Origin of the sequence: Roseobacter insulae, assembly GCF_019375555.1 — a bacterium.
Taxonomy (GTDB): domain Bacteria; phylum Pseudomonadota; class Alphaproteobacteria; order Rhodobacterales; family Rhodobacteraceae; genus Roseobacter; species Roseobacter insulae.
On record NZ_JAHXDN010000001.1, the window covers coordinates 1,203,911 to 1,260,654 of the forward strand.

Sequence of the window (56,744 nt, forward strand, 5' to 3'; positions counted from 1 at the left end):
ATGGCCCGCGTCACCGTTGAAGATTGCGTCGACAAAGTACCCAACCGTTTCGAGCTGGTGATGCTTGCGGCCCATCGTGCCCGTGAAATCTCTGCCGGGGCAGCGATCACCGTGAACCGCGACAACGACAAGAACCCCGTTGTGTCGCTGCGCGAGATCGCGGATGAGACGCAAAGCGCCGATGATCTGCGCGAGCGCCTGATCGAAAGCAATCAGAACCAGATCGAGGTGGACGAGCCGGAAGAGGACGCCATGGCGCTTCTGATGGGTGCCGAACAGGACAAGCCCGAAGAAGACAGCATGTCCGAAGAAATGCTTTTGCGGCAATTGATGGCGGCACAAGGGCAAAGCTGACCCCGGCTTGACCCCGGCCCGAGGGGCTGATGAATGACCACGACTGACCAGATGGACATTACCGCCGACGATCTGGTCAGCCTCGTTACCAAATACAACCCTAAGACGAACGAGACGCTGATCCGTGCGGCCTATGACTACGGCCGCGCGATGCATGAGGGTCAGAAACGTCACTCCGGCGAGCCCTATTTTTCCCATCCCGTTGCCGTTGCCGCCATTCTGACGGAGCAGCAACTGGATGATGCGACGATCATCACCGCGCTGCTGCATGACACGATCGAAGACACCAAGGCCTCCTACATGGAAGTTGCGGAGCTTTTCGGTGACGAGGTGGCGATGCTGGTGGATGGCGTCACGAAGCTGACGAACCTTCAGCTGAACTCGACCGAGACCAAGCAGGCCGAGAATTTCCGCAAGCTCTTCATGGCGATGTCGAAGGATCTGCGGGTCATCCTGGTAAAGCTCAGCGACCGCCTGCACAACATGCGCACGATCAAGGCGATGCGCCCGGAAAAGCAGGCGCAGAAAGCGCGCGAGACGATGGATATCTTTGCGCCGCTCGCGGGCCGCATGGGGATGCAGTGGATGCGCGAGGAGCTGGAGGATCTGGCCTTTCGTGTCCTGAACCCCGAGGGCCGCGCCTCGATCATCCGGCGCTTCATCAACCTGCAACGCGAAACCGGCGATGTGATCCAGCGGATCACCGGGGACATGCGGCTGGAACTGGACAAGGCCGGTGTCGAGGCCGATGTCTTTGGCCGTGCCAAGAAACCCTATTCGATCTGGCGCAAGATGCAGGAGAAGGAACAGACCTTCTCGCGGCTCTCCGACATCTACGGTTTCCGCATCCTCACCCGGTCGGAGGAGGACTGCTACCGCGCGCTGGGGGCGATTCACCAGCGCTGGCGCGCCGTGCCGGGGCGGTTCAAGGATTACATCAGCCAACCCAAATCGAACGGGTATCGCAGCATCCACACCACGGTGTCGGGCCGCGACGGCAAGCGCGTCGAGGTGCAGATCAGGACCTCGCAGATGCACGATGTCGCCGAAACCGGGGTCGCCGCGCATTGGTCCTACCGCGACGGGGTGCGGTCGCAGAACCCCTTCGCCGTCGATCCCGCCAAATGGATCACCCAGCTTTCCGAACAGTTCGATGCGGAGGAAGACCACGAGGATTTCCTCGAAGCGGTCAAGCTGGAGATGTATTCCGACCAGGTCTTCTGCTTCACGCCGAAGGGCGAGGTGGTCAAGCTGCCGCGCGGCGCCACGCCGATCGATTTCGCCTTTGCCATCCATACCCGCATCGGCATCGCCTGCGTCGGCGCCAAGGTCGATCACATGCGCGTGCCGCTCTGGACCCGGCTGAAGAACGGCCAGAACGTCGAGATCATCACCGCCGAAGGCCAGAGCCCGCAGGCCACCTGGCTCGACATCGCCACCACCGGCAAGGCACGCTCGGCGATCCGCCGCGCCCTGCGCGACCAGGACCGCGCGCGCTTCGTCAAGCTGGGGCGCGAACTGGCGCGTTCGGCCTTCGAACATGTGGGCCGCAAGGCCACCGACAAGGCGCTGGCCACCGCCGCACGTCACCTGCGCTTCGAGAACCGCGAGGATTTGCTCGCCCGCCTTGGCAGTGCCGAGATCACCGGGCGCGAGGTGCTGCAGGCGGTCTATCCCGATCTCACGCCGAAACCCGGCGAAAAAGTGGACGCCCATCGCGCGGTGATCGGTCTGGACGCGGGCCAGTCGTTCGAGCGGGCCTTCTGCTGTCAGCCACTGCCCGGCGAACGCATCGTCGGCATCACCTTCCGCGGGCGCGGCGTTGTGGTGCATGCGATCGATTGCGACCGGCTCAGCGCGTACGAGGACCAGCTGGACCGCTGGCTCGACCTGCGCTGGCACGAAGGCAGCCACCCGGCGGTCTACGGCGCGACGCTCGACGTCACGCTCAACAACGATTCCGGCACGCTGGGGCGCATCTGCACCTTGATCGGGGAAACAAGCGCCAATATTTCTGACTTACAATTTATCGACCGGAAACCTGACTTTTACCGTCTTCTGATCTATGTCGAACTGAGAGATGTTGCGCATCTGCATTCCCTGATGCTGACGCTCGAAGCTGAAAGCGACGTGGCGGAAATTTCACGCTACCGCAATATGTCACACGGGGGCGTCGAAACTCCCGCCTGATGCCGCTACCCGGCCATTTAGAGGTCACAATTTCGGGGTGTTCTGCCGGCGCAGACATCTCACAAGAGTTAAAAGGAACTCCGCCCTTTGGTTTTCAAACGCCGCGATCCGAAAAGCTGGCCCCGTGCACTGGCAGAATTTCTCTGGCCGCGCGGCGGCTGGGCGCGTGCGTTTCATTACGTCAAGCACCGGATGCGCCGTCTGCCCGACAGCCCTGAACGGATCGCACGCGGGATCTGGGCGGGGGTGTTTGCCTCCTTCACGCCTTTCTACGGTCTGCATTTCTTTATCGCGGCCGGTCTTGCCACGGTCATGCGCGGCAATGTCATCGCCTCGCTGATGGGCACGTTTTTTGGTAATCCGCTGACCTATGTCCCCATCGGGGTCGCGGCCCTGTCCACCGGCCACTGGCTGCTGGGCGACGATATGGATGAGCGTATCTCGCGCTCCTTCGGGGGCAAGTTCGTCGACGCCGGGGCGGACCTCAAAGACAACTTCATCGCCATCTTCACCAATGCCACCGCGGACTGGTCGCGCCTGTCGGTGTTTTACGACGAAATCTTCTTTCCCTACATGGTCGGGGGCATTCTGCCGGGCATTGTGTCCGCGACGATATGCTACTATCTGGCCGTGCCGGTCATCCGGGTTTATCAAAAACGCCGCAAAGGTATGATCAAGGCCAAATTCGACGCGCTCAAAGCCAAAGCTGCAGCAAAAGCAGATGCCAAGCGCAATGCGGAACATTCTACCGGGGACTAAAATGGGAGGCTGTAAATGGCCAATCACGGAAAGCTGCGCCTCGGCGTAAACATCGACCATGTGGCGACGGTGCGCAACGCGCGCGGCGGTGCGTACCCGGATCCGCTGCGCGCGGCACGGATCGCCGAGGAAGCGGGCGCAGACGGCATTACCGCGCATTTGCGCGAAGACCGGCGCCATATTTCAGACGCCGACATTGAGGGGCTGATGGAGGTGTTGACTGTCCCGCTGAACTTCGAGATGGCGGCAACCGACGAGATGCAGAAAATTGCCCTGCGTCACAAACCCCATGCGGTCTGCATCGTGCCGGAAAAACGCGAGGAGCGCACGACCGAGGGAGGGCTGGAAGTTGCCCGCGAGGAAAACAAGCTGGCGCATTTCATCGCCCCGCTGCGGGATGCCGGGTGCCGGGTCTCCATTTTCATCGCCGCCGACAGGCGGCAGATCGAGGCGGCCCACAGAATAGGCGCGCAGGTCATCGAACTCCATACCGGTGCGTATTGTGATGCCCATGCCGAAGACCGTCTGGAGGCGCGCGACGCAGAGCTCCGCGCCCTGCGGGATATGGCCACCTATGCGCATGAACTGGGGCTGGAGGTGCATGCCGGCCACGGGCTGACCTATGACACGGTGAAACCCGTCGCCGCCTTTCCCGAAGTGATGGAACTGAACATCGGGCATTTCCTGATCGGCGAAAGCATTTTTCTTGGATTGGGTCCCGCAATCGTGGAAATGCGGCAACTTATGGACGAAGCACGCCGGTCATAATCCGCCTATAAGTTGCAAATTTTAAACATTGGATCGCCCGGAGGTTGCGAATTGCGCGAATTTACATATAATTGTCATCATTGTTACCAGTTCATTTTAGGGAGGGAGCAGATGATATTCCGTCCGCTTCGGTTTTGTTTCAACTATGTTTTGATCACCATCGGCACCATTATTCTGACGATGATTATCCAGCAGTTCGTGGCCTTTGACCTCAGTTCGGTCGGCACATCCGTCATACCGCTTCTGGCGGCGGCGATCATTGAAGGGCAGTTCTTCGGACGCCATTGCGAGGGCCCCCCGGCCAAGCCTGTGATCTGGCGGGCGTCGCTGGAAATGACCGGCATGGTGATGATCCTCTCTGCGATCATCTTTGGCGCGCTGGTTGTGGTGACCCCCGAAATCCTCGGCATTTTCTCGGTGATCGACACCATGAAGGCAGCCGCGGTTCTGCTTCTGGCCGTTGGATTTTCCTGGGTGGTATTGCGCCTTGGCTACGGCATGGGTCTGCGCTCCGGCCTGCGGCACATGGCCTGACGGCACCGCCGTTCCGCAGGGTTCCTTGCGGGCAGGTCGGGTACAGGCCCGGCCTGTTTTTCGGTGGTCTGCGCGGTTTCGGGCGAAAATGAGCCTACCGCACCTGGGAAAACCGCGCTAATCACGCCTCATGATCATCGGTATTGGCACAGACCTTGCAAACATCGACCGGATACAAGGGACCCTGGACCGTTTCGGCGACCGGTTCCGCAACCGCGTCTTTACCGAGACCGAACAGCGCAAGGCTGAGCGGCGCAGGGATGTGGCGGGCACCTATGCCAAGAGATGGGCGGCCAAGGAGGCTTGCTCCAAGGCCCTTGGCACCGGGCTGGCCATGGGCATCGCGTGGAAGGACATGTCGGTCACCAACCTGCGTTCGGGCCAGCCGATCATGCATGTCACCGGCTGGGCCAAGGACCGGCTCGACGCGCTCACACCGGCGGGCCACGAGGCGGTAATCCACGTGACACTGACCGATGACCACCCCTGGGCGCAGGCCTTCGTGGTGATCGAAGCGCTGCCGACAGCCTCTTAACCTTTCGGTCACGATCCGCCGCGCGCGTTGCGTTAACGGTGCCTTTGGCGCATTGGCGGTGCACAGGCTGTGCACGCGCTGTGCACGGGTTGTGCCCGGTCCAAAACCCGCAAACGCAGGCCGTTAAGCGTGATTCGCCCGCCGCGCGCTCATCGGTACACCGAACGTTGCGCCCGCGCGCCTTGACAGCCCTGTTCCCCGCCCGCATTTAGGCGCAAACCAAATCACGGGAGCGCCCCATGGCCGCCACAGAGAAAAAGCAGCAGAACGCCTTTGTCGAGACGATCAAAACGATCGTCTACGCGCTGCTCATTGCCGGGGTTTTCCGCACCCTCTTCTTCCAGCCGTTCTGGATTCCCTCCGGCTCCATGAAGGAGACCCTGCTGGTTGGCGACTTCCTCTTCGTGAACAAGATGGCTTACGGCTATTCCTATGCCTCCTGCCCCAGCCTGATCCTGCCGAGGTTCGGCATTGATGTGGATGCCAAGGACATTTGCGGCGTCTTTGACGGTGACAACACCCGTCTGTTCGGTAACACGCCGGACCGCGGTGATGTGGTCGTCTTCCGGCACCCGGTGTCGGGCCGCGACTATATAAAACGGCTGATCGGGATGCCGGGTGACAGCATCCAGATGCGCGACAGCGTGGTCTACATCAACGGCGAGCCGGCCCCTCAGGAACCCGCCGGTGTCTTCGCCGAGATCATGCAGCCGCAGGGCCCCGAAGGCCGGCGCCCGCGCTGTTCCAACGGCCCGATCGGCGATGGTGGTACCTGCCACAAGGAACGCGCGATCGAGACACTGCCCGGCGGCACCAAACATGTCGTTCTGGATATCGGCTTGCAGGCATCCGATCGCACCGGCGTCTATCAAGTACCTGAAGGGCATTACTTTTTCATGGGCGACAATCGCGATAACTCGGCCGATAGCCGGTTGGCGCAACAGGTTCAGGGTGTCGGTTTCGTGCCTTTCGAAAACCTGATCGGCCGCGCGGACAGGATCATGTTTTCATCGGGCGGACGTTCCATGCTATTCTTCTGGACATGGCGCGGCGACCGTTTTTTCAAGGCCGTTGAGTGAAACTCTCTGCGGAGCTGAGATCCTTTCAGGATCGACTGGGGCACAGTTTTTCCAAGCCCGACCTGTTGGCACAGGCGGTGACACATGCGTCGATGTCCAGTGCCAACCGGGATGACAATCAGCGCCTCGAATTTCTGGGGGATCGTGTCCTTGGCCTTGTGATGGCCGAAGCTCTTCTGGCCCTCGACACGGGCGCGACCGAGGGCCAGTTGGCGCCCCGTTTCAATGCTCTGGTGCGCAAGGAGACCTGTGCGGACGTGGCGCGCCAGATCGATCTGGGCGCTGTGCTGCGCCTGGGACGGTCTGAAATGCTGTCTGGCGGGCGCCGCAAGCAGGCGCTGCTGGGCGATGGTATCGAAGCCGTCATCGCCGCCGTGTTTCTCGACGCCGGGTTTGATGCGGCGCGGAATCTGATCCTGCGGCTGTGGGGGCCCCGGGTTCACGAGGTCGAGGAAGACGCGCGGGATGCCAAGACAGCGCTGCAGGAGTGGGCGCAGGCCCGCGGCCTGAAACCACCATCCTACGTTGAAATCTCCCGCTCGGGGCCAGACCACGCACCTGTTTTCACCATTGCGGCACAGCTCGAAAACGGCGAAAGCCAGGAAGCTACGGCCGGCTCGAAACGTCAGGCAGAGCAGGCAGCCGCCAGCACCCTTCTGGCCGAACTGGAGAAGTCCACATGAGTACCCGCGCAGGTTTTGTTGCCTTGATCGGAGAGCCCAACGCGGGCAAATCCACACTTCTCAACCGCATGGTCGGGGCCAAGGTATCCATCGTGACCCATAAGGTGCAGACCACCCGCGCCCGCATCCGGGGCGTGGCGATGGAAGGTGATGCACAGATCGTGTTCGTCGATACGCCGGGGCTCTTCCAGCCGCGCCGCAGGCTTGACCGGGCAATGGTGGCGGCAGCATGGGGTGGGGCCGCGGATGCGGATATCATTGTGCTGCTGATCGAGGCGCAGCGCGGCCTGACCGAGGGTGTCGACCGTATTCTCGAAGGCCTTCAGGACATTGGTGAGGGCCGCAAGGTTGCCCTTGCGATCAACAAGATCGACCGGGTGCAGTCGGAAGTTCTGCTGGGGCTGAGCAAGGCCATGAACGACCGATATCCGTTTGTCGAGACCTTCATGATTTCCGCAGAACGCGGGCATGGTGTTGAAGCGCTGCGCAGGTGGCTGGCGGCGGAATTGCCGGAGGGCCCGTGGCTTTACCCCGAGGACCAGATTGCCGATCTGCCGATGCGGATGATAGCCGCCGAGATGACGCGGGAAAAACTGACACTGCGGCTGCATCAGGAACTGCCCTATCAGCTGACCGTTGAAACCGAAGGCTGGGAAGAGCGCAAGGACGGTTCGGCCCGGATCGACCAGCTGATTTACGTTGTGCGCGACGGGCACAAGGGGATCGTGCTGGGCCACAAGGGCGAAACGATCAAGGCCGTGTCCAAGGCCGCCCGCGAAGAGCTCGAAGAGTTCCTCGGTCGCAGGGTGCATCTGTTCCTGCAGGTGAAAGTGCGGCCAAACTGGCTTGATGAGGCGGAGCGCTATTCGGAGATGGGACTTGAGTTCAAAGACGGCAACGCCTGATACCGTGGGTCGCGATCGGCGGGACGCAGTGACAAAGTGGAGGCCACAATGGCCCGCCTGACGGCACGTTTCTGGATCGATGCCTACCTCGCGCGGTTGCGGGTTCAGGACATCCCGGCCTTCATCGTGGTCCATGGCGACGACACGGCCGGCAGCATATTGGTCAAGGTCAACAAGCTTGACGGGCAGGCGACGGTCTATCACCGAAGCTATAACCTGATGGAAGACACGCGCGAATGGTCGATCCTTGAACAGGGCCATGACCGGGAGGTCGACGCAAGTATCGACCGGCAGCGTGGGTATGATCCCGATATCTGGGTGATCGAGGTGGAGGATCGGCAGGGGCGGCATCTGCTCGACCAGCCGGGGCTTTCCTGATGGAATGGCGTGACGAGGGCATTCTGTTGAGTTCCCGGCGTCACGGTGAGACCTCTGCGATCATCGAGGTGTTCACGCCTGAGCACGGTCGCCATGCCGGGGTCGTGCGCGGTGGCACAAGCCGAAAGATCGCGCCCATACTGCAGCCCGGAGCGCAACTGGACGTGACGTGGCGTGCGCGGCTCGAAGATCACATTGGCAGCTTTCAGGTCGAGCCTGTTCGCAGTCGGGCGGCGGTGGCGCTGAACGACCGTCTGGCGCTCGCGGGTCTGAACGCCGTGACCGCACTGCTGGGGTTTTCATTGCCCGAGCGGGAGCCGCATGCCCGCCTCTATCACCAGTCAGAGCAATTGCTCGACCTTCTTGAGCAGGCGGACTTATGGCCACTTGCCTATTTGCGATGGGAAGCGCGCCTGCTTGAAGAGCTCGGCTACGCGCTCCAGCTCGACAGCTGTGCCGTGACCGGTCGATCAGAGGATCTGGTGTATATATCGCCCAAATCCGGCCGGGCTGTCTCTCGTGATGCGGCGGGTGACTGGGCGGATCGCTTGTTGCCTTTGCCCGACGTCTTGCGCGGTTTCGGGGATGCGGCGGACGCGGATATCGCGCAGGGCCTTGTCACAACAGGTTATTTCCTGAAGGAGCATCTGGCAAAGGATCTGGGAAACCGACCTCTGCCCGACGCAAGGGACCGATTTGTCGCGGCGTTCAATCGTCGGATTTGAAAACCATCTTACGGTCTTCCGGCGTTGACAGGATCAGCGTGTCGCCCAGCACTTCGGACAGCGTCATATCCGATAACGTGGACAGAAACTCCGTCTCATCGGCCAACCCGGGGCAGGCCAGACGGGTTGTCGAGATCGCTCCGGCCTCGAACCACGGGTAGGGTACGGCCATCGTTGCGGTGTAGGTGTTGCAGGGGGCTTCTCCGGTGATTTGGCCTGGTTCAGGAAATGTGAGCGTTGCCCTGTAGCGCACCGCCTGATCGTCCATTTCCATCAGCCGCCAGACCTTGTCCGAGGCACCATAGGCGCTGACCGTTTCATCCTGCCTGCATCCCGCCAGCACCATACTGACGCCGAGAAAGATCAGGCTCGCCCATCGCCAGCGCGTCATTTGAGCGCCAACACAAGGTCCACCATGGTGTCAAACGCCGCCGCGGGTGCCGCGTCGCCCCGGACTTGCGGCAGGCCGATCAACGCCCCCAGGCAGCTCTGCGCGAAGGCCGGGTTCTTGATGCCCAGATGGCGCAGCAGGTTGACCGTGTAGCGCAAGCGCTCGGAATCCACTTGCGCAACGGCCCGGGCGACGGTCGGCGCGGTTAGCGCCCACGCGCGCATGGCCGGGTCCTGTTCATCGGACAGGATTCGTGCGCCGAACTGGCGCAGTCGTTGCTCCGCATTGCCATCCTCCGCCAGCGCCGAGACAACATCGGCAAAGGCTCGCGACTGCCAGTCCTTGACAACCGCTTTCTGAAAATCCGGTACATCCTTGAAATGCCAGTAGAAAGATCCCTTGGTCGCGCCCAGTTGCCGCGCCAGAGGCTCCGCCGCGAGGGCAGTGGACCCTTGCGCAATCAGCGCATCCAGGCCTGCGTCTATCCAGGATTGGCGGGTGAGTCGCTGGCGTTTCATAGGCTAGCCATACGTAGCGGTATGCCATGCTGCAAGTGCGAAACGGCAAACCCGTCCAATCAGGCGGAGAGCGACGCATGCCCGGCCTGCATGAGCGAAAAACGCCCAACACGCAGGCAGTTTGCAACGGTCGGAAAGCGGGCGGTTCAGCCCAGCAAACGCCGCGCGATCACCTGCGCCTGGATTTCGGCGGCGCCTTCGAAAATATTGAGGATGCGCGCGTCACAGAGCACGCGGCTGATCTTGTATTCCAGCGCGAACCCATTACCACCATGTATCTGCAACCCGTTGTCCGCGGCGGCCCATGCCACGCGCGCACCGAGTAGCTTGGCCATGCCCGCCTCAACATCGCACCGCCGCCCCTGATCCTTCTGAAAGGCGGAGAAATAGGTCAGCTGACGGGCGATCATCACTTCAACGGCCATCATCGCCAGCTTGCCCGAGACGCGCGGGAAGTTGATGAGCGATTTGCCGAACTGTTTCCGGTCTTGCGCATACTGCATGGAGATATCGAGCGCGGATTGCGCGACGCCGATGGCACGTGCCGCAGTCTGAATGCGGGCGCTTTCAAATGTCTCCATGAGCTGTTTGAACCCTTTGCCTTCTTCTCCGCCAAGAAGGTTTTCGCCCTTGACGTGGAAGTTGTCGAAGGCGAGTTCGTATTCCTTCATGCCGCGATATCCGAGAACCTCGATTTCACCCCCGGTCATCCCCTCGGTCGGGAAGGGGCTGGCGTCATCGCCGGGCGTCTTCTCGGCCAGGAACATCGACAAACCTTTGTAATCGGAAGTGCCGGGGTCGGTTCGGGCCAGCAACGTCATAACCTGGGTGCGGGCCGCGTGGGTGATCCATGTCTTGTTTCCGGTGATGCGGTAGTCATCCCCCTCCTTGACCGCACGTGTGCGTAGACTGCCAAGGTCCGACCCGGTGTTAGGCTCGGTGAAAACCGCTGTGGGCAGGGTCTCCGCCGATGCCAGGCGCGGCAGCCACTTTTCTTTTTGCGCATCGGTGCCACCGGCAATGATCAATTCGGCCGCGATTTCGGAGCGTGTGCCGAGGCTCCCCACCCCGATGTAGCCGCGCGACAATTCCTCGGAGACCACGCACATGGAGGCTTTGGAGAGGCCAAAACCGCCGTATTCTTCCGGGATCGTGAGGCCGAAGACACCCATTTCGGCCAATTCTTCGATCACCTCCATCGGGATCAACTCGTCCTTGAGATGCCAGTCATGAGCAAATGGTTCCACTTTCTCAGCGGCATAGCGGCGGAACTGAGCGCGGATCATTTCCAGCTCTTCATCCAGCCCCGATGCGCCAACGGTAATATCTGCCGAATGCTCCTGCATGAGTGCCACAAGGCGGCTACGGGCCGCTTGGGTGTTTGCGCCCTGCGTCAGCGTCCTCACTGCCGGGTCCATCATGGCACGCATGTCCGATTGATCCAGACCGAGGTCCTGCAAACGCACGATCTCACCCTGGTTCATCTGGATGCCCCCGTAGATTTGCCAGAGGTATTCGCCGAAGGCGATCTGATGCAGCAATTGTTCGGTCTCGCCGAATTTTCCCTGACCCTGCAGCGCGGTCGCCCAGTTGTGCATCTGCCGCAAAGCTTGCGCATAGGTTGCCAGCCACGCCAGACCATGGGCCGCCGTCTGATGTTCTTCGATCAATCTGCCAGAAACGCGCCCGTCCTCCGACACCAGCGACCTGACGCGGGATGTCGCGGTTTCCAGTACCGCATCCACTGGCGGCAAAGCCGCGGATGTCAGCGCCAGCAGGTTGTCCAGAATGACGGGTGTCTGCATTGGGGATTGTCCATCATGGGGCATTTTCTACATCCTTTATCGGTCGCGCTTGATGTAGGTCTTTCGCACTTGCAGCGCAACAAAAATACGTGAAGAAGCGTCAATTTGGACGAAAGTTACGAAGTCGATTGCCTCTCTCGGGCGCCGCGCCATGCAGTTGCTGCCGAGCAACAGTGATATTGTTCCAGAAAGAGAGACAAAAATGGAAAAAACGCCGCTTTCGCGGCGCTTGATCAGTCACAGTACTAATACGATTCTAACTAAACTAAGGGACACGTCGGGCGGTGGACGAACCTGCCGCCCGACGTGCCAGTCACCAGGGGCTCAGCCTTGACGTGCGACGGTTACGCCTGAAACGTCCTCAATGAACGTGACAATGCGTGTCTTGATTGTATCGTCACGGATGGCGGCAAGCGCTGTGACGATTTCGAGGCCCGGATCGCGGCGTTCGGATTTTTCCGCTGAAGTATCAAGGCCTTCGAAGAAGTAAGACGTGGGCACGTCAAGGATTCGCGATAACTCGTAAAGACGGCTGGCAGCAATTCGATTAGATCCAATTTCGTATTTTTGAATCTGCTGAAACGACAGGTCCAGTTCCCGCGCAACGTCTGTCTGGGACAAACGACGCATGGTACGGATCTGCTTCAACTTGCGGCCAACGTGAACATCGACTGGATGGGACATAACTATTTAACACCTCTGGTTGTGACTGTCTTCACTCTTCGCGGGAATCGGCGAATCGTTCAACTGAGTACCTTTTTCTTTTTTTTGATTAAAAATGTTCAGGTGATGGGTGAAAAATGTTGCATTAGTGGGTGATTTATTTACCATCAGATGCCATGAACCGGATCGTGGACCCGTCAGTTGCATCTGAAGCGGTAAAGAAAACCGCTGACTCTCATGGCCTGTTGCATGAGATGATCCGGTCGTTCACGACGCTGGCGCGGACGCTCAACCTCAGCCACGCCGTAAAGGAACTGGGGAGCACCCGACAAACGGTGCGGCGGCACATCAGCCAGCTCGAAGATGCGAAGGGCGTTGCACTCTTCACCGTGGAGGATCGCCAGTACCGTCTGACCGAAGATGGCGAGCGTGCGCTGCCTGAGGCGCTGGATATTCTGGCCCGCGGCAACGCGTGGCTGAACAGCAACGTAAGTCACGTTCACGGACTTCAGCTTTTCAGCACAACTCTGCCGAATGGCTGGTGTTTTTGGCAGCAGCAGCACTCGCTCAGTCGCATATGGAATTCGGAGTCCTGTGTGATGCGTGAAACGCTCCGAAGCTGGGCCATGGCGGGAGGAGATATCGAATCACCTCACATGGAACATGTGCGCCCGTACCTCATCGTTTACCGCCATACGATCGCCGGATGGATATGTGTGGAGTTCGGAGAGCAATCTTTTTTCGTCAAGTGGTTTGGCTGGGCAAAAGCGCGCAGCAGCGTTGGGCGATCTCTCGGTCGGATGCCGGGTGGGGACGACTTCAAGCGCATGCTGGATCAACCGTTCCACGAGGTTCAAACCACGCAAAGTATGCGGTTAGATCATGTATTTACACTGGTTCCGAGCGAATCTGACGGGTCGTTGAAGCCCGTTAACTACCACCGTTTAATGCTAGGAGGGCGATTCCCTGACGGCAGTCTGGCACTGTATTCCCTGGTCGAGCCATCGGATGATATTGAGATATTCGGGCTGGATCATGGCAAAATTGTGCAACCTTCTGCCGATATTATGTTAAATTTCGACTCAGCTAACGCAAAATTCGAGCGTTAAGCACTTATTTAGGCTAGCCTTTGTCCGAGGGTGCTCGGCAAAGGAGTTTTGGCATGTCATTTCATAGTATGAACGAGGGGGCACAATTCGTTGCTACCAGTCGTGATATTCTGCTTCAAAATCAAATAACGGTCACAATTGGGACAAATTTCCTCGAGTACCGGCAGCTCCTTCGGGACGAGCGTCCGCAGCAGGTCATGGGCGCGCCATTCGACCCTGATGTGCACGATCTTAACCATAAAAATGCCTTCTGGCTCATTGCGCGCGATAGCGATGGACTGTTGATGCACACCCAGGCGTCACGTCTGATCGATCTCAAGCAGCAATCCCTCAGCGGCTATATGCTCAAGAAGTTCAGGGAGTTCCCGCCGGCAATCCCTGATCTGGATCTTGAGCGTTCGCGGTATCGTGCAAGCCCCGGTGCCAATCGCATCACCGGTCAGGTGGTCTACCACGGTGAAGTCTGGATGGGCGATACCGGGCAATATCGGGGCACGGGGCTCTCAACCGTGCTGGCCCGCTATGGTATTCATGAGGCGATGTGCCGCTGGAATCCGGATTACATCTTCGGCTTCATGGCACGCACTGTTGCCTACAAAGGCTTTGCCGAGCGAATGGGCTACATGCACAACGAGCCGGGCGCATTGCGCTGGTACCGCAAGGGGCATGAGGCGCCGCTGGAAGGTTTCGTGAGCTATCTCAGCAACGAGGACACGCGGTACCTGCTCGAAATGCCGGTGGTCGATGTGGTCGACGTGCCACAGCGCCAGCGCAAGGCGGCCTAGCGCGGTTCGCATGGATGGGCACTTCAGTCCACGTGGCGGCGTTCAACTGATCGCCGCCGCTTTCACGTCTTCGTCAATGAATGGCAGATACTGTTCGAAGTTGTCCGAGAACATCTTGACGAGCTTTGCCGCCTGGCGGTCATAACTTGCCGCGTCGTCCCATGTGCGGCGGGGATCGAGCAGAATGTTTGGCACACCTTTCACATCTACCGGCACGTCGAAACCAAAGTTCGGGTCCTTGCGGAACGGGGCATCGGCCAGCGAGCCATCAAGGGCAGCGGTCAACAGCCCTCGGGTGGCCATGATCGGCATGCGGCTGCCGGTGCCATAGGCGCCGCCGGTCCAGCCGGTGTTCACCAGCCAGCAGGTTGCGCCGTGGGTTGCGATCTTTTCGCGCAGCAGGTTGCCGTAGACCTCGGGGCGCCGTGGCATGAAGGGTGCGCCGAAACAGGTGGAAAAGGTCGGCTCGGGTTCCGTCACGCCCCGTTCCGTCCCCGCTACCTTGGAGGTGAAACCCGACAGGAAGTGGTACATCGCCTGCGCCGGCGTCAACCGGGAGATCGGAGGCAACACGCCGAAGGCGTCGCACGTCAGCATGATGATATTCTTGGGATGCCCGCCGATCGCGGAGGTAGACGCGTTGGAGATGTAGTTAAGCGGATAGGCGCAGCGCATGTTCGCCGTCAGGCTGTCATCGTCGAAATCGAGTTCCTTGGTCTGCTCATCATAGACCATGTTCTCGATCACGGTGCCGAACTTTTCTGTCGTGGCGTAGATCTCGGGTTCTGCGTCGGCGCTCAGGTTGATTGTCTTTGCGTAGCACCCGCCCTCGAAGTTGAAGGTTCCCGTGTCTGACCAGCCATGTTCATCATCACCGATCAGCGTGCGGGCAGGGTCCGCGGACAGAGTGGTTTTGCCGGTGCCCGACAACCCAAAGAAGACCGCGGTGTCGACCGGGTTCCCCGTCGCATGGTTGGCGGAACAGTGCATCGGCATCACGCCCTTGGCTGGCAAAAGATAGTTCAGCAGGGTGAAGACGGATTTCTTGTTTTCGCCCGCATATTCTGTGCCCCCGATCAGGATGAGCTTCTTGTCGAAGTTCATCGCGATGACAGTATCCGAGCGGCAATTGTGCCTTGCCGGGTCCGCCTTGAAGCTGGGGCAGTTGATCACGGTAAAATCGGCGATGAACTCGTCCAGGTCTTCGCGGTCCGGGCGCCGCAACATATGGCGGATGAAAAGCCCGTGCCATGCAAGCTCTGTGATCATGCGCACGTTGATCGCATGTTTCGGGTCGGCGCCACCGGTGAGATCCTGCACGAAGTAGTCGCGACCCTTCATATGGTCCAGCATATCGCTGTGCAGCGCGTCGAACCCCTTGGGGGTCATGGCAGCGTTGTTTTCCCACCAGATGGTGTCTTTGACGCTGTCGGTCTTCACCACATGTTTGTCTTTTGGCGAACGGCCGGTAAACTTTCCGGTCGTCACAAGAAATGCGCCGCCCCGGCCAAGGTGACCCTCGCCCCGCAAAAGAGCCGCTTGGATGAGATCGGGTTCGATCAGGTTATAGTGGACAGTACCTACCCCCTTGATCCCTTGATCCTCGAGGGTGAAGTCCGGGTTTACCCGTCCATGTGTCATCCGCACGTCTCCTTTGGTGCGCTCCTGAATAAGGCGCATGCGCCTCTTAACATGCCGATTTTGTTGTTGAACAGGCAGGTAAGGTGCAGTTAGCGCCATCATTGCAAACTTTATTTCCGCAGGTCTCCCGTGGTGTGGAATGCATGTGCGAGGTTGTTCGCGGCATGGCACCAATGTGCGGCAATTTAGCCATTGGTAATCAAATTATGACCCAAATGTGGCGGAGTGCCGTGCTGATTCGCACTTAAGGATTGATTCGGAGGGCCAAAAAGTGGTCAATTGCCCAAAAAATCAAATAAACGAGCAGTACAAGGAAACGGGTAATGTCTAAAATTGCATTGGTGGACGACGACAGGAATATCCTGACGTCCGTGTCCATGACGCTCGAAGCAGAGGGCTTTGAGGTCGAAACGTATAATGACGGGCAGGCCGCGCTTGACGCGTTCAACAAGAAACTGCCGGACATGGCAGTGCTTGATATTAAGATGCCGCGCATGGATGGGATGGACCTGCTACAGCGCTTGCGGCAGAAAACCGCGATGCCGGTGATCTTCCTGACCTCCAAGGATGACGAGATCGACGAGGTACTGGGCCTGCGCATGGGGGCCGATGACTACGTCAAAAAGCCCTTCTCGCAGAGGCTCTTGGTGGAACGTATTCGCGCGCTGTTGCGGCGTCAGGACGCGGTTGCCGGTGATGTTGTGGCCGATAGCGAAGAAACCAAAGTCATGGAACGTGGTGATCTGCGCATGGATCCCCTGCGCCACGCGGTAAGCTGGAAGGGCAAGGATGTGTCGCTGACGGTCACCGAATTCCTGCTGCTGCAGGCTTTGGCGCAACGCCCCGGCTTCGTCAAATCCCGTGACCAGTTGATGGATGTCGCATACGACGATCAGGTTTACGTCGATGACCGCACGATCGACAGTCACATCAAGCGCCTTCGGAAGAAGATGCGCACCGCGGATGATGAGTTCTCGGCGATTGAGACCCTCTACGGTATCGGTTACAGATATAACGAAGAATAACCGAAGAGATGGCTTTGGCCGAGAGGAACTTTGTGCGGGATATGACCCCTCCTCCCACCCAGGACGGCGACGTCGTTCTGGGAGAAGACTGGGTGGCGCCGGAAAGCACCGCCGGAAGTGAAATGCGCGCGTCGCGCGAGCGACGCGGTCTGATGTCCCTGCGCAGCTCGCCACTGACGCGGAAGATCATCACGTTCAATCTGATCGCGCTCAATGTTCTTGTTGCCGGTATCCTGTACCTCAACTCCTCGCGCGACAGCCTGGCACTGCAACGCGCGGCCTCACTGGTTTCCGAATCCGAGCTGATCGCTGATATTATCGAGGTTCAGCTGCCTTCTGGCGCACCAGTCAATCTGGCCACCAGCGATGGTGTGGACGTGGCGGCAACGCTTGACAGCCTTGACCTGCGCAATGGCGTCGAAGTGTTTGTTTACGACCAGTCCAAGACTCTCATTGCTAATACCGAAGGCCGATTGGCGGCGGACCAGATCGCGGGCGATGCGGGGGGAAAAACCTTTCTGACCGATGGCTTGAGCTGGCTGTGGTCAGCAATATCCGCTCCGTTCGGAGAACTGGAAGTCGCGGACCAGACCCCGTTGAGTGACAAAATCAAACCGATGATTGATGGCAGCCTTAAGGATGGCACTCAAATCCGCAACGAATTGGACATCGCGGGGGGCGCGCTTTTCACGGTCGTGACACCGATCCTGCAAAATGGACAGGCCATTGGTGCCGTGGCCGTGGCGACCGCAACCGGGGAGATTGACAATCTGGTCCGTGGCGAGCGCGAACGAGTGTTGCAGATGTTTGTCATCGCGACGCTTGTTTCGATCGGTCTCAGCCTTGTGCTGGCATCGACAATTGCCAACCCTCTTGCCGATTTGTCGGCTGCCGCGGAACTTGGGCGCGACAAAAACGCCCGGAAAATGAACCCGGGCCGTATTCGCATTCCGGACCTGACGGCCAGGCCTGACGAAATCGGCCGCTTGAGCGGTGCGCTGCGGGGCATGATTTCAGCACTCTATAACCGCATAGATGGCAACGAGCAGTTTGCCGCGGACGTCGCCCATGAAATCAAGAACCCCTTGGCATCCCTGCGCTCGGCGGTCGGAACGTTGCGAATGGTCAAGCGCGAGGACCAGCGCGAAAAGCTGCTTGATGTGATTGATCATGATGTACGCCGCCTGGATCGCCTGGTCAGTGACATCTCCAACGCTTCCCGGCTTGACAGCGAACTGGTCAAGGAAGAGGAAGAGCCGTTCGATGTGCTGACCACACTGTCGAATCTCGGGCAGTATCTGGGTGAAGATGCACGCTCAAAAGGCATTGAGTTCATCACGGATTTGCCCGACACGCCGATCATCGTTCATGGGTTGGAAGCGCGGCTTGCACAGGTCTTCGTCAACCTGATCACGAATGCCATTTCGTTCTGCGAGGATGGCGATGCGATCCGGATTTGGGCACGGACCAAGGCCAACCGGGTGCTGATCGTGGTCGAGGATACGGGACCCGGTATTCCCGATCAGGCGCTGGCCAAGATCTTCAAACGCTTCTATTCGCAGCGGCCGGATGAGCACTTCGGAAACAACTCGGGGCTTGGCCTGGCGATCTCAAAGCAAATCGTCGAGGCGCATGGTGGCGTGATATGGGCCGAAAACATTCGTCCGACCGAAGCTGACATCACATCAGATCCCCTGGGCGCGCGCTTCGTCGTGGGCCTGCCAATCTGACCCGTGAATCCGGGCGGCGCGCCTGCTTCTGATCGCGGCCCGGTTTTGTTCCACGCGAGCTGTGTTGCATTGCACGGGCGGGCGGTGCTCATTCTGGGCTCTGCCGGGCGCGGGAAATCGGGACTTGCCCTGCAATTGATGGCATATGGCGCTGACCTCGTCGCCGATGACCAGACCGCCCTTGCCAAGGACGGGCTGAACCTGACCGCCAGGGCTCCCGCAACACTTCAGGGTTTGATCGAAGCGCGTGGTGTCGGGTTGTTAAAGGTCCCAGACTATACTTCCGCCCACGTGGTTGTTGCAGTGGATCTGGATGACGCAGAAATGGAGCGCTTGCCCGAGTACCGGGAACGCATCTTTCTCGGTATCCGTATACCGCTTCTTCACAATGTGGATAGCGCCTATTTTCCGGCGGCAATCTTGCAATATCTGAAAGCTGGAAGAAGAGATCCGGAATGACCGAACAGGAACCGACAGCACGCCGCGTTGTTTTTGTTACCGGGCCGTCAGGGGCCGGGCGGTCCAGTGCGCTCAATGTGCTGGAGGATGCGGGGTTTGAAACCGTCGACAACCTGCCGCTTCGTCTGCTGCCCGACCTGCTGGAGGGCCAGTCGCACAACCGTCCATTGGCCTTGGGGATCGATCCCCGGAACCGCGACTTTTCCACGATGAACGTGATTGATCTTCTGGGGCAACTAACCGGTGTTGCCGGGCTGGTGCCGGAACTGTTGTATCTTGATTGCAGCACGGACGTGCTGTTGCGCCGATATTCCGAAACACGGCGCAGGCATCCGCTTGCACCGGAAGATCGCCTGGCCGATGGCATCACGCGCGAGTTGGAGATGCTTGGGCCGTTGCGAGCCCGCGCCGATGTGTTGATTGATACCAGTGATCTGAACGTTCACCAGCTTCGGTCAGAGGTGGAACAGTGGTTCGCTCCCGGGGGCCAAAGGCGCCTCACGGTCTCTGTTCAGTCTTTTTCCTACAAGCGGGGCCTGCCGCGCAGTGTCGATATGGTGTTCGACTGCCGGTTTCTGGCCAACCCCTTCTGGATACCGGAGCTGCGGGCGTTGAACGGCACGGATGCCGCTGTCGAATCCTACGTTCAAGACGATCCCCGGTTCAGTGAGTTCGCCGACAAAGTGCTGGACCTGAGCCTATTGTTGCTGCCTGCTTATCGCGATGAGGGAAAATCATACCTGTCAATCGCCTTTGGGTGTACGGGCGGACAGCATCGCTCGGTTGTTATGGCGCAGAGGCATGCTTTGCGCCTTGCAGATAACGGCTGGCAGGTGTCAATAAGACACCGCGAATTGGACCTACGCAAAAAAGAAGAGGCATAAGCCGTGATCGGTATCGTGATTGTCGCACATGGCGGGTTGGCCAAGGAATACCTGGCCGCCGTTGAGCATGTTGTGGGCAAGCAGACGGGTATCAGGGCAATCTCGATTGACGCGGACCATGATCGCACATTGAAAGAACAGGAAATCTGCACAGCGGCAAATGATGTGGACAAGGGAAACGGCGTGGTGGTCGTCACTGATCTTTATGGCGGATCGCCGTCCAATCTCAGCCTCTTGGCATGTCAGCCCGGCAATCGGCGCATCCTTTACGGTGCAAATCTGCCCATGCTGATCAAACTGGCGAAAAGCCGGCACAAGGCGGTCCCGGATGCGGTTCGGCTGGCGCTGGAAGCAGGTAAGAAGTACATCGACAGCCAGAATGTGAGCCAAGAGCAGGAAAGCCAAGCCAGACCATGACTGAGTGCACTCTTGAGATCGTAAACGAAAAGGGGCTGCATGCGCGTGCCTCGGCAAAACTCGTGGAAGTTGTCGAAGCTTTCGATGCCAGCGTGGAGGTCTCGAAGGATGGCCTGTCGGCCTCGGGAGACAGCATAATGGGACTTTTAATGTTGGCAGCGTCCAAGGGAAGTTATATTGACATACGGACCTCTGGACCCGACGCTGATGCTCTGGCTGACGCTCTGAAGACACTTGTGGCGGACATGTTCGGCGAAGGTCAGTAACTAACCGCGCGTTCACAAAGTGCGCTCAGCAGGATAGCAGGTCTTGGCAGATAGTACGCAAGACATCGACGTAGCGACACCAACTGTTGAAACGGTTGATCTTCAGAAATACGACCGACGCAGCTTGTCCTACGCATCGACTTTCGGCGACCCCAGAAAGGCAGCAATCATACGGGTGATCGAGGCGTTTACCGGGAAACTCACCATTCTGCGTCTGGTGCGCAAATTCGAAAAACGCGGTGCGCCGACCGGTCAGGCCTTCTGGCGCGCGGCGCTTGACGTCATGGGCATTGACCTGATGACGCCGCAAAGCCAGCTGGACCGTATCCCGAAGGATGGTCCGGTCATCGTGGTGTCGAACCATCCGCACGGCATGGTCGATGGCATGATTTTCGCGGACCTGATCGGGCGTGTGCGTCCCGATTACCGAATTCTGACCCGCTCATTGCTGACGGTGATTGATGAGGTCGCAGGGTCCTACATGATCCCCGTGCCATTCCCGCATGATCCTGACGCGCAACGCAAGGGGGTCGAGATGCGTGCCAAGGCGATGGAGCATCTCAAGGAAGGCGGCGTGGTTGCGCTGTTCCCATCGGGGGGTGTCGCGGCATCCGAGACATTCTTTGGCCCTGCCGTCGAAGGAGAGTGGAACGTTTTCACCGCCAAGCTGATCCGTCGCTCCGGTGCCACGGTTCTGCCAATCAGGTTCCCGGGCCAGAATTCCCGCGCATACCAGATTGCTAACAAACTGTCACCGATGTTGCGCCAGGGTCTGCTGCTGCACGAAATCGTGCACTCTCTGAACAAGCCACAAGCACCTGTTGTCGGTCATCCTCTGTCGGATGCAGATCTCCGAAAATGGGATGATGATCCGCGCGGTTTCATGGCGTGGTTGCGCGACCACACCCTGTCCCTGACGGACTGATGACACCATATGGTCAGCGCGTCGGGACGGGTGCTTCTCCCCGGTAATCGTAGAAGCCGCGTTGCGTTTTTCGTCCTAACCACCCTGCTTCGACGTATTTGGTCAACAGGGGGCAGGGGCGGTATTTGGTGTCAGCCAAACCGTCATGCAGCACATTCATGATCGCCAGACAGGTATCCAGTCCGATGAAATCCGCCAGTTCGAGGGGCCCCATCGGATGGTTAGCACCCAGCTTCATAGAGCTGTCGATGGATTGGACGCTGCCCACACCTTCGTAGAGCGTGTAAACAGCTTCATTGATCATCGGCATCAGGATACGGTTCACGATGAAGGCGGGGAAATCTTCAGCGGAAGCGGCGGTTTTGCCCAGTTTGTCCACCACATCCTTGCAGGCCGCGAATGTCTGTTCATCGGTGGCGATCCCGCGGATGAGTTCGACCAGTTGCATGACCGGCACCGGGTTCATGAAGTGGAAGCCCATGAATTTTTCGGGCCGGTCCGTGCGGCTCGCAAGGCGGGTGATCGAAATCGATGACGTGTTGGATGTCAGGATCGTGTGTGGTTGCAGGTGCGGCACCAGATCTTCGAAGATCGCTTGTTTCACGGTCTCCCGCTCCGTCGCGGCTTCGATGATCAGATCGGTCTGTCCCAGTTCCGTCAGGACCTGTGTTGTTCGGATGCGTTTGAGTGCAGCTGTCTGATCTTCCTCGGTGATCTTACCGCGGCTGACCTGGCGCGCCATGTTGTTGCTCATCAGTTCCATCGCGTCATCGAGCGCTTCCTGGCTGATATCATTCAACAAAACATCGTATCCCGCGAGCGACATCACATGCGCGATGCCATTGCCCATCTGACCCGCACCAACAATCCCGATGGTCTTGATTTCCATGCAACGCCCCTTGTGATTTCGCTGCACTCTACGGTGCCGGGCAGGGGAGCCGCAAGGCCATGCGCTCTTTAAAATACCTGTCAAATTCCGCGTTTAAGGGAATGTAAGGAGGCGCCGTGCATGGTCCCTGTCGGGTGATTCAGGAAAGGTGGGTTTTATGACCTATGACGTACTGGGAGCGGGGGCTCTCGACTATGCGCCATGCAGATATGGCAACTCAAGACTATTGTTTCGCGGACCTGAGCGGCGACTGGACGCGCCGTATGTTGCCTTTCTGGGCGGCACGTCGACCTACGGCAAGTTCATCAAGACGCCGTTTCCGGCGCTGGTGGAGAGCGACCTTGGGGTGAATTGCGTGAACTTCGGCATCTGCAATGCTGGCGTCGACGTTTTGACAAACGACGGGTTTATTGCAGACACCTGTAACGGCGCTTCGGCGACTGTCATTCAGGTCGTTGGGGCGCAAAATCTGTCCAACAGGTTCTACACGGTCCACCCGCGGCGGAATGACCGCTTTGTTTCAGCCTCCAGACTGTTGAAGTCGATCTATCCGGAAGTAGATTTTGCGGAGTTTCATTTCAACAAGCACATGCTCAGCTGCCTTTACGAGGTATCCAAGCAACGCTTTGCAGTGGTTCGGGATGAATTGCAAAACGCGTGGACGGCCCGGATGAAGCTGTTGACCAAACGGATCGAGAGCAAGGTCGTTTTGGTCTGGTTTGCAGATCATGCGCCTTTGCGAAGTGAGCCGGTGGGTCTGGACCCGGCACAGTCTCGCACACCCTTGTTCGTGACGCGTGAAATGCTCGACGAGTTGCGCCAGTCGGTGGCTGAACTTGTCGAAGTGGTCGCAACACCCGAAGCCACGGCCGCGGGCACGGAAGGCATGGTTTTCAGTCAAATGGAGGCGATGGCCGCGGCCGAAATGCTTGGCCCCAAGGCACATGGTGAAGTTGCCGTGAAACTGGGTGAGGCCCTGCACAAACTGGTGTGAACAAAAAAAGCCGCGCTCCGAGAAGCGCGGCTTTGACTGTCGGGCAATGCGATCTCAGTCGAGTTTTTCAATCAACTCGGGCACTGCCGAGAAGAGGTCCGCAACCAGCCCGTAATCAGCAACCTGGAAGATCGGAGCTTCCTCGTCTTTGTTGATGGCAACGATGATCTTGGAGTCCTTCATCCCGGCCAGATGCTGAATGGCGCCGGAGATGCCAACCGCCACGTAGAGGTCTGGAGCGACGACTTTACCCGTTTGACCGACCTGCCAGTCGTTCGGCGCATAGCCTGAATCGACCGCGGCGCGTGACGCGCCCACGGCTGCACCCAGTTTGTCAGCCAGTTTTTCGATCAGGGCAAAGTCATCTTCCGACCCAACGCCGCGACCGCCGGACACAACAACACCGGCAGATGTCAGCTCGGGACGGTCGCTGGCTGCAACCTTGTCCTCGACCCATTCGCTCAGCCCCGGATTATCCACGGCAGAGATCGTTTCAACGGAAGCCGACCCGCCTTCGCCCGCGGCATCGAACGTCGATGTCCGGAAGGTGACGACCTTTTTGGCATCGGCTGATTTGACTGTTTGAACGGCGTTACCCGCGTAAATCGGACGCTCAAACGTGCTGCCATCCACAACGCCTGAAGCGTCGGAGATCACCATGACATCCAACAGGGCCGCCACACGCGGCATGACGTTTTTCGCGTCGGTCGTCGCCGGTGCAACGATGTGTTCGTAGTCGCCGGACAGCGAGACGATCAGAGCGGCAGTCGCTTCCGCGAGCCGATGCCCGAGGGAGGCATCCTCTGCCACCAGCACTTTGCTGACGCCATCAATCTTGGCGGCAGCAGCACCCGCAGCCGCAGCGGAGCCACCGGCCGCCAGAACGGTTACGTCGCCCAGCATCTTGGCAGCGGTCACCGCCTTGGCAGTGGCGTCCATCGCCAGTTCACCGTCGGTTACTTCCGCAAGGAGTAGAACAGCCATTACACGGCCCCCGCTTCTTTGAGTTTCGATACCAGCTCATCCACAGAGCCAACCTTGATACCGGCGGCACGTGCGTCCGGTTCAACGGTTTTGACGATTTCGAGGCGTGGGGAGACGTCGACGCCATAATCCGCGGCGGTCTTTTCGTCGAGCGGTTTCTTCTTCGCCTTCATGATGTTGGGCAGCGACGCATAGCGCGGTTCGTTCAACCGCAGATCGACCGTCACGACGGTTGGCATGGTCACCTTGATGGTCTGCATCCCGCCGTCAACTTCGCGGCTCACCACGGCATGATCGCCTTCGATGGCAACTTCGGAGGCAAAGGTCGCCTGGCTCCACCCCATCAGGGCTGACAGCATCTGGCCGGTGGCGTTCATATCATTGTCGATTGCCTGCTTGCCACAGAGGACAAGGCCGGGCTGCTCCTCCTCCACGATCGCCTTGAGAATTTTGGCAACGCTCAAAGGTTCGATGTCGGTGTGAACGTCGTCGGCAGCAACCACCAGAATGGCGCGGTCCGCGCCCATGGCCAGGGCTGTGCGCAGTGTTTCCTGGCATTGTTTGACGCCGATGGACACGACAACCACTTCGTTGGCCTGACCTGCCTCTTTGAGGCGGATGGCCTGTTCGACGGAAATCTCGTCAAACGGGTTCATCGACATTTTCACATTGGCAAGATCAACACCCGATCCGTCCGCTTTGACGCGCACTTTCACGTTGTAGTCGATCACGCGTTTGACAGGTACCAGAACCTTCATTGGCGTCTCTCTCCTTAGGAATGCGACTCACGTTGCCGCAAGTCGGTTTTTTATCTGAGGTGTGGTTTAACCAAGCTTAGCTGCATGAAACAGTGTAAAATCGTCATGCCACGCGGCAGGAACGCCGCGTTTTAATCCAATTTCCCGGTTTGGAGCGAAAATTTCCGATAGAACCCGCTCGAATTCCTGGTTTCACCAAGCGAGGTCACTTGCGTTCAACAACTAGCGGTTGGCCCCTGGTACCCAAAGAACATCATCCTTGCCGCCGTTATTGGCCCTGCGTGCCGCGACAAAAAACCAGTCACTCAGCCGGTTCAGATAGGTGACTGCCGCCGTGTTGATCGCTTCCATGGTTGCGAGTTCGACGCAGAGCCTTTCGGCGCGGCGTGATACCGTGCGGCAGACGTGCAAATGGGCCGCCAGGGCACTGCCGCCGGGCAGGATGAAGCTGCGCAACGGGTCGAGGTCCGCGTTCATCGCATCAATCTCCGTTTCCAGCCGCGCCACCTGAGCATCGATCATCCGCAGCGGCGGGTACTCGGCATCAGCATCCTGCGCCATATCCGGGCGGCATAGATCGGCCCCCAGATCAAACAGGTCGTTTTGAATGCGGCTAAGTGCAACGTCAATCTCGCCCTGCGCCTCCAGCCGGGCCACGCCGACAAAGGAATTCAACTCGTCGGAAGTGCCATACGCGGTTACGCGCAGGGAGTGTTTTGCCACCCGCGCGCCGTTTCCCAGTGCCGTTTCACCGGCATCGCCGGTTTTGGTATAAATCTTGTTCAGGACCACCATCTCGGATCAGCCTCCCTTTTGGCGGAGAAATACATAGAGCACGATCAGGCAGACCGCGACGAATTGTGCGGCAATCCGGTATCGCATCAGCTTGTTCGAGTTCTTCTTGTTGAACGCACCGCCACCGGCGAAACCGCCGAGACCCAGCATCAGAATGACGACGACCGCCAAACAGGCCAGCACGATTAGCACGAGTAATGGATCACCCACGGACTTTTTCCTTTTGTTCTACAGCCGGACATGTAGGGGGATGGCACGGAAAAGCGAACCGGTATTTGTCATGGTCTCGCAAGTCAGGCCCGTGACAGCACCCAGTCGAGCGCCCTGGTCGGCAGTATGCGACGCAATGCCGCCATCATGTAGGTTGGTGTCGTGACAAAATATCGCGGGCGCGGTTTTTGTGCTTCCAAGGCATGGATGAGCTTCACCAGAACCGCTTCGGGCGGCAGTTCGAACTTGTCCGGCCCGCGGCTTTCATAAAGGCGTCTGTTCAATCCGGTTTCGTAGTCCTTTCGCCGTGCAGAGGCGCGCCAGTCGATCCACTTCTCGAAATGCGGAATGGAGTTTTGCCTGATCTTCGACGTGACGGGTCCGGGTTCGATCAGCACGACGTGAAGAGGCGTGTCCCGCATTTCGATGCGCATGGTGTCCGTCAAACCCTCCAGCGCGTATTTCGTCGCATTGTAGGCGCCGCGCCATGGCAGGCAGATGAAGCCGAGGACGGATGAACACTGCACGATCCGACCATGGCCCTGTTTGCGCATGATGGGGATGATCGCGCGTGTCAGATGATGCCAGCCAAAGAAGTTGGCTTCGAAAATCTCGCGCAGTGCATCGGTTGGCAGATCTTCGACCGCGCCGGGCGTGCCATGGGCACCATTGTTGAATACCGCGTCGAGGGTGCCCCCCGTCGCCTCCAGCACTTCGGCGAGCGCGGCATCGATGCTGGCCTGGTCCGTGTAGTCCAAGAGGGGGCTTTCGAAACCTTCCGCTTGCAGCCGCTCGCAATCAGTGGCCTGTTTGCAGGCCGCAAAGACACGCCACCCCTTGGCCTTGAGGCCGATTGCCGCCGTGTATCCAATGCCCGAAGAGCAGCCGGTTATAAGTATTGATTTTTGCGCCATCTGCTTCTCCACACGTGGTGCCCGAAGCTTTGGCGCGTCGCGCCCGAGAGCGCAACCTTATCCTTTGGTCAGCAGAAAATCCGCAATCCAGCCCTCCGGACCACCGGCCACGGGCCGCAGCTTGACCCAGCCGGTACCGTCGTCCTGCAAGACTTCAACCCGCGTATTCCTGTCGAGCCGTGTTACGACGCCGTAACTGGTGCCGGGGCCGCCGCGCATGTTGACCGCTGATGCGTCCACGCGCCGGATATCCTGCGGAGATGACACGTCAGCCGAAGATGCTTGTGTGGTTGACCCTGGGAAGATGATACTTGGCAGGACACGCTCGCCAGCCCGGTTTGCACCGAAACTGACCGGCGTTATGTCAATGTTGTTCGTGGAAGCGGACGCAATTGTTGGCGTCACTGTGTCCGGCGCGCTGCTGTCCGGCTCAGCCTCCGCCTCGGATGTGTCATCAAGTACGTCACTCAAAGAGGTCAGGTTCAATGCCACGCGGGTGACAGTCGCCTCTTCTTGCACATTTGTAATAGCGGACACCTCAGCCGTCTGCGTTGTGGGCAACCGGGCCACGTCAACCGCATCCGACCTAGCGAGAATGGCGGCATTTCTTGCCGCGACCGGGTCAAAATCGGCCCCGCCGCTGAGCTCATAAAATGCCAGTCCCAAAAACCCAAAAGTCAAAAAAATGAATCGCTTCATCGCAACAATCCTCGTTACTCATCTGTCAAGTATAACACACAACTCACCTCCTGAACGCATAACTCCCCGTTTTGGTTTCCGTCAGGGGAAATTTTCACCCCAATTCGCATATTTTCATGTGATGCCGCCTGGCCACAACTCTGCAGAAAGAACGGGGCCGATATCGCGCTTGTTCGGGGCGAACCACGAGGTTACACAGCACCAATGGCCGACGAAACCAATATCCCCGACATGCCTCCCGCCGATGTGTCTGAACCGCTGCGTCGTGCACTGGGAGAGCGGTATTTAACCTATGCCTTGAGCACGATCATGCACCGGGCGCTGCCGGATGCGCGCGATGGGCTGAAACCCGTTCACCGACGTATCTTATACGCAATGCGTGAACTGCGGCTGAATTCCACGGGTGGATTTCGTAAATCGGCCAAGATTTCGGGCGACGTTATGGGCAATTACCACCCGCACGGCGACGCGGCTATTTACGATGCCATGGCCCGCTTGGCGCAGGACTTCAACGTGCGGTATCCGCTCGTCGACGGTCAGGGTAATTTTGGCAACATCGACGGCGATAACCCGGCTGCGAGCAGATACACCGAGGCGCGCATGACCGCCGTGGCCGAAGCCATGCTTGAAGGTCTGAACGAAAACGCTGTCGATTTCCGTGAAAACTATGACGGGACGCTCACGGAACCGGTTGTTTTGCCCGCGCAGTTCCCCAACCTGCTGGCCAATGGGTCCAGCGGGATCGCCGTCGGCATGGCAACCAATATTCCCCCGCATAACATCGCGGAACTCTGCGACGCCTGTATTCATCTCATAAAAACGCCCGACGCACGGGATGACACCTTGCTGAAGTACGTCCCGGGTCCGGACTTCCCGACAGGCGGCGTGATTGTCGAGCCGCCTGAAAACATCGCAACGGCTTATCGCACCGGGCGTGGGTCCTTCCGGTTGCGTTGCCGGTGGGAGGTGGAAGATCTGGGGCGCGGTCAGTGGCAGATCGTGGTCACGGAGATCCCCTACCAGGTTCAGAAATCCAAACTGATCGAAAAGATCGCGGAGCTGATCCAGACCAAGAAGATCCCGATCCTGGGGGATGTGCGGGACGAATCTGCTGACGATGTGCGCATGATCATCGAACCGCGATCCCGGTCGGTCGACCCCGAGGTGCTGATGGGCATGCTGTTCCGGACCTGCGATCTGGAAGTGCGGTTTTCGCTCAACATGAATGTGCTGATCGATGGGCTGACGCCGAAAGTCTGCTCGATGAAGGAAGTCCTGCGGGCATTTCTGGATCACCGCCAAGAAGTACTGGTGCGACGCTCCACGCATCGGATGGAGAAAATCGACCACCGTCTCGAAGTGCTGGAAGGCTTTGTCGTTGCTTTCCTCAATCTCGATCGGGTCATCGACATCATCCGCTATGACGCGGACCCCAAATCGGCGCTGATGCGAGAAGACTGGGGAAAATCGCACGTCCGCGCGACCGACGAAACAGACTACGTCTCGCCGGCGACGGGCGAGGGCGAACTGAGCGAGGTGCAGGCCGAAGCGATCCTCAACATGCGCCTGCGGTCGTTGCGGCGTCTGGAAGAAATGGAGCTGCTGCGCGAGCAGTCAGACCTGATGGAAGAGCGCGCGGGTCTTGAGGACCTTCTGGAGAATCCGCAGCTTCAGTGGGACAGCATTACCGCGCAATTGCGTGAGACAAAGAAACAGTTTGGCAAGGAGTACGAGGGTGGTGCGCGCCGCACAACCTTCGCCGAGGGCACGGTGATCGAAGACGTGCCGATCGAGGCGATGATTGACCGGGAACCAATCACCGTCGTCTGCTCGCAAATGGGGTGGGTTCGGGCCATGACCGGGCATATCGACCTGAACCGAGAGTTGAAATTCAAGGATGGCGACGGGCCCAGGTTCATCTTTCATGCTGAAACGACGGATCGTCTGCTGGTGTTTGGCTCAAACGGCCGCTTTTACACCGTGTCCGCTGCAAATTTACCGGGTGGGCGCGGTATGGGTGAACCGCTGCGGCTCATGGTTGATTTGCCGAATGAGACCGAGATCGTGACCATCCTGACCCATCAGCCGGGCCGCAAGCTTTTGGTTGCGTCCAGCGCGGGCGACGGGTTCGTCGTGCCGGAGGACGATGTCGTGGCACAGACCCGGAGTGGCAAACAAGTACTGAACGTACGTGGCGAGACCCGGGCCGTGGTGTGCCGACCGGTCACAGGTGACAGCGTTGCGGTGGTTGGCGAGAACCGCAAAGTGCTGGTTTTTGCCCTTGATGAACTGCCGGAAATGGGACGCGGCAAGGGCGTGCGGTTGCAAAAGTACAAGGATGGTGGCCTGTCCGACGCCACGACCTTTAGCCGGGACAGCGGATTAAGCTGGCTTGATCCGGCGGGACGAACGCGGACGGAAACGGAATTGACGGAATGGTCCGGAAAGCGCGCCAGCGCCGGGCGCATGGCGCCACGAGGGTTTCCGCGCGACAACAAGTTTTCCTGACCACCCCTTTGGCGGGTGCGCGCCGCACGCCCGCATGGATTGCAAGCGGCGCATCCTTCGGCTAGGCAAGACACCAACCGATAATATGCCGAAGGGTGAGACATGAAGAGGCAAGCAGCTTTACTGGTCAGCGTATTGGCCCTGACAGCCTGCGCGGGCGCACGCGACCTGGATGCGCCTCCCGTGCCCTTGGGCGACTTCAGCCTCGGGCACAACGTGGTTGTGGCCCCCAAGGTTGAGACGACTGCAACGATCAGTCGTGAAGTCTCCAAGGATGAGCTCACTGCCGCACTGACCACGGCCATCGCCGAAAGGTTTGACCGTTACGAGGGGGCGAAGGATTACCATTTCGGTGTCAGCATCGAGGGATATGTTCTGGCAAAGCCCGGCGTACCCGTGCTGCTGGCACCGAAGTCAGGAATGATCATCCGCCTGACCGTCTGGGACGATTCGCAAGGCAAGAAGTTGAATGAGGAACCGGCCCAGCTGACGGTCCTCGAAGAACTGAATGGCGCCAGCATCGTTGGTACGGGCTGGTCCCAGACCAAGGAGACCCAGCTGGAAAACCTGTCGCGCAACGCGGCACAGGCGATCGAAGACTATCTGGTGAAACAGAATGCAGAGCAGGGCTGGTTCTCGGAGGCCTCAGCGGCGAATGCAGCGCCTGCAGACGCTCCGACGGCAGGGGGAACTGACCCGTCTGATGCTGAATAGGAGGTCTTCGCACGTCGTGCTTGATTTTCCTGCCTGATCGCAATACATCGCGCGCCAGAGAAGGATCGGGTCACTGTCGACCCCATGAAAGCAAAAGGGCGCCTCCACCATGGCAAAGGCAAAGTTTGAACGTACGAAACCGCATGTGAACATCGGCACGATTGGTCACGTTGACCACGGCAAGACGACGCTGACGGCGGCGATCACGAAGTATTTTGGCGATTTCCAGGCCTATGACCAGATCGACGGTGCGCCGGAAGAGAAAGCCCGCGGCATCACCATTTCCACCGCACACGTGGAATATGAGACCGACGCGCGCCACTATGCGCATGTCGACTGCCCCGGCCACGCCGACTACGTTAAGAACATGATCACCGGGGCGGCGCAGATGGACGGCGCGATCCTGGTTGTGAATGCCGCCGACGGCCCGATGCCGCAGACGCGCGAGCACATCCTGCTCGGCCGCCAGGTGGGCATTCCCTACATGGTCGTCTTCATGAACAAGGTCGACCAGGTCGACGACGAAGAGCTGCTCGAGCTGGTTGAAATGGAAATCCGCGAGCTGCTGAGCTCTTATGAGTACCCCGGCGACGATATCCCGATCATCGCGGGCTCGGCGCTGGCGGCGATGGAAGGCAACAACCCCGAGATCGGCGAAGAGAAGATCCGCGAGCTGATGGCGGCGGTCGACGAATACATCCCGACCCCGGCGCGTGCGGTGGATCAGCCGTTCCTGATGCCCGTGGAAGACGTGTTCTCGATCTCCGGTCGTGGCACCGTTGTGACCGGCCGTGTCGAGCGGGGCGTGATCAACGTGGGCGACGAGATCGAGATCGTCGGCATCCGCGACACCCAGAAGACGACCTGCACAGGTGTTGAAATGTTCCGCAAGCTGCTGGACCGCGGTGAAGCGGGCGACAACATCGGCGCGCTGCTGCGCGGCATCGACCGTGAAGGCGTTGAGCGTGGCCAGGTGCTGTGCAAGCCCGGCTCGGTGAACCCGCACACCAAGTTCGAAGCCGAAGCCTACATCCTGACCAAGGAAGAGGGTGGCCGTCACACGCCGTTTTTTGCGAACTACCGCCCGCAGTTCTACTTCCGGACGACGGATGTGACCGGCACGGTTCAGCTGAACGAGGGCACCGAGATGGTGATGCCGGGCGACAACGTGTCTTTCGGCGTTGAGCTGATCGCACCGATCGCGATGGAAAACGGCTTGCGCTTCGCGATCCGCGAAGGCGGCCGCACCGTCGGCGCAGGCGTCGTCAGCAAAATCACCGAGTAAGCCGATCGGGTCAGAAATTGAAAGGCCGCCGATGAAAATCGGCGGCCTTTTTCCGTCCTAAGGTCGTCTTGTCACAGAACCAGTGGAGATAATATCCCGCTCACCATGAAGGACGGAGAATGCATTCAGTAACGGGCGATGGTCGTGTTGCTCATGAACTTGACATGGTCGGACGCGCCAACACTCTTGCCAGTCAGCGGATAATGCCCGGTCTCTGCACATCCCATCAAAATGACTGACGCGGCGAAGATCGACAAAATGGTTTTCGTTTTCATGGGTCTATCCCTAAATGTGGGCACGTTTTTCAACTGGTCAGACATGGTGTTCACTAATTTCGTGCAGCGTTTAAATTGCGTGTTCCGGGATCGTTGCCTGGGTGGAACAAGACAATGATTTGCATGACGCTGCGTCAGCGTCCGTGATCCAGATTACACTCGCGCAATTTTTTTCAAATTTTACTCAAACCCCGGGGTGTGTTCACGTCCGCCGGGTGTACCGCAAAAAGAGGAAACAAGGAGACCGGAATGACAGATGATCAGACGTTCCCAGCGCCAGACGTGATGCATCCGGTAAAGCTGGCAGACGGAACAGTGCACACAGGGACGGTCTTTCTGGCGGCGGCCATATCTCATCCGCGTATTCACGTGGGGGATTACACATATGCCAGCGCGCACCAAGCACCCGCAGACTGGGCCCGGCATCTGGCACCCTATACATACGATTTCTCGCCGGAGCGGCTTGTCATCGGGAAATTCTGCCAGATCGCGGATGGCGTCCAGTTCATCACATCCTCCGCCAATCACAGATACGATGGCATAAGCAGCTATCCCTTCGCCATTTTTGGAAGGGCCTCCAAGTCTGGGCGGCCATCCCTGCCGGAACCGGGCGCGGATACCATCGTCGGGAATGATGTCTGGATCGGGCAGGGTGCTTGCATTCTGCCCGGTGCGCGGATCGGTCATGGCGTCATTGTCGGGGCAGGGTCCGTTGTGGGCGGGGAAATCGCGGATTACTCGGTTGTTGCGGGAAACCCTGCACGGCCCGTGCGGCGACGTTTTTCGCCGCAGGTCGCTGCGCGCCTCGTGCATCTTGCATGGTGGGATTGGCCTATCGAAAAAGTTGTAACCAGCGAAGCAGTGATCTGTGGGGGTGACGTGGATGCGCTGGCTCAGGTCGCCCCCCGCTGAATCGCGCCAAATTGCCGAGTTTGAGCGCAATACCCTCTTGATCCCCGGTGCAATTCCGACTACGCCGAAGCCCGGCATAGGGGTTTAGCTCAGTTGGTAGAGCATCGGTCTCCAAAACCGAGGGTCGTGGGTTCGAGTCCCTCAGCCCCTGCCAGCCCATCCGCCACATATCCGCCATGATTTCGCCCCCGGATTGTCCGATTCGCCCCATACAATTGCCGCTATGGGGATGTGACGAAACAGGTGGACCAAACTATGGCACAAATGCAGGATGTGGATCGGGATGTTGCTGCCATCCGAGCCATGATCGCCGAGGAGAACACGGCGCCGGCGGCAATGCCGCGTCCGAAACGGGGCTCGGTGGACGCGGAACAGATTTCGCGAAAGGACCTTGCGCCCGCTCCGACCGCGGAGCGCCGGAAGAGCATTGCCGCGTCTGTGGTGTCGTTGCTGATCGTGCGTATCCTGCGCTATCGTCCGAATACCAAGGTCATTCTGGGCACAAGCTTTGTACTGATGGCGCTCCTGCAACCGGTCTTCGTTCTGGGTGTCGTGCTGGTCACCCTGATTGCGGTAATGATCACATATGTGGTTCTGGGGGCCGAGACATTCTGGCGGCGCTTCCTATCGGCCTTCCAGCTTTATGCAAGATGGTTCCCCGCCACGGCCCGCAAGTTGCGCATTCACGGCGAGTTGGCCGCGCGAAAATGGGACCGTCTTCTTGAACGCCTGCCGGATCGCCTGGCCGACAGCCTGCGCGCGCCCGATCTGCGGGCCATGGCGCGGGCCGACAAGCGGCACGCGGAGGCGATGGTGGACCGTCTGAACCGCCTGCATGACGAAACCGCCACTTAGGTCCGCGTCGCTACGCTCTTGAATTCCGGCGCATGGCTCGCTATGTCGCGTTCATCTCAAGCGCAGGAAAAAGCTACATGGCCACGACCAACCCCCTTCAGTTCATTCAGCAGGTTCGCGCCGAAGTCGCGAAAGTGGTTTGGCCGACCCGGCGGGAGGTCATGCTGACCACCGTAATGGTGTTTATCCTTGCAGCACTGACGGCAGTGTTCTTTGCGACGGTGGACATCATCATCAGAAGCGGCCTTCAGGCCGTGTTGAATGTGTTCGGCTAGAACTGAACGAGATCGTTCAAAAATCGCAGCAGACCCCTTGAAACATTCGGCCGTGCGGAGTATGCCGCACACCTGACCAGAAAAGTGGCGTGCGGCGATTCGAGTTGCGCGCCGATTTTTTGTTTGAAGTCATCGGGCTAAGTGCCTGAATGTTAGTGGAATTTTGGCGCTTGCAGTCGCGCCTGGCAAGACAGGGACCTAAGATCAGATGGCAAAACGGTGGTATTCGGTCAGTGTCCTGTCGAACTTCGAAAAGAAGATCGCAGAGCAAATCCGTACATCCGTGGCCGAACAGGGCCTTGAGGATCAGATCGACGAAGTGCTGGTACCGACCGAAGAAGTGATCGAAGTGCGCCGTGGCAAAAAGGTGACAACCGAGCGTCGCTTCATGCCGGGTTACGTTCTGGTGCACATGGAAATGTCCGATGGCGGATATCACCTGATCAACTCGATCAACCGCGTGACCGGCTTCCTGGGCCCGCAAGGCCGACCGATGCCGATGCGTGACGCCGAAGTGAACGCGATCCTGAACAGGGTTCAGGAAGGCGAAGAGGCACCGCGCACGCTTATCCACTTCGAAGTGGGTGAGAAGGTCAAGGTGGCCGACGGCCCGTTCGAGGATTTCGACGGCATGGTCGAAGAGGTAGACGACGAGAACCAGCGCCTGAAGGTGACGGTCTCGATCTTTGGCCGGGAGACGCCGGTCGAGCTGGAATACACGCAGGTCAACAAACAGTCCTGACGTGGCAAAGCGTGGGAGGCGAGGGTGCCGCGGCATCCGGACCGGACCACGACAACATGAACCTGAGGCAGCGCGCTGCCAAAGGGTTGGAAAAGGAGAAGGCCAATGGCCAAGAAACTTGCCGGGACCATGAAGCTTCAGGTTCCCGCCGGTCAAGCAAACCCGTCCCCGCCGGTAGGTCCGGCGCTGGGTCAGCGCGGCATCAACATCATGGAATTCTGCAAGGCGTTCAACGCTAAGACCGCAGATATGGAGCCCGGCGCGCCGTGCCCCACCGTGATCACTTACTATCAGGACAAATCCTTCACGATGGATATCAAGACGCCACCGGCGTCCTACTACCTGAAGAAAGCTGCCAAGCTGAAGTCCGGCGCGAAGACGCCGTCGCGCGAAATCGTGGGTCATGTGACCTCCAAGCAGGTGCGCGAGATTGCCGAAGCGAAGATGAAAGATCTGAATGCCAACTCCGTCGAAGCGGCAATGCAGATCATCCTGGGCTCTGCCCGCTCCATGGGCATCGAGGTGAAGTAAGATGGCAAAGCTTGGAAAAAGAACCCGCGCCGCGCGTGAAGCTTTCGCTGGCAAAGAGGATGTGACCGTTGAAGAAGCCGTTGCGCTGATCAAGGGCAATTCGAACGTGAAGTTCGACGAGACGGTCGAAATCGCGATGAACCTTGGCGTTGACCCCCGTCACGCGGACCAGATGGTGCGCGGCGTGGTCGGCCTGCCGAACGGCACTGGCAAATCGGTGCGTGTTGCGGTTTTTGCCCGTGGCCCCAAGGCCGAAGAAGCCGAGAAGGCCGGTGCGGACATCGTTGGTGCCGAAGACCTGATGGAAACCGTGCAAAGCGGCAAGATCGAGTTTGACCGCTGCATCGCGACCCCGGACATGATGCCAATCGTTGGCCGCCTGGGTAAAGTGCTTGGTCCCCGCAACCTGATGCCGAACCCCAAGGTCGGCACAGTGACGATGGATGTCGAAGCCGCTGTGAAAGCAGCAAAAGGCGGCGAAGTTCAGTTCAAGGCGGAAAAAGGCGGCGTTGTGCACGCCGGTGTTGGCAAAATCAGCTTCGACGAAGCCAAACTGGTCGAAAACATCCGCGCCTTCGTTGGCGCCGTGTCCAAGGCGAAACCGACAGGTTCCAAGGGCACATACATGAAAAAAATTGCGCTGAGCTCGACAATGGGCCCCGGCGTGTCGGTTGCCGTGGATAACGCGGTCACCGAATAAGAGATTTGGCGGGGCAACCCGCCAGATAGGCACGGCCGAGCGATTGGCCTTGCTTCTGTCCGAGACGGAGGGTGTGGGGTATCTCACATAATTCCTTCCTGAGATGGGAAACGAGAGGATTCCAGCCTTCGGGCGGTTTTGGCTCGGGACCCTGAATTGGACCCGAAACGGGATGCAGACAATCGCATTCCTAAACTGAGCCGGGTGGGGAAACCTGCCCAATTTTGGAGTGAAACTGTGGATAGAGCCCAGAAAGAACAGCTGGTCGAGGAACTCGGCCAGATCTTTGAAAGCTCTGGCGTCGTTGTGGTTAGCCACTACGCCGGTCTGACAGTTGCTGAAATGCAAGACCTGCGCGCCCGTGCACGCGACGCGGGTGGGTCTGTGCGTGTTGCCAAAAACAGGCTCGCCAAGATCGCCCTTGAGGGCAAGCCATGCGCAAGCATTGCTGACCTTCTGTCGGGTATGACCGTTCTGACCTATTCCGAGGATCCCGTGGCTGCGGCCAAGGTTGCTCAGGAATATGCCAAAGAGAACTCGAAATTCGAGATCCTCGGCGGCGCGATGGGTGAGAACGCGTTGGACGTCGCCGGTGTCGAAGCCGTGTCCAAAATGCCTTCGCGCGAGGAGCTTATCTCCACGATCGCGGGCATGTTGGGCGCACCAGCATCGAACATCGCCGGGGCCATTGGCGCACCTGCAAGCAATATCGCATCCATCCTGTCCACGATCGAGGACAAGGCTGCAGCATAAGGCATCGTCAAACCGGCGTCGGGTTGAAATCGCGACGTTGGAACACACATATCGAAAACGGAAAGAGCTAAAACATGGCTGATCTGAAAAAACTGGCAGAAGAGATCGTTGGTCTGACCCTGCTTGAAGCACAAGAACTGAAAACAATCCTCAAAGACGAGTACGGCATCGAGCCCGCCGCAGGCGGCGCAGTGATGATGGCTGGTCCTGCTGGCGACGCCGGCGCTGCCGAGGAAGAGAAAACAGAATTCGACGTTGTCCTGAAAAATGCAGGCGCATCGAAAATCAACGTGATCAAGGAAGTCCGTGGTCTCACGGGTCTTGGCCTGAAAGAAGCCAAGGACCTCGTGGAAGCGGGCGGCAAGATCAAAGAAGGCGTCGACAAAGCCGAAGCCGAGGACGTCAAAGCCAAGCTGGAAGCAGCTGGCGCCGAAGTCGAACTGGCCTAAGTCGCCGGATCTGGGGGCTGCATCCCGTTGGGAGCAGCGAGAGACTCCTTTAGGAAGTCTCGACACCCCGCACGAAAAAAGAGCTGGGCCTGAGAATTTCGGGTCCAGCTTAACCTGTCTTGGCAAGGGCCTTTGTGTCCAAAGGCCTTTTCCAAGATGCGGTTCAATGGTCGGGAGGGTGCCGGTGGGACGGCACCTGTGAATAGACCGAAACGTATCGTCTCGTATGGGCGAGGTGCCGTGGCCCGACGGCTCCCTCGACCGGTGAGAACTCTGAAAGGTGACACCTGATATGGCTCAATCGTTCCTTGGCCAGAAACGTCTACGTAAATATTATGGCAAAATCCGCGAAGTTTTGGATATGCCCAACCTCATCGAGGTCCAGAAATCCTCTTATGATCTTTTCCTGAACTCTGGTGACGCCGATGTCCCGACGGACGGCGAAGGCATTACCGGCGTGTTCCAGTCGGTCTTCCCGATCAAGGATTTCAATGAAACCTCGGTGCTGGAGTACGTCAAGTACGAGCTGGAAAAACCCAAATACGATGTCGAGGAATGTCAGCAACGTGACATGACCTATTCTGCGCCGCTGAAGGTGACGCTGCGCCTCATCGTGTTTGATGTGGACGAAGATACCGGCGCGAAATCCGTGAAAGACATCAAGGAGCAGGACGTCTTCATGGGCGACATGCCGTTGATGACGCCGAACGGCACATTCGTCGTCAATGGTACAGAGCGGGTGATCGTTTCCCAGATGCATCGCTCACCCGGTGTGTTCTTTGACCATGACAAGGGCAAGACCCATTCGTCCGGCAAACTTCTGTTCGCCTGCCGCATCATTCCCTATCGCGGCAGCTGGCTGGACTTCGAATTCGACGCAAAAGACATCGTCTTTGCCCGCATCGACCGCCGCCGGAAACTGCCTGTGACAACGCTCCTATATGCACTTGGTCTCGACCAGGAAGCGATCATGGATGCCTATTACAACACGGTCACCTACAAGCTGAAGAAGAACAAGGGCTGGGTCGCCCCGTTCTTCCCGGACCGTGTGCGCGGCACCCGCCCGACATACGATCTGGTCGATGCGAAAACCGGTGAAGTGCTGTTCGAACAGGGTAAGAAAGTCACGCCGCGCGCGGTCAAGCAACTGATCGATGAGGGCAAAGTGACCGAATTGCTGCTGCCCTACGAGCACATTGCGGGCAAGTTCGCCGCCAAGGATATCATCAATGAAGAAAACGGTGCGATTTACGTCGAAGCCGGTGATGAGCTGACGCTGGAGTATGACAAGGACGGCACGCTTGTCGGCGGCACCGCCAAAGAGCTGATTGATGCCGGGATCACCGAGATCCCGCTGCTGGACATCGATAACGTCAACGTCGGCCCCTACATGCGCAACACCATGGCGCAGGACAAGAACATGAACCGCGACACCGCGCTCATGGATATTTACCGCGTCATGCGCCCGGGCGAGCCGCCCACCGTCGAGGCGGCGTCTGCCCTCTTCGACACGCTGTTCTTCGATTCCGAACGGTACGATCTCTCGGCTGTTGGCCGGGTGAAAATGAACATGCGCCTGGCACTGGACGCAGAAGACACCCAGCGCACGCTGCGCCGCGAAGACATCGTGGCCTGCATCAAGGCGCTGGTTGATCTGCGCGACGGCCGTGGCGACATCGACGATATCGACCACCTCGGAAACCGCCGGGTGCGCTCGGTCGGTGAGCTGATGGAGAACCAGTACCGTGTGGGTCTGTTGCGCATGGAGCGCGCGATCAAAGAGCGTATGTCGTCGGTCGAAATCGACACGGTGATGCCGCAGGACCTGATCAACGCCAAACCGGCTGCCGCTGCCGTGCGTGAATTCTTCGGCTCTTCGCAGTTGTCGCAATTCATGGACCAGACCAACCCCCTCAGCGAGGTCACGCACAAACGGCGTCTGTCCGCGCTTGGACCGGGCGGTTTGACGCGTGAGCGTGCGGGCTTTGAGGTGCGCGACGTTCACCCGACACACTATGGTCGGATGTGCCCGATTGAAACGCCGGAAGGGCCGAACATCGGCCTGATCAACTCGCTGGCGACGTTTGCCCGCGTGAACAAATACGGTTTCATCGAAACGCCCTATCGCAAGGTCGAAGGTGGCAAGGTCACGGACGAAGTGCACTATATGTCCGCCACCGAGGAAATGCGTCACACCGTGGCGCAGGCCAACGCCAACCTCGATGACAACATGAAGTTCGTGAACGATCTGGTCTCCACCCGGAAGTCCGGTGACTACACGCTGTCGCCCTCGGAAAGCGTTGATCTGATCGACGTGTCGCCCAAGCAGCTGGTTTCCGTTGCGGCCTCGCTCATTCCGTTCCTTGAAAATGACGACGCCAACCGGGCTCTTATGGGCTCGAACATGCAACGGCAGGCGGTCCCGCTTCTGCAGGCCGAAGCTCCGCTGGTCGGGACCGGCATCGAAGAGGTTGTGGCGCGGGATTCCGGTGCGGCGATCATGGCGAAACGCGCGGGCATCATCGACCAGGTTGATGCGCAGCGGATCGTGATCCGCGCCACCGAAGACCTTGAACTGGGCGACGCAGGCGTGGATATCTACCGCATGCGCAAGTTCCAGCGCTCGAACCAGAATACCTGCATCAACCAGCGTCCGCTGGTGAAAGTGGGTGACACGGTGCGCAAGGGTCAGGTGGTTGCCGATGGTCCGTCAACGGATATGGGGGAGCTGGCGCTCGGCAAGAACGTCGTCGTCGCCTTCATGCCGTGGAACGGCTACAACTATGAGGACTCGATCCTGATTTCCGAGCGGATTGCCCGTGACGACGTCTTCACCTCGATCCACATAGAGGAATTTGAAGTCGCCGCGCGTGACACCAAGCTTGGGCCGGAAGAGATCACCCGCGACATCCCCAACGTCGGCGAGGAAGCCTTGCGCAACCTCGACGAGGCGGGCATCGTCTACATCGGCGCGGACGTTGAGCCGGGGGATATCCTCGTGGGCAAGATCACCCCGAAAGGCGAAAGCCCGATGACGCCGGAGGAAAAACTCCTGCGCGCTATCTTCGGGGAGAAGGCCTCCGACGTGCGCGACACCTCGCTGCGCGTCAAACCGGGCGATTTCGGCACGGTCGTGGAAGTGCGCGTCTTCAACCGCCACGGGGTGGAGAAAGACGAGCGTGCGCTGCAGATCGAGCGTGAGGAAGTCGAACGTCTGGCCCGCGACCGGGACGACGAACTCGCCATCCTCGACCGCAACATCTATGCGCGTCTGAAATCCATGATCATGGGCAAGGTGGCCGTGAAAGGTCCCAAAGGCGTCAAAGCCAATGCGGTGATCGATGAGGACCTGCTGGAAATGCTGACCCGCGGTCAGTGGTGGCAGTTGGCCCTCAAGGACGAGGCCGATGCGCAGGTTGTCGAAGCCCTGAACGAGCAATACGAGATCCAGAAACGGGCCTTGGATGCGCGTTTTGAGGATAAGGTCGAGAAGGTCCGTCGCGGCGACGATCTGCCTCCGGGTGTGATGAAGATGGTCAAGGTCTTCGTCGCGGTGAAGCGCAAGCTGCAGCCGGGGGACAAGATGGCCGGACGGCACGGCAACAAGGGTGTGATCTCCAAGGTCGTACCGATGGAGGACATGCCGTTCCTCGCGGACGGGACACCGGTCGACTTCTGTCTGAACCCGCTGGGTGTGCCCTCGCGCATGAACGTCGGGCAGATCCTCGAGACGCACATGGGCTGGGCCGCGCGTGGTCTGGGCCTGAACGTGGACGAGGCGCTTCAGGAATACCGTCGCTCCGGTGACCTGACCCCTGTGCGCGACGCGCTGAGCCATGCTTACGGTGAAAACGTCTATGACGAAGGCATCGCGGGCATGGATGAGGACACGTTGATCGAAGCTGCAGGCAACGTCACACGCGGTGTGCCGATTGCAACGCCGGTCTTCGACGGTGCGAAAGAGGCAGACGTGAACGATGCGCTGACCCGTGCGGGCTTTGACAGCTCGGGCCAGTCGGTGCTGTTTGACGGTCGGACAGGTGAGCAGTTTGCCCGCCCCGTGACCGTCGGCGTCAAATACCTGCTGAAACTGCATCACCTGGTGGACGACAAAATCCACGCGCGCTCGACTGGCCCATACTCGCTGGTCACCCAGCAGCCTTTGGGCGGGAAAGCGCAATTCGGTGGGCAGCGCTTCGGTGAGATGGAGGTCTGGGCGCTGGAAGCTTATGGTGCCGCCTACACCCTGCAGGAAATGCTGACCGTAAAGTCGGACGACGTGGCCGGACGAACGAAAGTCTATGAAAGCATCGTCAAGGGCGAGGACAACTTTGAAGCGGGCGTGCCCGAGAGCTTCAACGTTCTGGTCAAGGAAGTCCGCGGCCTCGGCCTCAACATGGAGCTTCTCGATGCGGAGGAAGATGAGTGACGCCTTTTGTTATTCCCCCACGTATTAGCAGTGGACGCTTCGGTGTCGGCGATGACTGGGTAAGTTCCAACAGTGTTGAATGGAAGCATCGTGACGCTGCTACTGGTTTGGACAACGGTGAAGGAATGATCACAACCAGCATCGGACGTCTAACTATAGGTGATCGGACAGTTCAGCTCGTTCTTGGATACCGTTCTGAAGACATGTTGCCGTTTCTTTCGTGGACGGTTTTTGCTCCCGCTGGTGAAAATAGCTGGTGCTCATTTAATTTTGAGGAGGTTCAACAATGAACCAAGAACTCACAAACAACCCGTTCAACCCGCTCACACCGCCCAAGGTGTTTGACGAAATCAAGGTGTCTCTGGCCTCGCCTGAGCGCATCCTGTCGTGGTCCTTCGGGGAAATCAAAAAGCCCGAGACCATCAACTACCGGACCTTCAAGCCCGAGCGTGATGGCCTGTTCTGCGCGCGTATTTTTGGTCCGATCAAGGACTACGAATGCCTCTGCGGCAAATATAAGCGCATGAAGTATCGCGGCGTTGTCTGCGAGAAATGCGGCGTGGAAGTCACGCTGCAAAAGGTCCGCCGCGAGCGGATGGGCCACATCGAACTGGCCTCGCCCGTGGCGCACATCTGGTTCCTGAAATCGCTGCCCTCCCGCATCGGTCTGATGCTCGACATGACGCTGCGCGATCTGGAGCGGGTTCTGTACTTCGAGAACTACGTGGTGATCGAACCGGGCCTGACGGATCTTCAATACGGTCAGATGATGACCGAAGAAGAGTATATGGACGCGCAGGACGCCTATGGCATGGACGCTTTTACGGCAAACATCGGTGCCGAAGCCATCCGCGAAATGCTGGCGGCGATCGATCTGGAAGCCGAAGCAGAGCAACTGCGCGCGGACCTCAAAGAGGCGACAGGCGAGCTGAAGCCTAAGAAGATCATCAAGCGCCTGAAAGTCGTTGAATCGTTCCTCGAATCCGGCAACCGCCCGGAGTGGATGGTTTTGACCGTGATCCCCGTGATCCCGCCGGAACTGCGCCCGCTGGTGCCGCTGGATGGGGGCCGCTTCGCGACCTCCGACCTCAATGACCTCTATCGCCGGGTGATCAACCGGAACAACCGTCTGAAGCGTCTGATCGAGCTGCGCGCGCCCGATATCATCGTGCGCAACGAAAAGCGGATGCTGCAGGAGTCGGTGGACGCGCTGTTCGACAACGGCCGTCGGGGTCGCGTGATCACCGGCGCTAACAAGCGCCCGCTGAAATCGCTCTCCGACATGCTGAAAGGCAAACAGGGTCGTTTCCGTCAGAACCTCCTCGGCAAGCGCGTCGACTTCTCCGGTCGCTCGGTCATTGTGACCGGGCCGGAGCTGAAACTGCACCAATGCGGCCTGCCGAAGAAGATGGCCTTGGAGCTCTTCAAGCCCTTCATCTACTCGCGGCTGGAGGCCAAGGGCCTCTCCAGCACCGTGAAGCAGGCGAAGAAGCTGGTGGAGAAAGAGCGCCCGGAGGTCTGGGATATCCTCGATGAGGTTATCCGCGAACACCCGGTGATGCTCAACCGCGCACCGACGCTGCACCGTTTGGGCATTCAGGCATTCGAACCTGTCCTTATCGAAGGCAAGGCGATCCAGTTGCACCCGCTTGTCTGTTCTGCCTTCAACGCCGACTTCGACGGCGACCAGATGGCGGTTCACGTCCCGCTGAGCCTTGAGGCGCAGCTGGAAGCGCGCGTGCTGATGATGTCCACCAACAACGTGCTGTCGCCTGCCAACGGTGCGCCGATCATCGTGCCCTCGCAGGACATGATCCTTGGCCTCTACTACACCACGCTTGAACGCGAAGGCATGCCGGGCGAAGGTATGGTCTTTGGTTCCGTCGAAGAGGTTCAGCACGCGCTGGACGCCGGTATGGTGCACCTGCACTCCAAGATCACTGCGCGGATTCCGCAGATCGACGAGAACGGGATGGAAGTCATGCAGCGCTTTGAAACGACGCCGGGCCGTGTGCGCCTCGGCGCGCTGTTGCCGCTGAATGCCAAGGCACCGTTTGAACTGGTCAACCGCCTGTTGCGCAAGAAAGAAGTGCAGCAGGTCATCGACACCGTTTACCGCTACTGCGGCCAGAAGGAATCTGTCATTTTCTGTGACCAGATCATGACCATGGGGTTCCGTGAGGCCTTCAAGGCCGGGATTTCTTTTGGCAAGGACGACATGCTGATCCCTGACACCAAATGGCCGATCGTCGAAGAGACGCGGGAGCTGGTGAAGGATTTCGAACAGCAATACATGGACGGTCTGATCACCCAGGGTGAGAAGTACAACAAGGTGGTCGATGCCTGGTCGAAGTGTAACGACAAGGTGACGGACGCGATGATGGGGTCGATTTCTGCCAGCCAGCGCGACGAGGCCGGTGCCGAGAAGGAACCGAACTCGGTCTATATGATGGCCCACTCCGGTGCGCGGGGCTCGGTGACGCAGATGAAACAGCTGGGCGGCATGCGTGGCCTCATGGCCAAGCCGAACGGCGATATCATCGAGACACCGATCATCTCGAACTTCAAGGAAGGGCTGACCGTTCTGGAGTACTTCAACTCCACCCACGGCGCGCGCAAAGGTCTGTCGGACACCGCTCTAAAAACGGCGAACTCCGGTTACCTGACACGCCGTCTGGTGGACGTCGCACAGGACTGCATTGTCCGGATGCTCGATTGCGGCACCGAAACCTCGATCACAGCCGTGGCCGCGGTGAACGATGGCGAGGTCGTGTCATCCCTGTCCGAGCGTATTCTGGGCCGCGTGGTTGCCGAGGATATCATGCGCCCCGGCACCGACGAGGTGATGATCGCCGCTGGAACTCTGGTGGACGAACGTATGGCGGATGCAATTGACGAGGCGGGTGTCGCTTCGGCACGGATCCGCAGCCCGCTGACCTGTGAAGCTGAGGAAGGCGTGTGTGCAACCTGCTATGGCCGTGATCTTGCGCGCGGTACCATGGTCAACACCGGCGAAGCGGTCGGCATTATCGCCGCACAGTCCATCGGTGAACCCGGTACCCAGCTGACGATGCGGACCTTCCACATCGGGGGGGTTGCGCAGGGTGGCCAGCAATCGTTCCTCGAGGCAAGCCATACCGGTAAAGTCGTCTTCGAGAACGCCCAGACCCTTGAGAACGCCAATGGCGAGACCATGGTCATGGGCCGCAACATGAAGCTGGTCATTCAGGATGAAAATGGTGAGGAACGTGCAAGCCACAAGGTAGGGTACGGGTCCAAGCTCTTTGTCAAGGACGGGCAGGACATCGCGCGGGGCGACAAGCTCTTTGAATGGGATCCCTACACTCTGCCGATCATCGCGGAGAAGCCCGGGACAGCGAAATTCGTGGACCTCGTCTCCGGTATTGCCGTCAAGGACGAAACCGATGACGCCACCGGGATGACCCAGAAGATCGTGATCGACTGGCGTTCGGCGGCGAAAGGCAATGAACTCAAGCCCGAGATCATTCTGGTCGATGCCGATGGCGAACCGGTCCGCAACGATGCGGGCAACCCGGTGACCTACCCGATGTCGGTGGATGCGGTTCTCTCCATCGAGGATGGCTCCGAGATCAAGGCTGGCGACGTTGTGGCGCGTATTCCGCGGGAAGGTGCCAAGACCAAGGACATCACCGGCGGTCTGCCACGTGTGGCCGAACTCTTTGAGGCACGTCGCCCCAAAGACCACGCCATCATCGCGGAAATCGACGGCTATGTGCGCTACGGCAAGGACTACAAGAACAAGCGCCGTATCGCGATCGAGTCCGCCGAAGATCCGGATCACAAGGTCGAATACATGGTGCCCAAGGGCAAGCACATCCCGGTTGCGGAAGGTGATTTTGTTCAGAAGGGTGACTACATCATGGACGGTAACCCCGCGCCGCATGACATCCTTGCGATTATGGGTGTCGAAGCCTTGGCGGATTACATGATCGACGAGGTGCAGGACGTCTACCGCCTGCAGGGTGTGAAGATCAACGACAAGCACATCGAGGTGATCGTGCGCCAGATGCTCCAGAAGTGGGAGATCCAGGATTCCGGCGACACCACGCTGCTGAAGGGCGAGCACGTGGACAAGCAGGAGTTCGATCTGGCGAACGAGAAGGCGCTTTCCAAAGGGGGTCGACCGGCACAGGGCGAACCCATCCTGCTGGGGATCACCAAGGCGTCGCTGCAAACGCGCAGCTTCATCTCGGCGGCCTCCTTCCAGGAAACCACCCGAGTTCTTACCGAAGCCTCGGTGCAGGGTAAGAAAGACAAGCTGGTTGGTCTGAAAGAGAACGTCATCGTGGGCCGCCTGATCCCGGCCGGTACCGGTGGGGCGACCATGAAAGTGCGTCGCGTGGCGCAGGATCGCGACAATGTTGTGATCGAAGCACGTCGTGAAGAAGCCGAAGCCGCTGCCGCGCTGGCGGCGCCTTCTGCGGAGGATGACATGGTCGGTGGCGATGTGTTCGATCAGGTGATTACGCCGGATGCAGACAGCCGCGACTGACGCGTTCTGACACGCAACACCGAAGACCCCGGAGACCTGTCTCCGGGGTCTTTTCTTTTCCCGAACCCTGGTTGCGGGGCGAGCATGCTTCTCATGTCGCCGGGCGACGGGTCCTGTTCCCCGGACCGCTGCAGAAAATCTGTGGTCAGTGCACGTAAACGGCGTTAGCTTCACAACATTACGGCTCGTCCGGTGGACAGCATTAGTAATTTCTGGAAGGTCGCTCATGTCGGAAGCACAACATCCTTTGGCGCCGCACCACCTGCCGCCATACTTTTCGGGCGCAGACGGCGGTGACACCCTGTTTACAGTTATGGTGGTCTTCCTTCTGGTCGTGATCCTGCTGATCGGTGTTGCGTATTTCACGTTGCACGCGCTGCCTGAAAGAATGGCGCACAAGGGTAACAGCACCCAGTTGCAACTGATCAGTATTCTGGCCATGCTGGCGCTCTTTACCCACAATAATATCTTCTGGGTCGGTGCACTTGTGCTTGCCGCTTTCAGACCTCCCGACCTTGTGGGACCGCTGGCGTCAATGGCGCAGTCTCTGCAAACCCTCGTAAACAGGGAAAAGTAACCGATGCTGGAACTGCTCCTGTGTTCGCTGGTCACCGTGTTGCCGGATTATCTCTTGCGGCGTCAGTTGCAAGGGAAACGGTGGGGCGCAGAGATAAACTTTTTCACCGTGTGGTATGAATTGAGGTGGGGCATCACGTTGTGCGCCATGCTGACCATCGGGTTGATCACCATCGTGTTCTATTATCACCCGACCACGTCGAACGTCGCCTCGTTTTTCCGCACCGTTACGATCCTGTCGGAAAGCAGCGGGCGCGTTGCCGAGACGTATGTGGAGATCAATCAGGAGGTGAAAGCCGGTGATCCGATCTTCCGGTTGGACTCCAGCAGCCAGGAAGCAGCCGCAGAAACAGCCCGCCGGCAGATCAGCGAAGTCGATGCGGGTCTGGAACTGGCCAAGGCACAGCGCGCCGCCGCACTTGCCGTCGTCGATCAGGCGCGCGCGGGATATCAGCAGACCCTGGAAGACTTCCAGCGTCAGACTGCATTGCGGGAACGCGGGTCCACCGCCGTCAGCGAGCGGGATGTTGAGTTGCTAAAAAATGAACTTGGTGTACGGCAGGGCGAGGTTGATGCCGCGCAGGCCAATGTGTCCGCGGTCGATGCCCAGATTTCCGTTCAGTTGCCGGCACAACGGGCCAGCGCCGAGGCCGCGTTGGCGCAGGCGGAAAATGAAATCGAGAAACTGACGGTCTACGCTGGCGTCGATGGCACGATCGAACAATTTACGCTGCGGGTCGGGGATATTGTCAGCCCGGTCTTGCGACCCGCGGGCATACTGGTGCCCTCAGAAGCGGGCAGGAACCGCTTCCAGGCCGGATTTCCGCAGATTTCAGCGCAAGTCGTAAAGGCGGGCGGGGTGGCCGAAATCATGTGTGCCTCAAAACCATTGACGGTTGTTCCGATGGTCATCGTCGAAGTGCAGGATGTGATCTCCTCCGGGCAGGTGCGACCGTCAGATCGTCTGGCAGATGCTCAGAATCAAGCATTGCCGGGCACCATAACGGCCTTTCTGGAGCCGATTTACCCCGGCCAGACGGATGACATTCCGCCGGGCAGCCGCTGCCTTGCCAACGCCTACACGTTTAATCATGACCTGTTGGGGGACCCGTCCCTTGGTTTCGGGCGCTGGATATTCCTGCATGTTGTCGACACTGTCGGTGTGGTGCATGCGGCAGGCCTTCGCATCCGATCTTTACTGCTTCCCTTGCAGACACTCGTGTTTAGCGGGCATTAAGTCGCCAGATGGCCGGTCACTTGAATGGACCATCAACGCCGCAACGCTCTGGAAAGCTGTAATTCGTGAAAGCAGATCATCGCGCCGCTGCCGGGCTCTCCGCAAATCTGTCGGGGGCGCTGTTGATGATGGCGTCGATGGCTTGCTTTACCGTCAACGACACGCTGCTGAAGGCGACAGGCGGCGCTGTTCCGCTGTTCCAACTGCTGTTCCTGCGTGGTCTGCTGGCAACCGGGCTGATCGCGCTTTTGGCGTGGTCAAGGGGCGCGCTTCGGTTCGATATTGCGCGGGGCGACTGGGGTATAATCGCTCTGCGATCCATGTCCGAGGTGGGGGCGGCCTATTTCTTCGTTACCGCCTTGCTGAACATGCCCCTGGCAAACATCACCGCGATACTTCAGATTCTGCCCTTGACCGTGACACTCGGGTCAGCGCTGTTGTTTCGCGAGGCTATCGGCTGGCGCCGGATGACGGCCATCATCATCGGTTTTTGCGGCATGCTGCTGATCGTGCGACCGGGGCCTGAGGGCTTTACGCTGTGGTCGCTCTATGCGCTGATTGCCGTCCTTTGTGTAACGGCGCGTGATCTGTCAACCCGCCGACTGTCCAGCGACGTGCCGTCGCTGCTAGTCACCTTATCGGCATCCGTCGCTGTGCTCCTCGCAGCGGGCGGCGCATCTTTGTCATCCGCATGGGTGCCAGTGGAGAATGATCTGGGTCTTCTGATCAGCGCATCCTCTTTCTTCATCGTCGGTGGGTACTTCTTCAGTGTTCAGGTGATGCGCGCGGGTGACGTCGCCTTTATTGCCCCTTTCCGGTACACGGGGTTGATCTGGGCGCTGATACTCGGGTGGATTGTCTTCGGCGAATGGCCCGAATTCCTGACGTTGCTGGGAGCGGTCGTCATCGTTGCAACGGGCCTCTTTACCCTGTATCGCGAAAGCCGTCTGATCCACCGGTGACACCTGACCGGGGCCATCTGCGGCCAAATGTGGTTTCCGTGTGATTTTCACGGCGTCGGGCAGTGCCGAACGCCAGCACGATGACCGCATGAGAAGGCTGGTGGGGCTGTTGACACGGGGTGCGACTCCTTTTATACGCCGCTCATCTCGACGGCAAGGCTGACCCTTGTGCGCCGAAATCAGAACTGAAGTGGTCACGATCCGGCCCCCTATCGGCCCGATCCTCTGTAAACCCACCGCGTCGTTTCCTCGGTACGGAAACGTGGCGGTCTTTTCGCATTGCGCCTATGGCGCATGAGTTAACGTGTGTCTCCGACACATGAATATCGCGGGCGGACGCGTCCGCGAGCAAGTATCAACCGCATGGGGGTCGTCCTCGTGCACACATATGTGAGCAACACGGGGAAAGAACCGGAATGCCAACGATCCAACAGCTGATCCGCAAGCCGCGGCAGCCAAAAATTAAACGTTCAAAATCCATGCACCTGCAGGAATGTCCGCAGAAGCGTGGCGTTTGCACGCGCGTTTACACGACAACACCGAAGAAGCCGAACTCGGCGATGCGGAAAGTGGCCAAGGTTCGTCTGACCAATGGCTTCGAAGTCATCAGCTACATCCCGGGCGAAAGCCACAACCTTCAGGAACACTCCGTCGTCCTGATCCGTGGCGGTCGTGTCAAAGACCTTCCCGGTGTCCGCTACCACATTCTGCGTGGTGTTCTGGATACCCAAGGCGTCAAAGACCGTAAGCAACGTCGTTCGAAATACGGCGCGAAGCGTCCGAAGTAAGGAGAGACCAAGATGTCCCGTCGCCACGCAGCCGAAAAACGCGAAGTCCTGCCCGACGCCAAATATGGCGATCTGGTGCTGACCAAATTCATGAACAACCTGATGATCGACGGCAAGAAGTCGGTCGCAGAACGCATCGTCTACTCTGCGCTGACCCGCGTTGAAGACAAGATCAAGCGCGCGCCCGTCGAGGTGTTCCACGAAGCGCTTGACAACATCAAACCCTCGGTCGAGGTTCGCTCCCGCCGGGTGGGTGGTGCGACGTATCAGGTGCCCGTCGAAGTCCGCCCCGAGCGCCGCGAAGCCCTCGCCATCCGCTGGTTGATCAAAGCCTCGCGCTCGCGCAATGAGAACACGATGGAAGAGCGCCTCGCAGGTGAGCTTCTGGACGCCGTTCAATCCCGCGGTACCGCGGTGAAGAAACGCGAAGACACACATAAAATGGCAGACGCCAACAAAGCGTTCAGCCACTACCGCTGGTAAACACTATCGCGCCCCCGTCGGGCGCGATGAAACGTTTTTAGATACCTCAAGGAAGCAGCCCCATGGCACGCGACTATCCGCTCGACCGCTACCGCAACTTTGGCATCATGGCGCACATTGATGCCGGTAAAACAACCTGTTCGGAACGCATCCTGTATTATACGGGCAAGTCTCACAACATCGGTGAGGTGCACGATGGTGCGGCCACCATGGACTGGATGGAGCAGGAGCAGGAACGTGGCATCACGATCACATCTGCTGCGACAACCACGTTCTGGGAACGCACCGAAGACGGCGCAACCGCGGACACACCAAAGCACCGCATGAACATCATCGATACGCCCGGCCACGTGGATTTCACCATCGAGGTCGAGCGCTCGCTGGCCGTTCTCGACGGCGCGGTTGCCGTTCTGGACGCCAACGCCGGTGTTGAGCCGCAGACAGAAACTGTCTGGCGTCAGGCTGACCGCTACAAGGTGCCGCGCATCGTGTTCGTCAACAAGATGGACAAGATCGGTGCGGACTTCTTCAACTGCGTTCACATGATCCAGGACCGTACAGGTGCGACCCCTTGCCCCATCCAGATCCCAATTGGGGCGGAGAACGAACTGGAAGGCATGATCGATCTCGTGACCATGGAAGAATGGGTCTGGGAAGGCGAAGACCTGGGTGCTTCCTGGGTGAAAAAGCCAATCCGCGACAGCCTGAAGGCGCAAGCTGAAGAATGGCGTGGCAAGATGATCGAAACCGCCGTCGAAATGGATGACGACGCGATGATGATGTATCTCGAAGGCGAAGAGCCCGATGTGCCGACGCTGCGCCGCCTGATCCGCGCCGGGACACTGGCGATCAAGTTCATTCCCGTTCTCTGCGGCTCCGCGTTCAAAAACAAGGGCGTTCAGCCTCTGTTGAACGCTGTCATCGACTATCTGCCATCACCGATGGACGTGGTCGACTATATGGGCTTCAAACCCGGCGACGAGACAGAGACCCGGAACATCGCCCGCCGCGCGGACGACAACATGGCGTTCTCGGCGCTGGCATTCAAAATCATGAATGACCCGTTTGTCGGTACGCTGACGTTTACCCGGATCTATTCCGGTGTTCTCAACAAAGGTGACACGCTGCTGAACTCGACCAAGGAGCGTAAAGAGCGCGTGGGCCGGATGATGATGATGCACTCCAATGATCGCGAAGAGATCACGGAAGCCTTCGCGGGCGACATCATCGCGCTGGCGGGTCTGAAAGACACCACAACCGGGGATACCCTCTGCGCGGTCAACGATCCAGTTGTTCTGGAAACCATGACCTTCCCCGATCCGGTGATCGAGATCGCGGTTGAGCCAAAAACCAAGGCCGACCAGGAAAAGATGTCCACAGGTCTGCAGCGCCTTGCCGCCGAAGATCCGTCTTTCCGTGTGGAGACTGATCTGGAATCCGGTCAGACCATCATGAAGGGCATGGGCGAACTCCACCTCGACATTCTGGTGGACCGCCTGAAGCGTGAATTCAAGGTTGAGGCCAACATCGGCGCGCCGCAGGTTGCTTATCGCGAGACCATTGGTCACGAGGTCGAGCACACCTACACGCACAAGAAACAGTCGGGTGGTTCGGGTCAGTTCGCCGAGGTGAAGATGATCATCTCGCCAACCGAGCCGGGCGAAGGCTATTCCTTCGAGAGCCGGATCGTCGGCGGTGCCGTTCCGAAGGAATACATCCCGGGCGTTGAAAAGGGCATCCAGTCGGTCATGGACAGCGGCCCCCTGGCCGGCTTCCCCGTGATCGACTTCAAGGTGGCCCTTATCGACGGCAAGTTCCACGATGTGGACTCATCGGTTCTGGCTTTCGAGATCGCGGCCCGTATGGGCATGCGCGAAGGCATGAAGAAAGCCGGTGCGAAACTGCTCGAGCCGATCATGAAAGTCGAGGTTGTGACGCCTGAGGAATACACCGGTGGCATCATCGGCGACCTCACCTCCCGTCGCGGTCAGGTGCAGGGTCAGGACACCCGCGGCAACGCGATTGCAATTGACGCCTTTGTGCCGCTGGCCAACATGTTCGGCTATATCAACACCTTGCGGTCGATGTCTTCCGGGCGGGCGAACTTCACCATGCAGTTCGACCACTACGAGCCGGTACCACAGAACATCTCTGATGAGATTCAAGCGAAATTCGCATAAAACCGGGGCGCCTTCGGGCGCCTCGATCCAACTTCGAGCGGGACTGCCGCTAACCAGAACACTAAGGAGAGGCCACCATGGCAAAGGCAAAGTTTGAACGTACGAAACCGCATGTGAACATCGGCACGATTGGTCACGTTGACCACGGCAAGACGACGCTGACGGCGGCGATCACGAAGTATTTTGGCGATTTCCAGGCCTATGACCAGATCGACGGTGCGCCGGAAGAGAAAGCCCGCGGCATCACCATTTCCACCGCACACGTGGAATATGAGACCGACGCGCGCCACTATGCGCATGTCGACTGCCCCGGCCACGCCGACTACGTTAAGAACATGATCACCGGGGCGGCGCAGATGGACGGCGCGATCCTGGTTGTGAATGCCGCCGACGGCCCGATGCCGCAGACGCGCGAGCACATCCTGCTCGGCCGCCAGGTGGGCATTCCCTACATGGTCGTCTTCATGAACAAGGTCGACCAGGTCGACGACGAAGAGCTGCTCGAGCTGGTTGAAATGGAAATCCGCGAGCTGCTGAGCTCTTATGAGTACCCCGGCGACGATATCCCGATCATCGCGGGCTCGGCGCTGGCGGCGATGGAAGGCAACAACCCCGAGATCGGCGAAGAGAAGATCCGCGAGCTGATGGCGGCGGTCGACGAATACATCCCGACCCCGGCGCGTGCGGTGGATCAGCCGTTCCTGATGCCCGTGGAAGACGTGTTCTCGATCTCCGGTCGTGGCACCGTTGTGACCGGCCGTGTCGAGCGGGGCGTGATCAACGTGGGCGACGAGATCGAGATCGTCGGCATCCGCGACACCCAGAAGACGACCTGCACAGGTGTTGAAATGTTCCGCAAGCTGCTGGACCGCGGTGAAGCGGGCGACAACATCGGCGCGCTGCTGCGCGGCATCGACCGTGAAGGCGTTGAGCGTGGCCAGGTGCTGTGCAAGCCCGGCTCGGTGAACCCGCACACCAAGTTCGAAGCCGAAGCCTACATCCTGACCAAGGAAGAGGGTGGCCGTCACACGCCGTTTTTTGCGAACTACCGCCCGCAGTTCTACTTCCGGACGACGGATGTGACCGGCACGGTTCAGCTGAACGAGGGCACCGAGATGGTGATGCCGGGCGACAACGTGTCTTTCGGCGTTGAGCTGATCGCACCGATCGCGATGGAAAACGGCTTGCGCTTCGCGATCCGCGAAGGCGGCCGCACCGTCGGCGCAGGCGTCGTCAGCAAAATCACCGAGTAAGTTTCACACTCACTCTGGACAATCGGGGTGCCGGGTCATATTCGGCACCCCTGCCATTTCGGGACCCGGGTCCCGAACCGCAAAAAAGACGCGACGAAGGGGTGCGATGAGGCCTCTCTTCCTCTCCGTTTCAAGACCCATCGTTAGGGAAAAGAAAAAATGGCAATCCAAAGCCAAAACATCCGCATTCGCCTGAAGGCGTTTGACTATCGTGTGCTGGATGCGTCCACACAAGAGATCGTCAACACCGCCAAGCGGACCGGCGCTTCTGTTCGCGGCCCGATCCCGCTGCCGAACAAGATTGAAAAATTCACCGTTCTGCGTGGGCCCCACGTGGACAAGAAATCCCGTGACCAGTTCGAAATCCGCACGCACAAGCGCCTGCTGGATATCGTTGATCCGACCCCCCAGACCGTGGACGCGCTGATGAAGCTCGACCTGGCCGCTGGTGTGGACGTCGAGATCAAGCTGCAATCATAAGCGTAGGAGGGTAATTGTTATGTTGCGCTCAGGCGTTATTGCAAAAAAAGTCGGGATGACCCGGCTGTTCATGGAAGACGGCAAGCAGATCCCTGTAACCGTTCTTCAACTCGATAAGCTGCAGGTCGTGGCCCAGCGGACTTCTGAGAAGGACGGCTATTCTGCTGTTCAACTTGGTGCCGGTTCAGCTAAAGCCAAGCGGACCTCTCAGGCGATGCGCGGCCACTTCGCGGCCGCGAAGGTAGAGCCCAAGCGTAAGGTTGCAGAGTTCCGTGTGGATGCCGAGAACCTGATCGGTGTCGGCGAAGAAATCACCGCGAACCATTACTTTGAGGGTCAGTTCGTTGACGTGGCCGGTACCTCCATCGGCAAGGGATTTGCCGGTGCGATGAAGCGCCACAACTTCGGTGGTCTGCGTGCGACGCACGGTGTGTCTATCTCCCACCGGTCGCATGGTTCAACTGGTCAATGTCAGGATCCTGGCAAGGTCTTCAAAGGCAAGAAAATGGCCGGTCACATGGGTGCTGCCCGTGTGACAACTCAGAACCTGCAGGTTGTGCGCACCGATGCCGACCGTGGTCTGATCATGGTCAAGGGTGCTGTCCCGGGGTCCAAAGGTGGTTGGGTGACGGTCAAGGATGCGGTGAAAAAGCCGTTCCCTGAAAATGCTATTCTGCCGGCGGCGCTGAAGTCTGCCGCTGAAGAAGCTGCAAAAGCTGCCGAGGAGGCCGCTGCTGCCGCCGCCGCCGAAGCCGAAGCAGAAGCCAAGCGTCTGGCCGAGGAGCAAGCGGCACAGGAAGCGGAAGCCCTGAAAGCAGCCGAAGCGGAAATCGCGGCGGACAAGTCGGATGACGCACCCGAAGCTGGCGAAGACAAGAAAGAAGGTGACGCATGAAACTCGATGTCATCAAACTCGACGGCAAGAAAGCCGGCTCGGTAGATCTGGACGAGGCGCTTTTTGGTCTCGAACCCCGTGCCGACATCCTGCACCGTGTTGTGCGCTGGCAGCGTAACAACGCGCAGGCTGGCACGCACAAGGTCAAGACCCGTTCCGAGACCAGCTACTCGACCAAGAAGATCTACCGCCAGAAGGGCACCGGTGGTGCACGCCATGGTTCCCGTAACGCGCCGATCTTCCGCAAAGGTGGTATCTACAAGGGCCCGACCCCGCGCAGCCATGGTCACGAACTGACCAAGAAGTTCCGCAAGCTGGGTCTCTGCCACGCGCTTTCTGCCAAAATGAAAGCAGGCGAGCTCGTGATCATTGACGACGCGTCTTCGGATGGCAAAACCGCCGCTCTGGCCAAACAGGTTGCAAACCTGGGCTGGAAACGCGCGCTGGTCATCGACGGGGCCGAGGTGAACGAGAACTTCGCCCAGGCCGCGCGCAACATCGACGGTCTGGATATCCTGCCGACGATGGGCGCAAACGTATATGACATCCTCAAGCGTGACACGCTGGTGATCACGAAGGCGGGTGTCGAAGCACTGGAGGCTCGTTTGAAATGAACGCGAAAGCAGAACATTACGACGTGATCCGCAAGCCGATCATCACGGAAAAGGCCACCATGTCGTCCGAGAACGGCGCTGTGGTGTTCGAAGTGGCGATCGACAGCAACAAACCCCAGATCAAGGAGGCCGTCGAGGCGCTCTTTGGTGTGAAGGTCAAAGCGGTCAACACCACGATCACCAAAGGCAAAGTGAAACGCTTCCGTGGCCAGCTTGGCAAACGGAAAGACGTGAAGAAAGCCTACGTGACGCTGGAAGCCGGCAACACGATCGACGTGTCCACCGGTCTTTGATCCGGTCTACAATCTAAAATGAGAAACCCCGGTCTGGTATCAGGCCGGGGTTCGTCTTTGCGCCTGATAACAGACGAGAAGCAGAATGGCCGTTTACCGCTGGTTCTGTCCCCTCGATCTGAACGACCGGGTGCCGGACCCCTCGACGTTCTCCAAGAACAGGCATGGTCGTTTCCGCGAGAGTGAGCTGCTGCGCCAGTTGTGCGAGACGACTGTCGCACGATGCATCGAGGCGGGCCCAGTCAGCGGA

General features: G+C 59.0%; 59 protein-coding genes, 1 tRNA gene and 1 pseudogene. 48 read left to right on the forward strand and 13 right to left on the reverse strand.

What is annotated here, in order from left to right; genetic code table 11:
• The 11 genes from rpoZ (at position 1) to recO (ending at position 8,910) form a co-directional block, all read left to right on the forward strand.
• On the forward strand, positions 1–354 hold the full coding sequence (gene rpoZ / locus KX928_RS05740; RefSeq protein WP_219499853.1) for a DNA-directed RNA polymerase subunit omega: 354 nt from the start codon (positions 1–3) through the stop codon (positions 352–354).
• A gap of 33 nt (positions 355–387) precedes the next feature.
• On the forward strand, positions 388–2,544 hold the full coding sequence (locus tag KX928_RS05745; protein ID WP_219499855.1) for a RelA/SpoT family protein: 2,157 nt from the start codon (positions 388–390) through the stop codon (positions 2,542–2,544).
• Positions 2,545–2,631: 87 nt separating this feature from the next.
• Complete coding sequence (locus KX928_RS05750) at positions 2,632–3,303, forward strand: DUF2062 domain-containing protein (RefSeq protein ID WP_219499857.1); 672 nt, start codon at positions 2,632–2,634, stop codon at positions 3,301–3,303.
• 15 nt (positions 3,304–3,318) lie between these two features.
• The gene (locus KX928_RS05755) at positions 3,319–4,071 is read left to right on the forward strand and encodes a pyridoxine 5'-phosphate synthase (protein ID WP_219499858.1); all 753 of its coding nucleotides are present in this window, start codon (positions 3,319–3,321) and stop codon (positions 4,069–4,071) included.
• A gap of 111 nt (positions 4,072–4,182) precedes the next feature.
• On the forward strand, positions 4,183–4,605 hold the full coding sequence (locus tag KX928_RS05760; RefSeq protein ID WP_219499860.1) for an ABZJ_00895 family protein: 423 nt from the start codon (positions 4,183–4,185) through the stop codon (positions 4,603–4,605).
• Positions 4,606–4,735: 130 nt separating this feature from the next.
• Positions 4,736–5,140, forward strand: coding sequence for a holo-ACP synthase (gene acpS, locus KX928_RS05765; protein WP_219499862.1), 405 nt, complete (start codon positions 4,736–4,738; stop codon positions 5,138–5,140).
• 239 nt (positions 5,141–5,379) lie between these two features.
• Positions 5,380–6,219, forward strand: coding sequence for a signal peptidase I (gene lepB / locus KX928_RS05770; RefSeq protein WP_219499864.1), 840 nt, complete (start codon positions 5,380–5,382; stop codon positions 6,217–6,219).
• Positions 6,216–6,902 (forward strand): ribonuclease III, encoded by a 687-nt coding sequence (gene rnc, locus KX928_RS05775; protein ID WP_219499865.1) that lies wholly within the window; start codon positions 6,216–6,218, stop codon positions 6,900–6,902. The genes lepB and rnc overlap by 4 nt, the downstream gene beginning before the upstream one ends.
• Positions 6,899–7,807 carry a GTPase Era gene (gene era / locus KX928_RS05780; protein ID WP_219499867.1) on the forward strand — a complete coding sequence of 303 codons (909 nt, stop codon included), beginning with the start codon at positions 6,899–6,901 and terminating at the stop codon, positions 7,805–7,807. Before rnc ends, era begins: the two co-directional genes overlap by 4 nt.
• A 48-nt stretch (positions 7,808–7,855) precedes the next feature.
• Positions 7,856–8,185 carry a DUF1491 family protein gene (locus tag KX928_RS05785; RefSeq protein ID WP_219499870.1) on the forward strand — a complete coding sequence of 110 codons (330 nt, stop codon included), beginning with the start codon at positions 7,856–7,858 and terminating at the stop codon, positions 8,183–8,185.
• Positions 8,185–8,910 (forward strand): DNA repair protein RecO, encoded by a 726-nt coding sequence (gene recO, locus KX928_RS05790; protein WP_219499872.1) that lies wholly within the window; start codon positions 8,185–8,187, stop codon positions 8,908–8,910. The genes KX928_RS05785 and recO overlap by 1 nt, the downstream gene beginning before the upstream one ends.
• Here the strand turns inward: recO and KX928_RS05795 are convergent.
• The 4 genes from KX928_RS05795 to KX928_RS05810 form a co-directional block, all read right to left on the reverse strand.
• On the reverse strand, positions 8,894–9,301 hold the full coding sequence (locus tag KX928_RS05795) for an META domain-containing protein (protein ID WP_219499874.1): 408 nt from the start codon (positions 9,299–9,301) through the stop codon (positions 8,894–8,896). The two genes, recO and KX928_RS05795, sit on opposite strands and share 17 nt — an antisense overlap.
• Entirely contained in the window at positions 9,298–9,819 is a 522-nt protein-coding gene (locus KX928_RS05800; RefSeq protein ID WP_219499877.1) for a TetR/AcrR family transcriptional regulator, read from the reverse strand. Before KX928_RS05800 ends, KX928_RS05795 begins: the two co-directional genes overlap by 4 nt.
• Before the next feature lie 146 nt (positions 9,820–9,965).
• Positions 9,966–11,648, reverse strand: a complete 1,683-nt coding sequence (locus KX928_RS05805) for an acyl-CoA dehydrogenase family protein (RefSeq protein ID WP_219499879.1) — start codon at positions 11,646–11,648, stop codon at positions 9,966–9,968.
• Positions 11,649–11,948: 300 nt separating this feature from the next.
• A complete protein-coding gene (locus tag KX928_RS05810; protein ID WP_219499881.1) occupies positions 11,949–12,308 on the reverse strand; it encodes a helix-turn-helix domain-containing protein in 360 nt (119 codons plus the stop codon).
• 155 nt (positions 12,309–12,463) lie between these two features.
• On the opposite strand from KX928_RS05810, the gene KX928_RS05815 reads away from it, so the two are divergent.
• Together KX928_RS05815 and KX928_RS05820 are read left to right on the forward strand one after the other, a co-directional pair.
• Positions 12,464–13,396, forward strand: coding sequence for a helix-turn-helix domain-containing protein (locus KX928_RS05815; protein ID WP_219499883.1), 933 nt, complete (start codon positions 12,464–12,466; stop codon positions 13,394–13,396).
• A 53-nt stretch (positions 13,397–13,449) separates the two neighbouring features.
• Entirely contained in the window at positions 13,450–14,181 is a 732-nt protein-coding gene (locus KX928_RS05820) for a hypothetical protein (RefSeq protein ID WP_219499885.1), read from the forward strand.
• 42 nt (positions 14,182–14,223) lie between these two features.
• On the opposite strand, the gene KX928_RS05825 is transcribed toward KX928_RS05820, so the two are convergent.
• Entirely contained in the window at positions 14,224–15,822 is a 1,599-nt protein-coding gene (locus tag KX928_RS05825) for a phosphoenolpyruvate carboxykinase (protein ID WP_219499887.1), read from the reverse strand.
• Between the two features lie 323 nt (positions 15,823–16,145).
• On the opposite strand from KX928_RS05825, the gene KX928_RS05830 reads away from it, so the two are divergent.
• Genes KX928_RS05830 through KX928_RS05860 form a run of 7 tightly spaced genes read left to right on the forward strand, consistent with a single transcriptional unit; the run spans position 16,146 to position 21,528 of the window.
• Entirely contained in the window at positions 16,146–16,847 is a 702-nt protein-coding gene (locus KX928_RS05830) for a response regulator transcription factor (RefSeq protein ID WP_195819692.1), read from the forward strand.
• 41 nt (positions 16,848–16,888) lie between these two features.
• A complete protein-coding gene (locus KX928_RS05835) occupies positions 16,889–18,577 on the forward strand; it encodes a sensor histidine kinase (RefSeq protein WP_257883528.1) in 1,689 nt (562 codons plus the stop codon).
• Positions 18,578–18,622: 45 nt separating this feature from the next.
• Positions 18,623–19,036, forward strand: coding sequence for an HPr kinase/phosphorylase (locus tag KX928_RS05840; RefSeq protein WP_219499891.1), 414 nt, complete (start codon positions 18,623–18,625; stop codon positions 19,034–19,036).
• The gene (rapZ, locus tag KX928_RS05845) at positions 19,033–19,920 is read left to right on the forward strand and encodes an RNase adapter RapZ (RefSeq protein WP_219499893.1); all 888 of its coding nucleotides are present in this window, start codon (positions 19,033–19,035) and stop codon (positions 19,918–19,920) included. Before KX928_RS05840 ends, rapZ begins: the two co-directional genes overlap by 4 nt.
• A gap of 3 nt (positions 19,921–19,923) precedes the next feature.
• Positions 19,924–20,337, forward strand: a complete 414-nt coding sequence (locus KX928_RS05850) for a PTS sugar transporter subunit IIA (protein ID WP_219499895.1) — start codon at positions 19,924–19,926, stop codon at positions 20,335–20,337.
• Positions 20,334–20,603, forward strand: a complete 270-nt coding sequence (locus tag KX928_RS05855; protein ID WP_219499897.1) for an HPr family phosphocarrier protein — start codon at positions 20,334–20,336, stop codon at positions 20,601–20,603. The genes KX928_RS05850 and KX928_RS05855 overlap by 4 nt, the downstream gene beginning before the upstream one ends.
• Before the next feature lie 43 nt (positions 20,604–20,646).
• A complete protein-coding gene (locus KX928_RS05860; RefSeq protein ID WP_219499899.1) occupies positions 20,647–21,528 on the forward strand; it encodes a lysophospholipid acyltransferase family protein in 882 nt (293 codons plus the stop codon).
• A 13-nt stretch (positions 21,529–21,541) separates the two neighbouring features.
• On the opposite strand, the gene KX928_RS05865 is transcribed toward KX928_RS05860, so the two are convergent.
• Positions 21,542–22,417 (reverse strand): 3-hydroxybutyryl-CoA dehydrogenase, encoded by an 876-nt coding sequence (locus tag KX928_RS05865; RefSeq protein ID WP_219499901.1) that lies wholly within the window; start codon positions 22,415–22,417, stop codon positions 21,542–21,544.
• Between the two features lie 157 nt (positions 22,418–22,574).
• On the opposite strand from KX928_RS05865, the gene KX928_RS05870 reads away from it, so the two are divergent.
• Positions 22,575–23,411: a DUF6473 family protein gene (locus KX928_RS05870; RefSeq protein WP_219499902.1), complete on the forward strand. Its 837-nt coding sequence runs from the start codon at positions 22,575–22,577 to the stop codon at positions 23,409–23,411.
• Between the two features lie 54 nt (positions 23,412–23,465).
• Here KX928_RS05870 and KX928_RS05875 read toward each other — a convergent pair whose 3' ends face one another.
• The 6 genes from KX928_RS05875 to KX928_RS05900 form a co-directional block, all read right to left on the reverse strand.
• Positions 23,466–24,395 (reverse strand): electron transfer flavoprotein subunit alpha/FixB family protein, encoded by a 930-nt coding sequence (locus KX928_RS05875; RefSeq protein WP_219499912.1) that lies wholly within the window; start codon positions 24,393–24,395, stop codon positions 23,466–23,468.
• On the reverse strand, positions 24,395–25,153 hold the full coding sequence (locus KX928_RS05880; RefSeq protein ID WP_219499913.1) for an electron transfer flavoprotein subunit beta/FixA family protein: 759 nt from the start codon (positions 25,151–25,153) through the stop codon (positions 24,395–24,397). Before KX928_RS05880 ends, KX928_RS05875 begins: the two co-directional genes overlap by 1 nt.
• Positions 25,154–25,375: 222 nt before the next feature.
• On the reverse strand, positions 25,376–25,948 hold the full coding sequence (locus tag KX928_RS05885) for a cob(I)yrinic acid a,c-diamide adenosyltransferase (protein ID WP_219499915.1): 573 nt from the start codon (positions 25,946–25,948) through the stop codon (positions 25,376–25,378).
• 6 nt (positions 25,949–25,954) lie between these two features.
• Entirely contained in the window at positions 25,955–26,158 is a 204-nt protein-coding gene (locus tag KX928_RS05890; RefSeq protein ID WP_219499917.1) for a twin transmembrane helix small protein, read from the reverse strand.
• Between the two features lie 83 nt (positions 26,159–26,241).
• Positions 26,242–27,072: an SDR family oxidoreductase gene (locus tag KX928_RS05895; protein ID WP_219499919.1), complete on the reverse strand. Its 831-nt coding sequence runs from the start codon at positions 27,070–27,072 to the stop codon at positions 26,242–26,244.
• A gap of 57 nt (positions 27,073–27,129) precedes the next feature.
• Positions 27,130–27,771, reverse strand: coding sequence for an SH3 domain-containing protein (locus tag KX928_RS05900; protein ID WP_219499927.1), 642 nt, complete (start codon positions 27,769–27,771; stop codon positions 27,130–27,132).
• Positions 27,772–27,975: 204 nt separating this feature from the next.
• Between KX928_RS05900 and parC the strand changes: the two genes are divergently transcribed.
• From parC to tuf (KX928_RS05915), 3 genes are all read left to right on the forward strand, one after another.
• Complete coding sequence (parC, locus tag KX928_RS05905; RefSeq protein ID WP_219499929.1) at positions 27,976–30,279, forward strand: DNA topoisomerase IV subunit A; 2,304 nt, start codon at positions 27,976–27,978, stop codon at positions 30,277–30,279.
• Positions 30,280–30,381: 102 nt separating this feature from the next.
• Entirely contained in the window at positions 30,382–30,993 is a 612-nt protein-coding gene (locus KX928_RS05910; RefSeq protein WP_219499931.1) for a hypothetical protein, read from the forward strand.
• Positions 30,994–31,102: 109 nt separating this feature from the next.
• Positions 31,103–32,278: an elongation factor Tu gene (gene tuf / locus KX928_RS05915; protein ID WP_219499933.1), complete on the forward strand. Its 1,176-nt coding sequence runs from the start codon at positions 31,103–31,105 to the stop codon at positions 32,276–32,278.
• A 125-nt stretch (positions 32,279–32,403) separates the two neighbouring features.
• Here tuf (KX928_RS05915) and KX928_RS05920 read toward each other — a convergent pair whose 3' ends face one another.
• Complete coding sequence (locus KX928_RS05920) at positions 32,404–32,553, reverse strand: hypothetical protein (RefSeq protein WP_219499934.1); 150 nt, start codon at positions 32,551–32,553, stop codon at positions 32,404–32,406.
• Between the two features lie 249 nt (positions 32,554–32,802).
• Here KX928_RS05920 and KX928_RS05925 point away from each other — a divergent pair, with 249 nt between their 5' ends.
• The 24 genes and pseudogenes from KX928_RS05925 to KX928_RS06040 form a co-directional block, all read left to right on the forward strand.
• Positions 32,803–33,465, forward strand: a complete 663-nt coding sequence (locus KX928_RS05925) for a CatB-related O-acetyltransferase (protein ID WP_219499936.1) — start codon at positions 32,803–32,805, stop codon at positions 33,463–33,465.
• A gap of 78 nt (positions 33,466–33,543) precedes the next feature.
• Positions 33,544–33,619: transfer RNA gene (locus KX928_RS05930), tRNA-Trp, on the forward strand.
• A gap of 101 nt (positions 33,620–33,720) precedes the next feature.
• Entirely contained in the window at positions 33,721–34,320 is a 600-nt protein-coding gene (locus KX928_RS05935) for a hypothetical protein (protein WP_219499938.1), read from the forward strand.
• A 77-nt stretch (positions 34,321–34,397) separates the two neighbouring features.
• Positions 34,398–34,595: a preprotein translocase subunit SecE gene (gene secE / locus KX928_RS05940; protein WP_219499939.1), complete on the forward strand. Its 198-nt coding sequence runs from the start codon at positions 34,398–34,400 to the stop codon at positions 34,593–34,595.
• Positions 34,596–34,803: 208 nt separating this feature from the next.
• Positions 34,804–35,337: a transcription termination/antitermination protein NusG gene (gene nusG, locus KX928_RS05945; protein ID WP_219499947.1), complete on the forward strand. Its 534-nt coding sequence runs from the start codon at positions 34,804–34,806 to the stop codon at positions 35,335–35,337.
• Positions 35,338–35,442: 105 nt separating this feature from the next.
• The gene (rplK, locus tag KX928_RS05950) at positions 35,443–35,868 is read left to right on the forward strand and encodes a 50S ribosomal protein L11 (protein WP_219499949.1); all 426 of its coding nucleotides are present in this window, start codon (positions 35,443–35,445) and stop codon (positions 35,866–35,868) included.
• A gap of 1 nt (position 35,869) precedes the next feature.
• The gene (gene rplA / locus KX928_RS05955; protein ID WP_219499951.1) at positions 35,870–36,568 is read left to right on the forward strand and encodes a 50S ribosomal protein L1; all 699 of its coding nucleotides are present in this window, start codon (positions 35,870–35,872) and stop codon (positions 36,566–36,568) included.
• Between the two features lie 237 nt (positions 36,569–36,805).
• Positions 36,806–37,321, forward strand: a complete 516-nt coding sequence (gene rplJ / locus KX928_RS05960) for a 50S ribosomal protein L10 (protein WP_219499953.1) — start codon at positions 36,806–36,808, stop codon at positions 37,319–37,321.
• Positions 37,322–37,395: 74 nt separating this feature from the next.
• Complete coding sequence (gene rplL / locus KX928_RS05965) at positions 37,396–37,770, forward strand: 50S ribosomal protein L7/L12 (protein WP_219499956.1); 375 nt, start codon at positions 37,396–37,398, stop codon at positions 37,768–37,770.
• Between the two features lie 292 nt (positions 37,771–38,062).
• On the forward strand, positions 38,063–42,199 hold the full coding sequence (rpoB, locus tag KX928_RS05970; RefSeq protein WP_219499957.1) for a DNA-directed RNA polymerase subunit beta: 4,137 nt from the start codon (positions 38,063–38,065) through the stop codon (positions 42,197–42,199).
• On the forward strand, positions 42,196–42,489 hold the full coding sequence (locus KX928_RS05975) for a hypothetical protein (protein WP_219499959.1): 294 nt from the start codon (positions 42,196–42,198) through the stop codon (positions 42,487–42,489). Before rpoB ends, KX928_RS05975 begins: the two co-directional genes overlap by 4 nt.
• Positions 42,486–46,733 (forward strand): DNA-directed RNA polymerase subunit beta', encoded by a 4,248-nt coding sequence (gene rpoC, locus KX928_RS05980; RefSeq protein WP_219499960.1) that lies wholly within the window; start codon positions 42,486–42,488, stop codon positions 46,731–46,733. The genes KX928_RS05975 and rpoC overlap by 4 nt, the downstream gene beginning before the upstream one ends.
• 226 nt (positions 46,734–46,959) lie before the next feature.
• On the forward strand, positions 46,960–47,310 hold the full coding sequence (locus KX928_RS05985) for a hypothetical protein (protein ID WP_219499962.1): 351 nt from the start codon (positions 46,960–46,962) through the stop codon (positions 47,308–47,310).
• A gap of 3 nt (positions 47,311–47,313) precedes the next feature.
• The gene (locus KX928_RS05990) at positions 47,314–48,546 is read left to right on the forward strand and encodes an HlyD family secretion protein (RefSeq protein WP_219499964.1); all 1,233 of its coding nucleotides are present in this window, start codon (positions 47,314–47,316) and stop codon (positions 48,544–48,546) included.
• A gap of 65 nt (positions 48,547–48,611) precedes the next feature.
• Complete coding sequence (locus KX928_RS05995; RefSeq protein ID WP_308342238.1) at positions 48,612–49,508, forward strand: DMT family transporter; 897 nt, start codon at positions 48,612–48,614, stop codon at positions 49,506–49,508.
• 416 nt (positions 49,509–49,924) lie between these two features.
• Entirely contained in the window at positions 49,925–50,296 is a 372-nt protein-coding gene (gene rpsL, locus KX928_RS06000) for a 30S ribosomal protein S12 (protein WP_011570072.1), read from the forward strand.
• 12 nt (positions 50,297–50,308) lie between these two features.
• Positions 50,309–50,779 (forward strand): 30S ribosomal protein S7, encoded by a 471-nt coding sequence (gene rpsG, locus KX928_RS06005; protein ID WP_219499966.1) that lies wholly within the window; start codon positions 50,309–50,311, stop codon positions 50,777–50,779.
• 62 nt (positions 50,780–50,841) lie between these two features.
• Positions 50,842–52,959, forward strand: a complete 2,118-nt coding sequence (gene fusA / locus KX928_RS06010) for an elongation factor G (RefSeq protein WP_219499968.1) — start codon at positions 50,842–50,844, stop codon at positions 52,957–52,959.
• Positions 52,960–53,036: 77 nt separating this feature from the next.
• Positions 53,037–54,212, forward strand: a complete 1,176-nt coding sequence (tuf, locus tag KX928_RS06015; protein ID WP_219499933.1) for an elongation factor Tu — start codon at positions 53,037–53,039, stop codon at positions 54,210–54,212.
• Between the two features lie 165 nt (positions 54,213–54,377).
• A complete protein-coding gene (gene rpsJ, locus KX928_RS06020; RefSeq protein ID WP_108838874.1) occupies positions 54,378–54,692 on the forward strand; it encodes a 30S ribosomal protein S10 in 315 nt (104 codons plus the stop codon).
• Between the two features lie 19 nt (positions 54,693–54,711).
• The gene (gene rplC, locus KX928_RS06025; protein WP_219499970.1) at positions 54,712–55,587 is read left to right on the forward strand and encodes a 50S ribosomal protein L3; all 876 of its coding nucleotides are present in this window, start codon (positions 54,712–54,714) and stop codon (positions 55,585–55,587) included.
• Positions 55,584–56,201: a 50S ribosomal protein L4 gene (gene rplD, locus KX928_RS06030; protein WP_219499972.1), complete on the forward strand. Its 618-nt coding sequence runs from the start codon at positions 55,584–55,586 to the stop codon at positions 56,199–56,201. The genes rplC and rplD overlap by 4 nt, the downstream gene beginning before the upstream one ends.
• Positions 56,198–56,494 carry a 50S ribosomal protein L23 gene (locus tag KX928_RS06035; RefSeq protein ID WP_219499974.1) on the forward strand — a complete coding sequence of 99 codons (297 nt, stop codon included), beginning with the start codon at positions 56,198–56,200 and terminating at the stop codon, positions 56,492–56,494. Before rplD ends, KX928_RS06035 begins: the two co-directional genes overlap by 4 nt.
• Before the next feature lie 94 nt (positions 56,495–56,588).
• Positions 56,589–56,744: pseudogene (locus tag KX928_RS06040) on the forward strand (transposase); the annotation flags it as partial.

Bases quoted from the DNA above. Each gene is read 5' to 3' on its own strand.
- KX928_RS05870 (WP_219499902.1), top strand. From the start codon at position 22,575: ATGACCTATGACGTACTGGGAGCGGGGGCTCTCGACTATGCGCCATGC.
- KX928_RS05755 (WP_219499858.1), top strand. From the start codon at position 3,319: ATGGCCAATCACGGAAAGCTGCGCCTCGGCGTAAACATCGACCATGTG.
- rpsG (WP_219499966.1), top strand. From the start codon at position 50,309: ATGTCCCGTCGCCACGCAGCCGAAAAACGCGAAGTCCTGCCCGACGCC.
- KX928_RS05910 (WP_219499931.1), top strand. From the start codon at position 30,382: ATGAAGAGGCAAGCAGCTTTACTGGTCAGCGTATTGGCCCTGACAGCC.
- KX928_RS05925 (WP_219499936.1), top strand. From the start codon at position 32,803: ATGACAGATGATCAGACGTTCCCAGCGCCAGACGTGATGCATCCGGTA.
- KX928_RS05920 (WP_219499934.1), bottom strand. From the start codon at position 32,553: ATGAAAACGAAAACCATTTTGTCGATCTTCGCCGCGTCAGTCATTTTG.
- KX928_RS05820 (WP_219499885.1), top strand. From the start codon at position 13,450: ATGTCATTTCATAGTATGAACGAGGGGGCACAATTCGTTGCTACCAGT.
- lepB (WP_219499864.1), top strand. From the start codon at position 5,380: ATGGCCGCCACAGAGAAAAAGCAGCAGAACGCCTTTGTCGAGACGATC.
- rpoZ (WP_219499853.1), top strand. From the start codon at position 1: ATGGCCCGCGTCACCGTTGAAGATTGCGTCGACAAAGTACCCAACCGT.
- KX928_RS05795 (WP_219499874.1), bottom strand. From the start codon at position 9,301: ATGACGCGCTGGCGATGGGCGAGCCTGATCTTTCTCGGCGTCAGTATG.
- acpS (WP_219499862.1), top strand. From the start codon at position 4,736: ATGATCATCGGTATTGGCACAGACCTTGCAAACATCGACCGGATACAA.
- KX928_RS05865 (WP_219499901.1), bottom strand. From the start codon at position 22,417: ATGGAAATCAAGACCATCGGGATTGTTGGTGCGGGTCAGATGGGCAAT.
- rpoB (WP_219499957.1), top strand. From the start codon at position 38,063: ATGGCTCAATCGTTCCTTGGCCAGAAACGTCTACGTAAATATTATGGC.
- secE (WP_219499939.1), top strand. From the start codon at position 34,398: ATGGCCACGACCAACCCCCTTCAGTTCATTCAGCAGGTTCGCGCCGAA.
- rplD (WP_219499972.1), top strand. From the start codon at position 55,584: ATGAAACTCGATGTCATCAAACTCGACGGCAAGAAAGCCGGCTCGGTA.
- rapZ (WP_219499893.1), top strand. From the start codon at position 19,033: ATGACCGAACAGGAACCGACAGCACGCCGCGTTGTTTTTGTTACCGGG.
- KX928_RS05990 (WP_219499964.1), top strand. From the start codon at position 47,314: ATGCTGGAACTGCTCCTGTGTTCGCTGGTCACCGTGTTGCCGGATTAT.
- KX928_RS05760 (WP_219499860.1), top strand. From the start codon at position 4,183: ATGATATTCCGTCCGCTTCGGTTTTGTTTCAACTATGTTTTGATCACC.
- KX928_RS05825 (WP_219499887.1), bottom strand. From the start codon at position 15,822: ATGACACATGGACGGGTAAACCCGGACTTCACCCTCGAGGATCAAGGG.
- fusA (WP_219499968.1), top strand. From the start codon at position 50,842: ATGGCACGCGACTATCCGCTCGACCGCTACCGCAACTTTGGCATCATG.
- parC (WP_219499929.1), top strand. From the start codon at position 27,976: ATGGCCGACGAAACCAATATCCCCGACATGCCTCCCGCCGATGTGTCT.
- rplK (WP_219499949.1), top strand. From the start codon at position 35,443: ATGGCCAAGAAACTTGCCGGGACCATGAAGCTTCAGGTTCCCGCCGGT.
- KX928_RS05900 (WP_219499927.1), bottom strand. From the start codon at position 27,771: ATGAAGCGATTCATTTTTTTGACTTTTGGGTTTTTGGGACTGGCATTT.
- KX928_RS05855 (WP_219499897.1), top strand. From the start codon at position 20,334: ATGACTGAGTGCACTCTTGAGATCGTAAACGAAAAGGGGCTGCATGCG.
- KX928_RS05985 (WP_219499962.1), top strand. From the start codon at position 46,960: ATGTCGGAAGCACAACATCCTTTGGCGCCGCACCACCTGCCGCCATAC.
- rpsL (WP_011570072.1), top strand. From the start codon at position 49,925: ATGCCAACGATCCAACAGCTGATCCGCAAGCCGCGGCAGCCAAAAATT.
- rplC (WP_219499970.1), top strand. From the start codon at position 54,712: ATGTTGCGCTCAGGCGTTATTGCAAAAAAAGTCGGGATGACCCGGCTG.
- era (WP_219499867.1), top strand. From the start codon at position 6,899: ATGAGTACCCGCGCAGGTTTTGTTGCCTTGATCGGAGAGCCCAACGCG.
- KX928_RS05880 (WP_219499913.1), bottom strand. From the start codon at position 25,153: ATGAAGGTTCTGGTACCTGTCAAACGCGTGATCGACTACAACGTGAAA.
- KX928_RS05835 (WP_257883528.1), top strand. From the start codon at position 16,889: ATGACCCCTCCTCCCACCCAGGACGGCGACGTCGTTCTGGGAGAAGAC.
- KX928_RS05815 (WP_219499883.1), top strand. From the start codon at position 12,464: ATGAACCGGATCGTGGACCCGTCAGTTGCATCTGAAGCGGTAAAGAAA.
- tuf (WP_219499933.1), top strand. From the start codon at position 31,103: ATGGCAAAGGCAAAGTTTGAACGTACGAAACCGCATGTGAACATCGGC.
- KX928_RS05785 (WP_219499870.1), top strand. From the start codon at position 7,856: ATGGCCCGCCTGACGGCACGTTTCTGGATCGATGCCTACCTCGCGCGG.
- KX928_RS05745 (WP_219499855.1), top strand. From the start codon at position 388: ATGACCACGACTGACCAGATGGACATTACCGCCGACGATCTGGTCAGC.
- nusG (WP_219499947.1), top strand. From the start codon at position 34,804: ATGGCAAAACGGTGGTATTCGGTCAGTGTCCTGTCGAACTTCGAAAAG.
- KX928_RS05885 (WP_219499915.1), bottom strand. From the start codon at position 25,948: ATGGTGGTCCTGAACAAGATTTATACCAAAACCGGCGATGCCGGTGAA.
- rpoC (WP_219499960.1), top strand. From the start codon at position 42,486: ATGAACCAAGAACTCACAAACAACCCGTTCAACCCGCTCACACCGCCC.
- rplA (WP_219499951.1), top strand. From the start codon at position 35,870: ATGGCAAAGCTTGGAAAAAGAACCCGCGCCGCGCGTGAAGCTTTCGCT.
- tuf (WP_219499933.1), top strand. From the start codon at position 53,037: ATGGCAAAGGCAAAGTTTGAACGTACGAAACCGCATGTGAACATCGGC.
- rplL (WP_219499956.1), top strand. From the start codon at position 37,396: ATGGCTGATCTGAAAAAACTGGCAGAAGAGATCGTTGGTCTGACCCTG.
- KX928_RS05830 (WP_195819692.1), top strand. From the start codon at position 16,146: ATGTCTAAAATTGCATTGGTGGACGACGACAGGAATATCCTGACGTCC.
- KX928_RS05935 (WP_219499938.1), top strand. From the start codon at position 33,721: ATGGCACAAATGCAGGATGTGGATCGGGATGTTGCTGCCATCCGAGCC.
- KX928_RS05875 (WP_219499912.1), bottom strand. From the start codon at position 24,395: ATGGCTGTTCTACTCCTTGCGGAAGTAACCGACGGTGAACTGGCGATG.
- KX928_RS05805 (WP_219499879.1), bottom strand. From the start codon at position 11,648: ATGCCCCATGATGGACAATCCCCAATGCAGACACCCGTCATTCTGGAC.
- KX928_RS06035 (WP_219499974.1), top strand. From the start codon at position 56,198: ATGAACGCGAAAGCAGAACATTACGACGTGATCCGCAAGCCGATCATC.
- recO (WP_219499872.1), top strand. From the start codon at position 8,185: ATGGAATGGCGTGACGAGGGCATTCTGTTGAGTTCCCGGCGTCACGGT.
- KX928_RS05800 (WP_219499877.1), bottom strand. From the start codon at position 9,819: ATGAAACGCCAGCGACTCACCCGCCAATCCTGGATAGACGCAGGCCTG.
- KX928_RS05895 (WP_219499919.1), bottom strand. From the start codon at position 27,072: ATGGCGCAAAAATCAATACTTATAACCGGCTGCTCTTCGGGCATTGGA.
- KX928_RS05810 (WP_219499881.1), bottom strand. From the start codon at position 12,308: ATGTCCCATCCAGTCGATGTTCACGTTGGCCGCAAGTTGAAGCAGATC.